The 54,187-nt window shown below is 70.8% G+C and carries 57 protein-coding genes and 3 pseudogenes (2 of these 60 running past the window's edge); 36 read left to right on the top strand and 24 right to left on the bottom strand.

All coding sequences use genetic code 11. The features are described from left to right. Window positions 1-443, top strand: partial view of a DUF402 domain-containing protein gene (locus ABZY45_RS26570; protein WP_356743676.1) — the 3' portion only. The gene continues 76 nt to the left of window position 1, outside the view; 443 of the gene's 519 nt are visible here — the last part of the coding sequence; its start codon lies off the left edge, out of view; it ends in the stop codon at window positions 441-443. 87 nt (window positions 444-530) lie between these two features. On the opposite strand, the gene ABZY45_RS26565 is transcribed toward ABZY45_RS26570, so the two are convergent. Then, on the bottom strand, window positions 531-1,799 hold the full coding sequence (locus ABZY45_RS26565) for a hypothetical protein (protein WP_356743674.1): 1,269 nt from the start codon (window positions 1,797-1,799) through the stop codon (window positions 531-533). 197 nt (window positions 1,800-1,996) lie between these two features. Further along, window positions 1,997-2,659 (bottom strand): hypothetical protein, encoded by a 663-nt coding sequence (locus tag ABZY45_RS26560; protein ID WP_356743815.1) that lies wholly within the window; start codon window positions 2,657-2,659, stop codon window positions 1,997-1,999. 1 nt (window position 2,660) lies between these two features. On the opposite strand from ABZY45_RS26560, the gene ABZY45_RS26555 reads away from it, so the two are divergent. After that, window positions 2,661-2,930: a GlsB/YeaQ/YmgE family stress response membrane protein gene (locus ABZY45_RS26555; RefSeq protein WP_356743672.1), complete on the top strand. Its 270-nt coding sequence runs from the start codon at window positions 2,661-2,663 to the stop codon at window positions 2,928-2,930. Between the two features lie 325 nt (window positions 2,931-3,255). Further along, the gene (locus tag ABZY45_RS26550; RefSeq protein ID WP_356743670.1) at window positions 3,256-3,591 is read left to right on the top strand and encodes a hypothetical protein; all 336 of its coding nucleotides are present in this window, start codon (window positions 3,256-3,258) and stop codon (window positions 3,589-3,591) included. 148 nt (window positions 3,592-3,739) lie between these two features. Here the strand turns inward: ABZY45_RS26550 and ABZY45_RS26545 are convergent, their stop codons facing one another. Then, a complete protein-coding gene (locus tag ABZY45_RS26545; protein ID WP_356743668.1) occupies window positions 3,740-3,904 on the bottom strand; it encodes a hypothetical protein in 165 nt (54 codons plus the stop codon). A gap of 60 nt (window positions 3,905-3,964) precedes the next feature. Here ABZY45_RS26545 and ABZY45_RS26540 point away from each other — a divergent pair, with 60 nt between their 5' ends. Further along, window positions 3,965-4,129 carry a hypothetical protein gene (locus ABZY45_RS26540; RefSeq protein WP_356743666.1) on the top strand — a complete coding sequence of 55 codons (165 nt, stop codon included), beginning with the start codon at window positions 3,965-3,967 and terminating at the stop codon, window positions 4,127-4,129. 51 nt (window positions 4,130-4,180) lie between these two features. On the opposite strand, the gene ABZY45_RS26535 is transcribed toward ABZY45_RS26540, so the two are convergent. Continuing rightward, on the bottom strand, window positions 4,181-4,576 hold the full coding sequence (locus ABZY45_RS26535) for a DUF6281 family protein (protein WP_356743664.1): 396 nt from the start codon (window positions 4,574-4,576) through the stop codon (window positions 4,181-4,183). Between the two features lie 147 nt (window positions 4,577-4,723). Between ABZY45_RS26535 and ABZY45_RS26530 the strand changes: the two are divergent. Beyond that, window positions 4,724-5,022: pseudogene (locus tag ABZY45_RS26530) on the top strand (SMI1/KNR4 family protein); the annotation flags it as partial. Window positions 5,023-5,060: 38 nt separating this feature from the next. Here the strand turns inward: ABZY45_RS26530 and ABZY45_RS26525 are convergent. Both ABZY45_RS26525 and ABZY45_RS26520 read right to left on the bottom strand, forming a co-directional pair. Next, the gene (locus ABZY45_RS26525) at window positions 5,061-5,543 is read right to left on the bottom strand and encodes a hypothetical protein (protein WP_356743662.1); all 483 of its coding nucleotides are present in this window, start codon (window positions 5,541-5,543) and stop codon (window positions 5,061-5,063) included. Next, window positions 5,540-5,941 (bottom strand): annotated as a pseudogene (locus ABZY45_RS26520) (transposase); the annotation flags it as partial. The gene ABZY45_RS26525 and the pseudogene ABZY45_RS26520, both read right to left, overlap by 4 nt. A gap of 44 nt (window positions 5,942-5,985) precedes the next feature. Here ABZY45_RS26520 and ABZY45_RS26515 point away from each other — a divergent pair. Continuing rightward, window positions 5,986-6,231 (top strand): annotated as a pseudogene (locus ABZY45_RS26515) (SMI1/KNR4 family protein); the annotation flags it as partial. A 193-nt stretch (window positions 6,232-6,424) separates the two neighbouring features. Here the strand turns inward: ABZY45_RS26515 and ABZY45_RS26510 are convergent. Continuing rightward, complete coding sequence (locus tag ABZY45_RS26510) at window positions 6,425-7,183, bottom strand: MerR family transcriptional regulator (protein ID WP_356743660.1); 759 nt, start codon at window positions 7,181-7,183, stop codon at window positions 6,425-6,427. A 46-nt stretch (window positions 7,184-7,229) separates the two neighbouring features. Between ABZY45_RS26510 and ABZY45_RS26505 the strand changes: the two genes are divergently transcribed. Further along, window positions 7,230-7,709 carry a DUF6194 family protein gene (locus ABZY45_RS26505; protein ID WP_356743812.1) on the top strand — a complete coding sequence of 160 codons (480 nt, stop codon included), beginning with the start codon at window positions 7,230-7,232 and terminating at the stop codon, window positions 7,707-7,709. Window positions 7,710-7,837: 128 nt separating this feature from the next. On the opposite strand, the gene ABZY45_RS26500 is transcribed toward ABZY45_RS26505, so the two are convergent. Both ABZY45_RS26500 and aztA read right to left on the bottom strand, forming a co-directional pair. Next, entirely contained in the window at window positions 7,838-8,635 is a 798-nt protein-coding gene (locus ABZY45_RS26500; RefSeq protein WP_356743658.1) for a hypothetical protein, read from the bottom strand. A gap of 156 nt (window positions 8,636-8,791) precedes the next feature. Continuing rightward, window positions 8,792-9,493: a zinc ABC transporter ATP-binding protein AztA gene (aztA, locus tag ABZY45_RS26495; RefSeq protein ID WP_356743656.1), complete on the bottom strand. Its 702-nt coding sequence runs from the start codon at window positions 9,491-9,493 to the stop codon at window positions 8,792-8,794. Window positions 9,494-9,558: 65 nt separating this feature from the next. Between aztA and aztB the strand changes: the two genes are divergently transcribed. The 4 genes from aztB to aztD are packed head-to-tail and all read left to right on the top strand — an operon-like array spanning window position 9,559 to window position 13,861. After that, a complete protein-coding gene (gene aztB / locus ABZY45_RS26490; RefSeq protein ID WP_356743654.1) occupies window positions 9,559-10,440 on the top strand; it encodes a zinc ABC transporter permease AztB in 882 nt (293 codons plus the stop codon). Then, window positions 10,437-11,657, top strand: coding sequence for a hypothetical protein (locus ABZY45_RS26485; RefSeq protein WP_356743652.1), 1,221 nt, complete (start codon window positions 10,437-10,439; stop codon window positions 11,655-11,657). Before aztB ends, ABZY45_RS26485 begins: the two co-directional genes overlap by 4 nt. After that, on the top strand, window positions 11,654-12,616 hold the full coding sequence (gene aztC, locus ABZY45_RS26480; RefSeq protein WP_356743650.1) for a zinc ABC transporter substrate-binding protein AztC: 963 nt from the start codon (window positions 11,654-11,656) through the stop codon (window positions 12,614-12,616). Before ABZY45_RS26485 ends, aztC begins: the two co-directional genes overlap by 4 nt. Before the next feature lie 51 nt (window positions 12,617-12,667). Further along, a complete protein-coding gene (aztD, locus tag ABZY45_RS26475) occupies window positions 12,668-13,861 on the top strand; it encodes a zinc metallochaperone AztD (protein WP_356743648.1) in 1,194 nt (397 codons plus the stop codon). Window positions 13,862-14,018: 157 nt separating this feature from the next. On the opposite strand, the gene rpsN is transcribed toward aztD, so the two are convergent. Continuing rightward, window positions 14,019-14,324 carry a 30S ribosomal protein S14 gene (rpsN, locus tag ABZY45_RS26470; protein ID WP_356743646.1) on the bottom strand — a complete coding sequence of 102 codons (306 nt, stop codon included), beginning with the start codon at window positions 14,322-14,324 and terminating at the stop codon, window positions 14,019-14,021. Next, window positions 14,324-14,560 (bottom strand): 50S ribosomal protein L28, encoded by a 237-nt coding sequence (gene rpmB / locus ABZY45_RS26465; RefSeq protein WP_356743644.1) that lies wholly within the window; start codon window positions 14,558-14,560, stop codon window positions 14,324-14,326. The genes rpsN and rpmB overlap by 1 nt, the downstream gene beginning before the upstream one ends. A gap of 68 nt (window positions 14,561-14,628) precedes the next feature. Between rpmB and rpmG the strand changes: the two genes are divergently transcribed. The 7 genes from rpmG (at window position 14,629) to ABZY45_RS26430 (ending at window position 19,710) form a co-directional block, all read left to right on the top strand. Then, complete coding sequence (rpmG, locus tag ABZY45_RS26460) at window positions 14,629-14,793, top strand: 50S ribosomal protein L33 (protein WP_356743642.1); 165 nt, start codon at window positions 14,629-14,631, stop codon at window positions 14,791-14,793. A 44-nt stretch (window positions 14,794-14,837) separates the two neighbouring features. Beyond that, a complete protein-coding gene (locus tag ABZY45_RS26455) occupies window positions 14,838-15,095 on the top strand; it encodes a type B 50S ribosomal protein L31 (RefSeq protein ID WP_356743640.1) in 258 nt (85 codons plus the stop codon). Further along, window positions 15,092-16,246, top strand: a complete 1,155-nt coding sequence (locus ABZY45_RS26450) for a GTP-binding protein (protein ID WP_356743638.1) — start codon at window positions 15,092-15,094, stop codon at window positions 16,244-16,246. The genes ABZY45_RS26455 and ABZY45_RS26450 overlap by 4 nt, the downstream gene beginning before the upstream one ends. A 41-nt stretch (window positions 16,247-16,287) precedes the next feature. Further along, window positions 16,288-16,530, top strand: a complete 243-nt coding sequence (gene rpsR, locus ABZY45_RS26445) for a 30S ribosomal protein S18 (RefSeq protein ID WP_356743636.1) — start codon at window positions 16,288-16,290, stop codon at window positions 16,528-16,530. Window positions 16,531-16,731: 201 nt separating this feature from the next. Next, window positions 16,732-17,034, top strand: a complete 303-nt coding sequence (locus tag ABZY45_RS26440) for a hypothetical protein (protein ID WP_356743635.1) — start codon at window positions 16,732-16,734, stop codon at window positions 17,032-17,034. Window positions 17,035-17,717: 683 nt separating this feature from the next. After that, window positions 17,718-17,957, top strand: a complete 240-nt coding sequence (locus ABZY45_RS26435) for a hypothetical protein (protein WP_356743633.1) — start codon at window positions 17,718-17,720, stop codon at window positions 17,955-17,957. A 268-nt stretch (window positions 17,958-18,225) separates the two neighbouring features. Continuing rightward, window positions 18,226-19,710 carry a SulP family inorganic anion transporter gene (locus ABZY45_RS26430; RefSeq protein WP_356743632.1) on the top strand — a complete coding sequence of 495 codons (1,485 nt, stop codon included), beginning with the start codon at window positions 18,226-18,228 and terminating at the stop codon, window positions 19,708-19,710. Between the two features lie 75 nt (window positions 19,711-19,785). Here ABZY45_RS26430 and ABZY45_RS26425 read toward each other — a convergent pair whose 3' ends face one another. From ABZY45_RS26425 to ABZY45_RS26405, 5 genes are all read right to left on the bottom strand, one after another. Further along, window positions 19,786-20,826 carry an NAD(P)-dependent alcohol dehydrogenase gene (locus tag ABZY45_RS26425; protein ID WP_356743630.1) on the bottom strand — a complete coding sequence of 347 codons (1,041 nt, stop codon included), beginning with the start codon at window positions 20,824-20,826 and terminating at the stop codon, window positions 19,786-19,788. A gap of 64 nt (window positions 20,827-20,890) precedes the next feature. After that, window positions 20,891-21,667 carry an SDR family NAD(P)-dependent oxidoreductase gene (locus tag ABZY45_RS26420; RefSeq protein ID WP_356743628.1) on the bottom strand — a complete coding sequence of 259 codons (777 nt, stop codon included), beginning with the start codon at window positions 21,665-21,667 and terminating at the stop codon, window positions 20,891-20,893. Then, window positions 21,664-22,332 carry a TetR family transcriptional regulator gene (locus ABZY45_RS26415; RefSeq protein ID WP_356743627.1) on the bottom strand — a complete coding sequence of 223 codons (669 nt, stop codon included), beginning with the start codon at window positions 22,330-22,332 and terminating at the stop codon, window positions 21,664-21,666. The genes ABZY45_RS26420 and ABZY45_RS26415 overlap by 4 nt, the downstream gene beginning before the upstream one ends. 479 nt (window positions 22,333-22,811) lie before the next feature. After that, entirely contained in the window at window positions 22,812-24,941 is a 2,130-nt protein-coding gene (locus ABZY45_RS26410; protein WP_356743626.1) for an MMPL family transporter, read from the bottom strand. Window positions 24,942-25,037: 96 nt separating this feature from the next. Continuing rightward, the gene (locus tag ABZY45_RS26405; protein ID WP_356743624.1) at window positions 25,038-25,532 is read right to left on the bottom strand and encodes a helix-turn-helix domain-containing protein; all 495 of its coding nucleotides are present in this window, start codon (window positions 25,530-25,532) and stop codon (window positions 25,038-25,040) included. Window positions 25,533-25,990: 458 nt separating this feature from the next. On the opposite strand from ABZY45_RS26405, the gene ABZY45_RS26400 reads away from it, so the two are divergent. Continuing rightward, window positions 25,991-27,502: an SDR family oxidoreductase gene (locus ABZY45_RS26400; protein WP_356743811.1), complete on the top strand. Its 1,512-nt coding sequence runs from the start codon at window positions 25,991-25,993 to the stop codon at window positions 27,500-27,502. Beyond that, entirely contained in the window at window positions 27,499-28,878 is a 1,380-nt protein-coding gene (locus tag ABZY45_RS26395) for a deoxyribodipyrimidine photo-lyase (protein WP_356743623.1), read from the top strand. The genes ABZY45_RS26400 and ABZY45_RS26395 overlap by 4 nt, the downstream gene beginning before the upstream one ends. Before the next feature lie 53 nt (window positions 28,879-28,931). Here the strand turns inward: ABZY45_RS26395 and ABZY45_RS26390 are convergent, their stop codons facing one another. Together ABZY45_RS26390 and ABZY45_RS26385 are read right to left on the bottom strand one after the other, a co-directional pair. Further along, a complete protein-coding gene (locus ABZY45_RS26390) occupies window positions 28,932-29,774 on the bottom strand; it encodes a DUF1206 domain-containing protein (RefSeq protein ID WP_356743622.1) in 843 nt (280 codons plus the stop codon). A gap of 42 nt (window positions 29,775-29,816) precedes the next feature. Further along, window positions 29,817-30,368 (bottom strand): DoxX family membrane protein, encoded by a 552-nt coding sequence (locus ABZY45_RS26385; protein ID WP_356743621.1) that lies wholly within the window; start codon window positions 30,366-30,368, stop codon window positions 29,817-29,819. 333 nt (window positions 30,369-30,701) lie between these two features. Here ABZY45_RS26385 and ABZY45_RS26380 point away from each other — a divergent pair, with 333 nt between their 5' ends. Both ABZY45_RS26380 and ABZY45_RS26375 read left to right on the top strand, forming a co-directional pair. Then, window positions 30,702-32,717, top strand: coding sequence for an NADPH-dependent 2,4-dienoyl-CoA reductase (locus tag ABZY45_RS26380; protein WP_356743619.1), 2,016 nt, complete (start codon window positions 30,702-30,704; stop codon window positions 32,715-32,717). A gap of 33 nt (window positions 32,718-32,750) precedes the next feature. Then, the gene (locus ABZY45_RS26375; protein WP_356743618.1) at window positions 32,751-33,290 is read left to right on the top strand and encodes a PadR family transcriptional regulator; all 540 of its coding nucleotides are present in this window, start codon (window positions 32,751-32,753) and stop codon (window positions 33,288-33,290) included. 119 nt (window positions 33,291-33,409) lie between these two features. Here the strand turns inward: ABZY45_RS26375 and ABZY45_RS26370 are convergent, their stop codons facing one another. Then, window positions 33,410-34,504 carry a hypothetical protein gene (locus ABZY45_RS26370; protein WP_356743617.1) on the bottom strand — a complete coding sequence of 365 codons (1,095 nt, stop codon included), beginning with the start codon at window positions 34,502-34,504 and terminating at the stop codon, window positions 33,410-33,412. Continuing rightward, window positions 34,501-35,316, bottom strand: a complete 816-nt coding sequence (locus ABZY45_RS26365; RefSeq protein ID WP_356743616.1) for a phosphatase PAP2 family protein — start codon at window positions 35,314-35,316, stop codon at window positions 34,501-34,503. The genes ABZY45_RS26370 and ABZY45_RS26365 overlap by 4 nt, the downstream gene beginning before the upstream one ends. Before the next feature lie 162 nt (window positions 35,317-35,478). Here ABZY45_RS26365 and ABZY45_RS26360 point away from each other — a divergent pair, with 162 nt between their 5' ends. The 6 genes from ABZY45_RS26360 (at window position 35,479) to ABZY45_RS26335 (ending at window position 39,915) form a co-directional block, all read left to right on the top strand. Continuing rightward, window positions 35,479-36,120, top strand: a complete 642-nt coding sequence (locus ABZY45_RS26360; protein ID WP_356743614.1) for a TetR/AcrR family transcriptional regulator — start codon at window positions 35,479-35,481, stop codon at window positions 36,118-36,120. 255 nt (window positions 36,121-36,375) lie between these two features. Further along, window positions 36,376-37,395 carry an SPFH domain-containing protein gene (locus tag ABZY45_RS26355; RefSeq protein ID WP_356743613.1) on the top strand — a complete coding sequence of 340 codons (1,020 nt, stop codon included), beginning with the start codon at window positions 36,376-36,378 and terminating at the stop codon, window positions 37,393-37,395. Beyond that, a complete protein-coding gene (locus tag ABZY45_RS26350; RefSeq protein WP_356743611.1) occupies window positions 37,392-38,291 on the top strand; it encodes a hypothetical protein in 900 nt (299 codons plus the stop codon). The genes ABZY45_RS26355 and ABZY45_RS26350 overlap by 4 nt, the downstream gene beginning before the upstream one ends. Window positions 38,292-38,385: 94 nt before the next feature. After that, entirely contained in the window at window positions 38,386-38,892 is a 507-nt protein-coding gene (locus tag ABZY45_RS26345; protein ID WP_356743609.1) for an NUDIX domain-containing protein, read from the top strand. A gap of 50 nt (window positions 38,893-38,942) precedes the next feature. After that, entirely contained in the window at window positions 38,943-39,437 is a 495-nt protein-coding gene (locus tag ABZY45_RS26340) for an FBP domain-containing protein (RefSeq protein ID WP_356743607.1), read from the top strand. Between the two features lie 70 nt (window positions 39,438-39,507). Next, complete coding sequence (locus ABZY45_RS26335; RefSeq protein ID WP_356743605.1) at window positions 39,508-39,915, top strand: PLDc N-terminal domain-containing protein; 408 nt, start codon at window positions 39,508-39,510, stop codon at window positions 39,913-39,915. A gap of 155 nt (window positions 39,916-40,070) precedes the next feature. Here the strand turns inward: ABZY45_RS26335 and ABZY45_RS26330 are convergent, their stop codons facing one another. The 3 genes from ABZY45_RS26330 to ABZY45_RS26320 are packed head-to-tail and all read right to left on the bottom strand — an operon-like array spanning window position 40,071 to window position 43,068. After that, on the bottom strand, window positions 40,071-40,889 hold the full coding sequence (locus ABZY45_RS26330) for an ABC transporter ATP-binding protein (protein WP_356743603.1): 819 nt from the start codon (window positions 40,887-40,889) through the stop codon (window positions 40,071-40,073). Between the two features lie 8 nt (window positions 40,890-40,897). Next, window positions 40,898-41,986, bottom strand: a complete 1,089-nt coding sequence (locus ABZY45_RS26325) for an iron ABC transporter permease (protein ID WP_356743601.1) — start codon at window positions 41,984-41,986, stop codon at window positions 40,898-40,900. After that, on the bottom strand, window positions 41,983-43,068 hold the full coding sequence (locus ABZY45_RS26320; RefSeq protein ID WP_356743599.1) for an iron ABC transporter permease: 1,086 nt from the start codon (window positions 43,066-43,068) through the stop codon (window positions 41,983-41,985). The genes ABZY45_RS26325 and ABZY45_RS26320 overlap by 4 nt, the downstream gene beginning before the upstream one ends. A gap of 161 nt (window positions 43,069-43,229) precedes the next feature. Here ABZY45_RS26320 and ABZY45_RS26315 point away from each other — a divergent pair, with 161 nt between their 5' ends. The 8 genes from ABZY45_RS26315 (at window position 43,230) to ABZY45_RS26280 (ending at window position 52,953) form a co-directional block, all read left to right on the top strand. Beyond that, complete coding sequence (locus ABZY45_RS26315; RefSeq protein ID WP_356743597.1) at window positions 43,230-44,213, top strand: iron-siderophore ABC transporter substrate-binding protein; 984 nt, start codon at window positions 43,230-43,232, stop codon at window positions 44,211-44,213. Continuing rightward, window positions 44,210-44,998 carry a 2,3-dihydro-2,3-dihydroxybenzoate dehydrogenase gene (locus ABZY45_RS26310; protein WP_356743595.1) on the top strand — a complete coding sequence of 263 codons (789 nt, stop codon included), beginning with the start codon at window positions 44,210-44,212 and terminating at the stop codon, window positions 44,996-44,998. The genes ABZY45_RS26315 and ABZY45_RS26310 overlap by 4 nt, the downstream gene beginning before the upstream one ends. 54 nt (window positions 44,999-45,052) lie before the next feature. Further along, a complete protein-coding gene (gene dhbC / locus ABZY45_RS26305; protein ID WP_356743593.1) occupies window positions 45,053-46,252 on the top strand; it encodes an isochorismate synthase DhbC in 1,200 nt (399 codons plus the stop codon). Then, window positions 46,249-47,898: a (2,3-dihydroxybenzoyl)adenylate synthase gene (locus tag ABZY45_RS26300; protein WP_356743591.1), complete on the top strand. Its 1,650-nt coding sequence runs from the start codon at window positions 46,249-46,251 to the stop codon at window positions 47,896-47,898. Before dhbC ends, ABZY45_RS26300 begins: the two co-directional genes overlap by 4 nt. Window positions 47,899-47,966: 68 nt before the next feature. Beyond that, window positions 47,967-48,599: an isochorismatase family protein gene (locus ABZY45_RS26295; protein WP_356743589.1), complete on the top strand. Its 633-nt coding sequence runs from the start codon at window positions 47,967-47,969 to the stop codon at window positions 48,597-48,599. A gap of 6 nt (window positions 48,600-48,605) precedes the next feature. Continuing rightward, window positions 48,606-48,833 carry a phosphopantetheine-binding protein gene (locus ABZY45_RS26290; protein ID WP_356743587.1) on the top strand — a complete coding sequence of 76 codons (228 nt, stop codon included), beginning with the start codon at window positions 48,606-48,608 and terminating at the stop codon, window positions 48,831-48,833. Further along, window positions 48,830-52,762, top strand: coding sequence for an amino acid adenylation domain-containing protein (locus ABZY45_RS26285; protein WP_356743585.1), 3,933 nt, complete (start codon window positions 48,830-48,832; stop codon window positions 52,760-52,762). Before ABZY45_RS26290 ends, ABZY45_RS26285 begins: the two co-directional genes overlap by 4 nt. Beyond that, window positions 52,759-52,953: an MbtH family NRPS accessory protein gene (locus ABZY45_RS26280; RefSeq protein WP_356743583.1), complete on the top strand. Its 195-nt coding sequence runs from the start codon at window positions 52,759-52,761 to the stop codon at window positions 52,951-52,953. Before ABZY45_RS26285 ends, ABZY45_RS26280 begins: the two co-directional genes overlap by 4 nt. Window positions 52,954-53,028: 75 nt before the next feature. Here the strand turns inward: ABZY45_RS26280 and fes are convergent, their stop codons facing one another. Next, window positions 53,029-54,187 carry the 3' portion of an enterochelin esterase gene (fes, locus tag ABZY45_RS26275; protein WP_356743581.1) on the bottom strand. 113 nt of this gene lie beyond the right edge of the window, so only the last 1,159 of its 1,272 coding nucleotides appear in the window; its start codon lies beyond the right edge, outside the window; it ends in the stop codon at window positions 53,029-53,031.

Below are 54,187 nucleotides of genomic sequence, written 5' to 3'. Positions count from 1 at the left end.
CTCGGCTCGGCGAGGACGCGCACGGCGTGTGGCTGGGTACGACGCGGGGCACCCCCGTGAGTTCAGCCGCGGGTGGCTGGACGGCCCGGTTCCCATACGTGATGTTGGTCCCGCGCCGCGAGTGGTGGACGGCGACGTTCTGTACGGCGCCGGGCCCCGAGATGTACTGCGATGTCTGCACGGTGCCCGAGTGGAACGCTGAGGGGACCGAGCTGAGCATCATCGATCTCGATCTCGATGTCGTGCGGTCTCACGGCGGCGAGGCCTGTGCACAGGACGAGGACGAGTTCGACCGACACCGAGTGCTCTATAGCTATCCCGACGAGTTGGTCGACAAGGCCCGGCGGACCTGCGAGTGGTTGATGTGGGCAGGCCGTCGCAGTGGACAAGGCGCCGAACCTTTCGCCTCGGTGTACCGCCACTGGCTCGGCCTCATCGCGTAGTCGGTGCCGGCGGCAGAACGGCGCCTCAAGCAATTCAGCGGCGCTACCCGACATGCTCGGTAGGGGTCGACCCCATCGCTGGTCAGCTCAGAGGTCAGTTGCCGACTCAGGCACCGCCGGGGAAAGCCCTGTGTAGACGCGCAGCCCTGCTTGAGTGGCTGGGAGCCCATAGGCATTGAGAATCGCGCCGATGTCACCCCCTGTGTTCCACCATCCCTCGTAGAGGTCGGCCAGGGCGCACAGAAACTGTTGCTGCGAGGGATGGAGGCTCGCGAACAGGGGGCGGGGAAGGGAAAGGGGGTCAGGAAACAGGGACGGCAGAACCGTCTTCGCCTTGAACGCCAGCAGCGAACGGTCGACGGACGGCAGGCAGGCGGCCACCGCATCGCGCGAGGCCGCGGAAGTCGGGAGGGCGATGAGGAGGTCGGCGGTGAGGCCGTGGAAGTCTCCGTTGCCGTAGTCGGTCGCAGGCACGGGCGCAGGGGCTGCGGCCGCGGCAGCGAGTTCGGCGACGGCCCGTTCGAGGAGCGGGGCCTCGACCTTCTCTCCGCTCCGGGCGGTTTGGGCGATCGCGGTGGCAGCAGCCCAGCGCACGAGAGCGTCCTCGGCCTTCAGATCATCCGCCAGAACCTCCACAAGATCGGGCGCGCCAAGGATGCCGACCGCCACGAGCGACGTCGCCTTGGCAACGCTGTCGTGCTCGTGCGCAGCAAAGTCACGCAGCAGAGGTACAGCAGTGTCCGACAGTTCGGGAAACCAGGCGAGCAAGTAGGCGGCCCGGGTGCGGACGCGGAGTTCTTCATCGCGCAAGAGGCCCAGCAGGGCGGGAATTTCTGCCAGGACGGCGTCGTACGAGCGCATCGAGGAGTCGCGGGCATCGATCGGGTTGCCGGCCGCCATCCAGTCCCGGACCTGTTGCAGGTTGCAGCGGCGCTGCTCGTCCCGCTCGGTGGCCAGTGCTTCCTCGTAAGCCGGGAGAAGCCTGACGGGAGCATTCTCGGCGGCCTCCGCCCGCCAGGCGGAGATGTCGGCCCCGTCGATGATCTCGCTCTCCTCGTCCCAGTTGACCGCAAGGCCGGTCAGCAGGTGCAAAGCGTGCTCACGCGCCGGGTCCGGTCCCAGGCGCGCGATCCGGGCAAGGAAGGGCACCACGTACGGAGACGCCTGACAGCGGTTGCCCTGATGCGCAAGGCTGTTGAACAGACTGTTCACCGCCTGCCGTAGAGCCCGCTCGTCGTGACTGCACAAGGCGCGCAGGTGACCAGGGACATCGTCCGCGGTGCCGTAGGCGTGGCTCAGGTTTGTCCAGTCGACGTCGTCCAGACCGGCCAGCAGGTCCTCGTCCCCAGTGATCACGGCCGCATCATGCCAGGTACGCCGGGCCGCGCGCGATCCAGCTTCCCGACGGCGGAGTCGAGGACTACGACGTCTTGCACTTTGACGACGGCGACCTGTCATGGGAAGCGGAAGAGGCGATGCTCGAGACCGACTGCGACAAGTTCGAGAAACACCTCGGTCCCTGTCCACACAGCAGTCTTCTCTCCACCCTGCTGTCAGCCTTGGCGTTCCTGTGCCTCCTTCGGTGGGCGGCGGGCCTCTGCGAGAGCGTTGCGGACAGCGAGGCGGCCGGCTTGCAGGAACGCCCGCGGGTGGGAGTCGACCGGGTGGAAGCGCATGCGCCGCAGAACCACCGCTACCGCTGGAGGCAACTCGAGTTGCAACTGGGTGAGTTCGTCGCGTACCCCCCTCTCCACAGCGGCCCGGCAGTCGGCCTGCCACTCAGGATCGTCGTCGCCTTGCACGACCAGATCAACGGCCACCTCGAAGACGACGCCTGCCTCCCACGGTTCGAAGTCCACCGTGACCTCCGCGAAGTCGGAGGGGCAGCTGGCCTGCCTCGCGAAGACGGCTCGCACACCTTTGATCGGGTGAGGGGGGAAAGTTTCAGCGTCGGATTTCACAGGATGACGATAGCCAGCGAGCCCTGCCGAGCAGTTACGTCGGAGAGAAGTCAGAGAGCTGCAATCCCCGCCGCGCTCTCCGCTCGGGCATCCTGTCCGCTCGGGCAGCCCGCGGCCCTGATCCGAAGCCGGCCTCACTGTCGGCACCCTCTCCCGCTCACCGCGACAACCGGCTGTGCGATCAGTGTTTGAAAGCACCGGGACGGTAAAGACGGTCTTTGACACCGTCCTTACACCACCAGGTAGGAGAGGCATTATGGGCATCATTGCTTGGATCATCATCGGGTTGCTCGCGGGCCTCATCGCCAAGGCGATCATGCCGGGCAAGGACCCGGGCGGCATCATCATCACCATGCTCATCGGCATCGTGGGCGGTCTGCTCGGAGGCTGGCTCGGCAAGGTCATCTTCGGCGTCGACTCCATCGACGGCTTCTTCGACCTCTCCACCTGGATCGCCGCCATCGTCGGGTCGCTCATTCTTCTGGTGCTGTACCGCGTCATCGCGGGCAACCGCCGCCACGCCTGACCTGACGCCCGTCCCCACGAAAAGGCTCCGCCCTCCCAGGGCGGAGCCTTTTCGTGCACCAGGAGCACCGCGCCATCGCAGTGGACGCGGACAGCAACGTGGACCTGAGGCGAGCCGCGGCTTCGACTCGGTACTCGTCTCGCCCCAACACCAGCCGCGCCGAGCACGGCCCACCGCCGATTCACCGGTCCGCCCCTCGACCTCCCTCGGACTCACTCACATTGGGTATCCGCGCATGGACTGCTGAGTACGCGCACTCAGTCCACGGCACCCCTCCGGCGGCGAAGGTGGTGGCAGACCAGACCGCTGGAGAGGAAACACACACATGTCCCGCAGAACGAACCGGCCCGCCGCCTCCGTCCGCCCCAGGAGACTGCGCCTCCTCGCCGCCCTTGTGGGCGCGGCGGCGGTCGTGACACTCACCGGGTGTGCGGGAGTTGAGTACCGGGAGGCCATCTGCAGCGGCGGCGAGTACCCCGTCCTGTCCGTCGGCGGCACCGGCTCCGCGTGCGTGCCCGACGACGAGGAGCCGCCGGCAGGTTTCGCGCGGTACCCGGAGGGCAAAGTGCCGCAGCAAGTCGACGACAAGTGGGACGTGTACTGGGACACCCACACGCTCGACAAGGACGGCAAGATCATCGATGCGCCTGACGCGGGCTGAGTAGCCCCAGGGCCCACGCGCTGGACAGCCCCTCCGCCTCGGTTCCGGCCGCCACCGGGACGGGGCGGGCCGGAACCGAGTCAGTCGATGAGCGGCAGGGGATCCGCGCGGAGGGTGCCGTCACCGGGCTCGAACGGCCCCTGGCCACCTACTCCGTGGCGGCGGTGCGTTGCAACGTGAACCAGGCGGTGGGGACCGGGTTCGTTCCCGGGGTCACGTCGGTCAGCCGCCAGCCGGGGAACCTGGCGCGAAGTTCGTCGGCGGTCACCCCGGAGATCGGGTCGTCGAACGCCTCGGGTCCGTACCCGAACATCAGCAACCGCGCGCCGGGAGCGGCACGCCGGGTGAGGCCGACGGCGTAGGCGTCGCGGCGGTGCGGCGGGATCCCGGCATCGACACCGCCCGCGCCGCCGACCTGCTGTACGGCCTGCTCAGCCCGGAGTTGTACCTGGTCTTCGTACGCGACCGGGGATGGTCCCCCGAAGCCTGGGAGGAGTGGGCCTGCGCGTCCCTGACCGCACAGCTGTGCAACGCCTGACCGGATTGCACCTGCTCCGGCAGCGGGTGCCCGTCAGAGGGTCTTCCCTTGCTATGCGGCGTCGATCAGTTTCCGCACCTCGGGCGGGAGCGTCGAGCCGGAGTAGGAGACGACGAACACGACGTCGTCCGGTGAGTTCCCCACCGCGATCGCGACATCAGGAGCGACGCCTTCGACCCCGTAGGCGGTCTCCGTGGTTCCGGCCTCAGCGGTTTGCCCGTCGCCACCGGTGTCGTCGCACGGCGGCAGGGTGGCGGTGCCCAGTTTGCCCGTGACCGTGAAGTGCGCATTCGCGACGTCCTTATAGGTACGCCCTTGGTAGGTGAACTCCGACGCACAGGACGCCGCCCCCTCCACACCGCCGCCGTTGTCGGCGGTGCACCCGGCTGCCGTCACCACCACGACCACCGCCGACAGCCCGTCCGCATATCGCCCGAACCAGCTCACGAACGTCCCCCTCCAGTAGGTGCCCCTCTCCGCCGGACCGGATCACGCCGACCGCTCCGGCGGGAGTGTCGGGCATGGGACGTGTGAGGGGCCCGCCGGGTTCCGGCTCCCCGGGGCCTTGTCGCAGCGGGGTGATAGCAATGCGCCATGGACACCGAGCAAGCTGACGCCGCAGAACTGACAGCACTACGTGCGGCGTTCGGCGCAGACGACGGAGGCGAGTCGGCCCTCGGCTGGGAGGCGGGCCACGCCTTCGAGGCGGAGCACAGAATCGTTTGCCAGAGCCGTATCGGACCTTCGTGGCCGTGATCACGGACGGTGCGTACTCCGGACCGCCCGGATACGGGCTGCTGCCGGTGGCCGAGTTGCCCGACGACTGGGGCGGCGAAGAGCAGGCACGCGATCTGAGCAAGGCGTTCCCGCTGACCTACACAGTGGTGTGGGAGGAGGACCCGGGAGCAATAGTCAAGACTTGTGGATCAAATCAGTTCGGCGGTTGATCCAGCCGATGCATTCGTCGGCTCGCCGCGTTGCGGACTCGCCGGGTTCGTCCCCGTTCCGCGAGCAGGCCTAGAGCGTCGGGTGAGGTGATGATCTGCGCGGTCGTGGCCGTCCGCTGGAACCAGTCGGAAGCGGCGGTGAGTTCTTCGGCGGCCCATGGTTCGTCCATGGCGATGCTCCTGAGCAGGGTCCACTCGCGCAGGCGGCGGGTGAGGTAGTTCCGGCCCCCGACGACGGCGTCCATGGTGTGGGCCCAGGCGGGGAAGGCGGCGTCGGCTAGTAGCCGTGCTGCCCGGCGGTCCAGGTGGTGCACCACCGCGGCCTGCGCCATCGCCAGGTCCTGGTCGCGCAACACCGTTGCCACCAGATCGGCCTCCTCCGCTTCTGGAACAGCGTCGAGGGCCTGCAGGTAGTGCGCGTAGCGGTGGTGCTCGGCGGGTTCACCATCGTGCTGCGGGCCGGTCATGCGACAGCCTCCTCGGTCCGTTCGACGAGGATACCGTTTTCGAAGCGTGCTCCGGCGCGGACGAGGGTGACGAGGTGGGGTGCAGTGATCGCGCGCCAGCGTTGCTGGGCGGACTCGGCGAGCTTGAAGACCATGGCCAGAGTGGCGGCCGCGCTGCCCACGCCGCGGGTGACCTTGGTCCGGAGCTTCACCGTGGAGAAGGTCGATTCGATCGGATTCGTGGTGCGCAAATGAATCCAATGCTCGGCGGGGAAGTCGTAGAACGCGAGGAGTTCGCCCTCGCCGTCTGCGATCTTCTTGACCGCCTTGGGCCACTTCGTCCCGCAGGTCTTCGCGAAGTCCTTGACCGCCTTGGCGGCGTGGTCACGGTCCTCGGCGTGGTAGATCTCCTGCAGGGCCCTCTTCGCCACAGGTCTTGAGCATTGCTCAGGACCCGGACGGATTCGATGATCCCGACGAGCTCATCGAGCAGCTCCGCAACCACGGCTCGGTCGTGCTCGGTACCGATGGGTGCGCGATGAACTGGCATCTCGTCGTCAGCGGACCTCACCGAGGGTACGTCTGGCTGATCACCGACGTCGGAGCGGTCCCCTTCGGCGCGCAGTTCGGCTACACCACCGCCGCCTCCGGCTTCTCCGGCTGGGTCCGGCACTGGGCGGCGAACAACCCCTGGTACGACGCGGCGTGACTCCTAGGGACGCGGTGGGCGGATGCCGCCCGGAGGCAGCGGTCCTCCGCACCCCGGAGGTGACCCCGCTGCGAGCCGTTCGCTCCGGTAGCGGTCGGAGCACGGAGAGCGAACCGCGGCACTCGGTCCGGACCCGGCGATCACCCTGCTCACAGATGGCCGGACGGCCTACGCGGTCCGCGCATTGTGGGCTTCAGTCGCCGCTGGAGGGTCGCGCTTCCTGTACGGACGTGACGACGGCAGCCAGATCCGCGCCCGCCCGGAGCAGCGCGACGGTCCGAGCGGCGATCTGGCCGAGCCGCTGATGCAGGATGAGCGCCGCCTTCTCCAGCCCGTCGAGGCGGTGCAGGGAGGTCATGATCTCGCGCACCGCCGGAATTCCGTACCCCGCCCCGCGCAGGGCCGCGACGATGCGCGCCGCCCCGATGGCGGCGGGGCCGTAGCGGCGCACCTGCAGTGAAGTCACCCGCTCGGGGGTGACGAGGCCTTCCTGTTCCCAGAACCGCAGGGTGGAGGGACGCACGTCGAGCGCTTCCGCGAGCTGGGTGATCGTCATCGCGTCTCCGGCCGGCTCGTAGCCGTGTCCGTCCACCTCGGACTGGATCGCGCGCAGCGCCTGTTGGGCGTCGAGTGCTTCCTCTCGTTCCCGCGCGAGCCGGACGTGGACGGCGCCGACCGCCGATGCCGCCTCCGCGAGCGTCCCCGTTCGCAGTCCTGCGAGCAACTGCCTGGCCGCCACGGGCCCGGTGGCGCCCGCGAGCCCTCGGTAGGCGCGAAGGGCCTGCACATGCAGAGGCGTGTAGGAGCGGTAGCCATTACTCGACCGCGTGGCCGGCGGGATGACCCCCAGTCGCTCCAGGTCGCGAACCTGCTGTACCGAGTACCCCGACTCCCTGGCCACTTCGACGGTGCGGAGCGGTACCCGCCGGAGACCGCCCACCGGCTCATCCATAGCCAACCCCACATAAGCACGTGAACCAGATACTTGAACCATGAGTATGGAACAGATCATCGCGACCGCACGCACCCTCGACGGCGCGCTCGTGTTCACTCCTGAGCCGGGAAGCGCGTTTCCTGAGATCACGTGGGGGGACGCGTTCATCTACTACGCTCCCGACGGGCGCATGCCACGGAATGTCCAGCCGTACGCAACGATCGTCAGCAGGAACTACCCGGACGACACCGCTTCCGACCTGGACACCCCAGGCCGCCGGCGGGTGAACATCCACACCGGCCGTGCGACGTTCGTCGAGCTCACGGGGGAGGAACCGCGCGACCTCACACGGCCCCGCGACTACGCCGCCGTGGACAGCGTGATGCCCCACCCCGTGTACGGGGCGCTCGGCTGGATCTCGGTCGTCAACCCCGGCGAGCGGACGACGGACACGCTCGTACAGCTCCTGCGCGACGCTCACGAAGCGGCTCGCGCCCGGTTCGCGCGACGCCAGGACTCGGGAAGGCCGCCGGAGTACGGCTGATGCGTTCCCTGCCCTGGCCGGGAAGGCCGAACCGTCCGCGCCGGAAGGACTCTGCGCAGCGGTCACGATCACGCGAGGACGACGGGCGGACAAGGTGGGCCTGCCCGTCCCGGCGACGGCGCACTCTGCTACTCGCCCTCCCGGTAGCTCATGAACCAGTGGGTGTCGAAGTAGCGGGCCATCGTGAACGGGTGGTGCCGGTCGACGAGGATACGGCAGACGAACTCCGCGGCCGGGCAGTCGAAGTGGGCGAGCTCGCCGTCGAAGGTCTGGACCGTGACTCGCCAGCCGTCGGGATCGCCGTCGTCGGGCCGCCAGCAGTACCGGTTCTTGTGCTCGGTGCCCGCCCATGCGAGCAGACCGTCCTCTGCGAGGTCGGTCCACGGCTCCTGGTTCAGCGCGAGGTACGCGTCGAACGCGCCCTCCCCGAACGTCTCCACCATGCGCTTGTAGTCACCCGGAAGGCGCGTCCCCAGTCGCGACTCGGTCCGCGCCCAGTCGACGTCCGGCCGTCGCGGGGGCGCGGTCCAGGCGGTGATGCTCATGAGCCGCTCGACCCAGTCCACGTCCTCTCCGGGCACCGCCACGAGGGAGGCCGGCTGCCGCCTCGGCACGGTCGCCAGCACCGGCCGGGTGTCGCCTGCCGCACCCCTGGCCGTTCCCGCGCCGATCCACCGGTCCCTGTACGCCCAGGCCCGTATCGTCACCCCCCGGCCTTCGAGGAGAGCGAGAAGCGCCGCGCCGCACTCCTCGTCGACGGTGGGGTCGGCGAAGCCGTCCAGGACAAGGGTGCGCGGGGCACCGTAACGGCCGGTCAGCGACCTGACGAGCGCGTGCGGGTCGGTGCCCGGAGGCAGATGCAGATACCCGTGCGGGACGGCGAGTCCGGACAGCAGGTCACTGAGCGTCGACGGGGTGTGCGCCATGGGGCCATTGAAACGCAACGCACTGACAACGGACGGACTTAACCGGACGGCGGCAGCGGACAGGGCATCGCCCATTCCAGTCGTCGTCCGGTCGTCGCCGCTTCTCCGCACCCCCTCCGCCCCATCGACGGGAGGGCGAGGAGCGCCCGGCAGGCGTCACACCCGCTGAGGCAGCTGCCAGATCCGTTCGATCGCGTCACCGGTCAGAACCTCCCCGGGGTCGCCCTCCCCCCACAACCGGCCCTCCTGGAGCACCAATAGGTGACCCGCCCCCTTGGCCGCCCCGAGGTCGTGGGTCGCCTGCACGACCGTCACCCCCTCCTCGGTCACCTCGGCCAGTACATCCGCGATCAGCCGCTGCGCCGTCGCGTCCAGGCCGGTGGCCGGCTCGTCCAGCAGAAGCAGATCCGCTTCCTGCGCGAGCCCTTGGGCCACGAGCGCGCGCTGACGCTGACCGCCCGACAGTTCCCCCAGCTGCCGATGGGCGAGGGAACCGATGCCGAGCCGGTCCATGCTCGCCTCCACCACTTCCCGGTCCCGGCGCGACAGCCGTCGGTACAGCCCTCGATCTCCCCACCTCCCCATGGCCACGGCGTCCCGCACCGTCAGCGGCAGCGCATCGGCCGCTCTGCTGCGCTGCGTCACCAACGCCGGGCGCCTGGCGGTCCGATGCCGCACCTCGCCCGCTGTCGTCCGGATCACACCCGCGATCACCCCGAGCAGCGTGGACTTGCCCGACCCATTCGGCCCGACCACGGCAGTCGTGGTGAACGCCGGTATCTGCAAGGTGAGTTGATCAAGCACCGCACGGTTCGCATAACCGGCGGACACACCGTCGAGCCTTACCTGTCGCCGCATCCCGTGAACCTCTTCCCGCTGCGCAAATTGAAGTGATAATCATTTTCATTGTAGTGTCCCGCTCCATGGAATGGTTGACGGGCCCCTTCGAGGTGACCTTTGTCCTGCGGGCCCTGTGGGGCGGCATACTCGTGTCGCTGATCTGCGCCCTGGCCGGCACGTGGGTCGTCCTGCGCGGCATGGCGTTCTTCGGGGACGCGATGTCGCACGGCATGCTCCCCGGCATCGCTCTCGCCTCGCTGCTGGGAGGCAATCTGCTCGTCGGAGCCGCCGCGAGCGCTGCCGTCATGGCGCTCGGCGTCAGCGTCGTGGGCCGCTCCCCCCGCCTTTCGCAGGACACCAGCATCGGCCTGCTCTTCGTGGGGATGCTGTCGCTGGGCGTGATCATCGTGTCGCGTTCCCAGTCGTTCGCGGTCGACCTGACCGGCTTCCTCTTCGGTGACGTGCTCGCCGTACGCAGTGCCGATCTGGCCTACCTCGGGGCCGCCCTGGCCGTCGCGCTGGTGATCTCCGTGGTGGGCTACCGGCCGTTCGTGGCCCTGGCGTTCGACGAGCGAAAGGCGCACACGCTCGGACTTCGGCCGCGTCTCGCACACGCGGCTCTGCTGGCCCTGCTCACCCTGGCCATCGTCGCGTCGTTCCACGTCGTGGGGACGCTGCTGGTCTTCGGCCTGCTGATCGCTCCCCCCGCGGCCATGCTGCCGTGGGCCCGGCGAATCCCGGTGATCATGATCGGCGCCGCCTGCCTCGGAGCCTGCGCGACCTTCATCGGCCTGTTGCTCTCGTGGCACCTGCACACGGCTGCCGGGGCGAGCATCGCGGCAACCGCTGTCGTCCAGTTCCTGATCTCGACCGCCGCCTCCGGGCTCCGCACCCGGTGGGTGCGTTCCTCTCGCCCCGCCTCCACGACCGACCACCAGCACAGGGAATACGGACATCCGTCATGACACCCAGGAAGATCCGAACCACCACAGCACTCTCCCTCGCGGCTCTCACCGGCTTCGGACTCCTCGTCGGCTGCCAGAGCGGCGGCGACGCGAAGGCCCCGCCGAAGGCCGCGGCGAAACCCCACGGATATGTGGAGGGAGCCGAAGAAGCCTCCGAGCAGCAGTCCCGCCTCGTACTCGCCGACGCGGCCACCGGCAGGGTCGAGACTCTGGACCTGGTCACCGGGGACCTCACCCCGCTGGACGGCGCCGACGACATACAAGGGCTGCGCACCGACGGCCGGTTCGCGTACGTGAGTGCCGCCGGGGCCACGCACGCGGTCGACTCCGGTGCCTGGACGGTGGACCACGGCGACCACGTCCACTACTACCGCGCCGCCATCCGTGATGTGGGCGCCATCGCCGGGACGGGCACGGTCCGGATCCACAGCGATCAGGCCCTCACCGCTGTCTCATCCGCAGCCGGAACGAAGCTGTACGACCGCGCGGAACTCGAGGCCGGTTCAGTCCCTGCCGGCCGCGCGGTGACCGGCGCGGGCAGCGGACCCGTCGTCCCCTACAAGGAACACCTGCTCGTCACCGCGGTGGAGGCGGGGAAGGACACCGTCGAGGTCCGCGACCGGCAGGGCACACGAGTCACCTCGTTCGAGGAGCCGTGCGCCCAGGTACGCGGCTCAGCCGTCACACGGCGGGGCGTGGTGTTCGGGTGTGCCGACGGCGCTCTCCTGGTCAGCGAGGACAAGGGCACGTTCGACGCCGAGAAGATCCCGTACGGCACAGCGGTGAAGCCGTCGGAGCGGGCCGCCGGTTTCCACCACCGGGCAGGCAGCACCACGCTCGCGGCGCTGTCCGGCGATGACGCCGTCTGGGTCCTCGATGTCACCGACCGCACCTGGACACGCGTCGAGACCGGCCCGGTCCTGTCCGCCAACACCGCCGGGGAGGGCGCCCCCTTGCTCGCGCTCGGCACGGACGGCGTGCTCACGGCCTACGACACAGCCACCGGCAGGAGCGTCGCCCGCAAACAGCTCCTGACGGAGGGAGCCGAGTCCGAGGGCCCGGGATCCGTAGCCATCGAGGTCGACACCACTCGCGCGTACGTCAACGACGCCGCCGCCCGCAAGGTCCACGAGATCGACTACAACGACCGGCTCCGGGTCGCCCGCACCTTCGCCCTCGACTTCGCTCCGACGTACATGGTGGAGACCGGCCGATGAACGTCGATGCCACAGATGCCACATGCGCCCACAGGCGCTGGACGCCCAGGCGTCTCCTGCTCGCCTGTCTGGCCGGCGTACTGCTCCTGGGGGTGAGCGGCTGCGCGGGAAACGGGAAGGACCGGCCTTCCGTGGTCGTCACCACGAACATCCTCGGTGACATCACCCGCAACGTCGTCGGCGACGAGGCCGAGGTGACGGTACTGATGCAGGCCGACGCGGATCCGCACTCCTTCGGCATATCGGCTCCGCAGGCGGCGTCCATCGAGCAGGCCGATCTCATCGTCCACAACGGCCTCGGTCTGGAGGAGAACGTCCTGCGCCACGTGGTGGCCGCGGAGGAGGCCGGTGTCGCCACCCTGGCCGTCGGGGAAGGTGTCGACCCGCTCACCTACACGGCGGGCGAGTCCGCGGACCAGCCCGACCCGCACTTCTGGACCGACCCCGAGCGGGTCCGCAAGGCCGTCGAGCTCATCGCGGACGACGTCACCACGCAGGTACGGGGCGTCGACGGACCCACCATCGAGAGCAACGCGTCCGCCTACGCGGCGCAACTCACCGAACTCACCGGGTGGATGCGGAAGCAGTTCGACGAGATACCGCCTGCCCAGCGCCAGTTGGTGACCAACCACCACGTCTTCGGTTATCTCGCGCAGCGTTTCCAATTCCGGGTCGTGGGCGCGGTGATCCCGAGTGGCACGACGCTCGCCTCACCGAGCGCATCGGACCTCAAGTCCCTTGCCACCGCGGTCAGAACGGCTGGCGTGAAGGCCGTCTTCGCGGACTCCTCGCAACCCGACCGGCTGGCCCGGGTGCTCAAGCAGGAGAGCGGGATCGACGTCGACGTCGTACCGCTGTTCTCGGAATCCCTCACCGCGAAGGGGAAGGGAGCCGCCACCTACCTGGAAATGATGCGCGCCAACACCACGTCCATAGCCACCGGCTTGGACACCGCATAGCCACGTCGTCGCCCGTCACGGACGACGGCAACGAAAAGGAGACAACACACCATGAAGCATGGAGTACGCCCGAGGACGGCAGCTGCCGTCAGCGCCCTTGTCGCGGTTTCCGTCGCGCTCACCGCCTGCGGGGGCGACGCCGGGGAACCCGCGGCCAAGGCGGCGGACAAGCCGTCGGAGGCGCAGGCGCCTCTGGTCGCGGACCCGATCGTCACCACCTACGACGGGGGCCTGTACATCCTGGACGGCAAGACGCTCAAGCTCGCCGAGGACATACCCCTCGAAGGGTTCAACCGGGTCAATCCCGCGGGCGGCGACCGCCATGTGATGGTCTCGACCGCGACCGGATTCCGCGTGCTGGACGCGGCGGGCCGTAAGCTCACGGACGTCGAGTTCGAGGGAAGCAAGCCGGGCCATGTCGTACGCCACGCGGGCAAGACCGTCCTCTTCGCCGACGGCACGGGCGTGGTCACGGTCTTCGACCCCGAGGACCTCGGTGACACCGCACCGAAGACCGAGACGTACACCTCCGCCGCCCCGCACCACGGCGTCGCCATCCAGCTCGCCGACGACACGCTGGTGACCACCCTCGGCACGGAGGAGAAGCGAGTCGGCATCACCGTACTGGACGAGGACCGCAAGGAGATCACCCGCAGCGAGGAGTGCCCCGGCGTCCACGGAGAGGCGACCGCGCAGGGGGAGGCGGTCGTCATCGGCTGCGAGGACGGCGTCCTGATCTACAAGGACGGCGCGGTCAACAAGGTGAAGAGCCCCACGCCGTACGGCCGGATAGGCAATCAGGCCGGGTCCGACGAGTCGCCCGTCGTGCTCGGTGACTACAAGAAGGACAATGACGCCGAGCTGGAACGCCCGCAGCAGGTGTCGCTCATCGACACCGCGACGGGCACGATGCGGCTCGTCGACATCGGTACGAGCTACACCTTCCGCTCGCTGGCACGGGGACCGCACGGTGAGGCGCTCGTCCTGGGCACCGACGGCAGGATCCACGTCATCGACCCCGACACGGGCAAGGTGACCAAGAAGATCTCCGCCCTCGGTCCGTGGCAGGAGCCGTTGGACTGGCAGCAACCGCGTCCGGCGATGTTCGTGCGCGACCACACGGCATACGTCTCGGACCCGGCGAGCAAGAAGCTGCTGGCCATCGACATCGAGTCCGGCAAGCAGCTGGCCTCGACGATGCTGCCCGAAGCCCCCAACGAGCTGAGCGGCGTCAAGCAGCACTGACCTGCCACCGATGCACGAGGAGCGCGTTCCCGCCGGGCGGGGGCGCGCTCCTCGTGTGGTGGCCGGCGCCGCCGCTTCGCCGTGGGTTCCGGGAAACGCTGAAGGGTGGTGGTACGGCCCCCAGGCCGTACCACCACCCTTCACGGACACCGGAGCATCACCAGGAGGACTTGGTCACTCCCGGGAGAAATCCGGAGTGCGCCTGTTCGCGCATCCGCACCCGCGACAGTCCGAACTTCCGCAGGTGACCGCGAGGACGGCCGTCCACACTGTCACGGTTACGCACCCGCGTGGCACTGGCGTCGCGCGGCTGGCGGCGCAACTCCGCGACTGCGGAAGCCCGTTCGGCCTCCGAGGTGCCAGGACGGCGAATGAGGCCCTTCAGCTCGGCACGCCGCGCGGAGTACCGCTCGACGATGGCCTTGCGCTTCTCGTTCTGTGCGATCTTGCTCTTCTTCGCCATCAGACCTTCCCCCCTCGGGAACGGATGCGGGCGACTGCTGCCTCGATGCCGATGACATCGATCGTCTTGATCGCCTTGGTGCTCAGCACGAGGCGCACGTGCCGTCCCTCGCTGGGCAGCCAGTAGCGCTTGCGCTGGATGTTCGGGTCGAACCGGCGGGACGTACGCCGGTGCGAATGGGAGATGTTGTTGCCGAAGCCCGGCTGAGCGCCGGTCAGTTGGCAGTGGGCGGACATGGAGTTACCTGCCTCTCATCGACATGGATCCGTATTGAAAATGGAAACCATTGCCATATAGTAGCGGCATGGCTCGCAACGAACTACGCCCGATCGTCAAGCTCCGCTCCACCGCGGGCACGGGCTACACCTACGTCACCCGCAAGAACCGCCGGAACAACCCCGACCGGCTGGTCCTGCGGAAGTTCGACCCGCTCGTCCGCCGTCACGTCGACTTCCGCGAAGAGCGCTGACCCCCTCCACTCCCCGTCCGGTACCCGACCCTCAGGACACCGCCATGCAGCCCGGAATCCACCCCGCTTACGGCCCCGTCGTCTTCCGCGACAAGGCCGCAGACTTCGCCTTCCTGACCCGTTCCACCCTGACCAGCGACCGGACCGTCGAATGGGAGGACGGCAACGTCTATCCGGTCGTCGATGTGGAGATCTCCTCCGCGAGCCACCCCTTCTACACCGGGACCGCCCGCGTCATGGACACCGCCGGACGCGTCGAACGCTTCGAGCGCCGCTACGGCCGTGGCCAGGACCGGCGATGAAGGACCAGCACATGCTTCCCGTCGTCATCGTGAACGGGCTGCACTCCGAAGCGCGCCACGAGGTGGTGGAGGGCCTGCTGAGTGAAGCCCCCCTCAGCGTCGCCCTGCACCATGACCTCTCGACGGCCGAGCAGGGCTACGTGCGCCGGACCGTGCGCGACGCCTCCGGCGTACTGTCCAGCGGCGACGCCCCGCTGCTGAACGACTGCGCCTGCTGCGCCCTGCGCGAGGACCTGGTGCCGGAGTTGGAGCGGCTGGCCGCCGACGGCGCGACCAGCATGGCCGTTGTCGAACTCTGGGACTCCGTCGAGCCGAAGGCGATGGCCGAGGTCATCGCAGCCGGCGGCCGGGGCCTGATCGAGGTGACCAGCGTGATCACCGCCGTGGACCCCGCGCTCGTACTGCCCTGCCTCGCCAACGGCGACGACCTCGCCGAGGCCGGCCTGGCCGCCGCCCCGACCGACGGGCGGACCGTCGGTGACACATGGGCCAGGCAGTTGGAGTACGCGTCGGTCGTCGCCGTGGTGGACGGCGACACGGCGGGTGACGAGGACAAGGCCCTGCTCCGCCAGTTGCACCCGACGGCACCGCAGGCCGCGTCCGGTTCACCGGAGCTGACAGAACTTGCCCTGGCGGGGTTCGACGTGGAGTCGGCCGGTGCCGGCCAGCATCCGGCCTGCGCCCTGCTGCCGCAGGAGGCCGAGGAGGCGGGTGTCAGCACGCTCGTATGGCGCCGGCGCCGCCCTTTCCACCCCGAGCGTCTGTACGACGCGCTGGAGGATGTGGCGTGCGCGGCCGCCCGCAGCCGGGGCAGGTTCTGGCTCGCCGACCGCCCTGACACCCTGCTGTCCTGGGACGCCGCGGGCGGGGCCCTCTGTGTCGAGAACAACGGCCCCTGGCTCGCGTCCCTGCCCGACGCCGCCTGGGACATGGTCTCGCCGATGCGGAGGGCGGCCGCGGCACTGGGCTGGCACTCCGAGCACGGCGACCGCTGCCAGCATCTGGTCTTCGTCTCCCCCGGCCTCGACCGGGACGGCCTGACCGCCCTGCTCGACTCCTGCCTCCTGACCGACGACGAGTACCGGGCCGGCCGCGCCGCGTGGAGGAACCTGCCGGCCGCGTTCGACGCTCTCCTCGACCCGGTGCACTGACCGACCCGCCCACCGCACACCCACACCGCGAGGTAATTCCGATGGCCCGCCGCCAGGACCCCCGTACTCCCGTGAAGCACCGGCCGAACCCGCTAGACCCGGCCGGGATCACCTACATCGATTACAAGGACACCGATCTGCTGCGTAAGTTCATCTCCGACCGGGGCAAGATCCGCAGCAGGAGGGTGACCCGCGTCAGCGCGCAGCAGCAACGGCAGGTCGCCGCCGCGATCAAGAACGCCCGCGAGATGGCCCTCCTGCCCTACTCCGGCTCCTTCAGGTGAACCTCGGCCCGGAGCAGCCGCCCCGCGTGACGCAACGTGACGGCGGGGAGCCGTCGGTGACCCGCCAGAGCATCGGCAGCGCACCGGAGGTGTCCGGGGCCGGAGAGGCTTACGCTGCCAGATATGCCGGAAATACTCGCCACCTTCCTCGACCGGCACCCGGCGCCCCCAGGCAGCGCAAACCGTGAAGGAGTCAGCGAGATGTCCACGACCACGGCGCACCACCCCCACCCCGAGCACGCTCATCAGCACGCCCCGGGATGTGGCCACGTGGCGATCCCGCACAACGACCACGTCGACTACGCGCACGACACCCATCTGCACCGCGCACACGAAGGCCATGTGGACGAGTGTGTGAACCCGGCGCACTCCGTGCACGAGGAGCACGACCACCAGCACGGCCCGGACTGCGGCCATGTCGCCGTTCCGCACGAGGACCACGTCGACTACGCCCACGACGGCCACCGGCACGCCTCGCACGGCGGCCACTGGGACGATCACTGACCACCGCCACAGGACTCGCCCCCTGCCCCGCGGCGGACGCGAACGGGGAGCAGGCGCCTGTGCGGCACAGCCGCACCGGCGCTGCCCGGTCGCGTCCGCGGGCGGGCAGCGAATGAAATTCGCCACGGGCGTCGCGTTCGGGGCCTCGCGGGAACAGCTGCACGATCCCCCCAGGGACCGAACACCACCCGAACATCATGTGCCGGTGCACGTTCGTCCAGGACCCTCCGCGCTCCTCCCGCTTTCCGGAGCGACCAATACGGTCCCCTCCGGACTACCGAACCCCCTTCAGACCGAACCGCTGTACGAATGCCATTGTTTTCGGCCGCGCGGCATATGCGACGTCACCCTCACACGGCCGTCCCGGCCCCTGAGAGTCGAACACGGTCTCATCCGCAGGCCACAGCCGGTCCGGGGCGTAATTCGCTCGTTTCTACGGTGACTTTCGGACTCTTCACAAAGGGTTAACTTCATAAGCCCTCCGGCCTGTTAGCGTCCCAAGGAAGGATGCAGTCCGGAAGGAGGCGAGAATGCCCGCAGCGGCAGTCCGGTTCGTGCTGACGCTCCTGATGAGTCTCCTATGCGCTTCGTTGTTCCCGCCGTCCGGCGCAGCCTTCCCTGACGCCCAGGCACGCACCCCGGAAATCCACGCGGCCGCCTTTCCAGGAGCGGCGCCGGAAGGAATGCACGGGGAATACGGCACCCGCGATCGCGGCGGCGAGTCGAAGGGCCTCCTGCGGCACCGTGACCGCCATCGTCCGACCGTCGTTCCCGCACCCGACGCGCCGTCACGTTCCCTGCTGACGACCGGCGATCGCGGACTGCTCGCTCCCGCTGTCGTGGCCGCGATGGGCAGAGCGCACCACGCCGCCAGATCCTCGGCGACGCACTCCGCGCCCATGCTCCAGGTGTTCCGCTGCTGAGCTGACCCGAGGCGCCCGGCAATCGTCCCCTGTCCCCGGCCCGGCCGGGCACACCGACACGGGGCCATGCTGCCGCGCCCTCCGTGCCGCTCAGTTCACGCACCCGTACCGACGCGCCGGTCCTCGGCGCGCCAGGAGGAACAACTGGTATGCAAGCTCTCGCCGACCACCACGCGCTTCACGCACTACAAGCAAGTGACAGCGCCGTGTGGGCACCCCCGCCCGGCGACGTGCGCTCCGCCCCCTTCCGCACGGGATGAGGGCCACCATGGACCGCGTCGCCAAATTCCCCCACCTGCGGCAGGACTTCGCCGCGTCACTCGTCGTCTTCCTCGTCGCCCTGCCCTTGTGCGTGGGTGTCGCCGTGGCATCCGGTGTCCCGGCCGAACTGGGCCTCATCACCGGCATCGTGGGCGGCCTCGTCACCGGGTGCATGCGCGGCAGCAGTCTCCAGGTGTCAGGACCGGCCGCCGGCCTGACCGTGCTGGTCTTCGAGGCCGTCCAGTCCTTCGGACTGCCCGCGCTCGGAGTGATCGTGATCACCGCCGGGCTGCTCCAGCTGGCCATGGGAGCGCTGAGGCTGGGCCGCTGGTTCCGGGCCATCTCGGCCTCCGTCGTCGAGGGCATGCTCGCGGGCATCGGGCTCGTCCTGATCGCCGGCCAGCTCTACGCAGCCGCCGGCATCGAGGCTCCGCTCACCGGACTGGACAAGCTCGCCGGCGTTCCGGGGCTCCTGGCCGAAGCAGCGTCCAGCGCGGCGGCTCTCACGTCGCTGGCGGTCGGAGTGGCGACCATCGTCCTGGTCGCCCTGTGGAACAGGATGCCGAAGCGGGTGCGGGCCGTTCCTGGCGCGCTCGCGGCCGTCCTGCTCGCCACGCTCGCCACACTCGCGTTCGACCTGCCGGTCGCCACCGTTCAGGTGCAGGGGCTGTTCGAGGCCGTCCAGGTACCAGCCCTCTCCGAGTTCGGTGGGCTCGCGACCATGAGTCTGCTCGGCACCGTGGCGGCCTTCACGCTGATCGCCTCCGCCGAGAGCCTGTTCAGCGCGGCCGCGGTGGACCGGCTGCACGACGGGCCACGCACCGAGTACGACAAGGAGCTGATGGCTCAGGGCGCCGGAAACACCGTGAGCGGGCTCCTGGGCGCGCTGCCGATGACCGCAGTCATCGTGCGCAGCTCGGCCAACGTCCAGGCAGGTGCGCGGACGAAGGCCTCCCGGGTGCTGCACGGGGTGTGGCTGCTGCTGTTCGCCGCGCTGCTGCCGTCCGCGCTCGGGCTCATCCCGCTGCCCGCCCTGGCAGGCATCCTCATCCATGCCGGCTGGAAGCTGATTCCGCTGCGCGCGCTGGTGACGCTGTGGCGTGAGCACCGAGGAGAGGCGCTGATCCTGATCGTCACAGCCGTGACGATCGTCGCGGTGAACATGTTCGAAGGTGTGCTGACGGGTCTGGCCCTCTCGGTGGCCAAGGCGGCCTGGGACGCCTCGCACATCAAGCTGGAGATCGTCGACAGCAACGCGGAGGGTGTCCGGGCCCGGCTGTCGGGCAACGCGACCTTCCTGCGGCTGCCGAAGATACTCGACAGCCTGGAGGCACTGCCCACGGACCGGCCGATCGCGCTGGACCTGTCCGGCCTGCACCATCTGGACCACGCCTGCCGCACGGCGCTGGAGAACTGGGCGGAGCGGCACAGTGCGTCCGGTACCGACCCGGTTCGGCTGACCCGGACGGAAGCGGTGACCACGGCTTCCTGACCCATGGAAACGACTCGCCGGGGTGCCTGCTCAGGCGTCCCGGCGAGTCGTTTACCGGCTCACCGTCCGTGGCGGTCAGCCGTTCGGCAGGATGACCGCACGGCCGTTGATCTTGCCGGCGTGGAGGCGCTCGTAGGCGAGGGGTGCCTCGTCGATGGAGTACGTCTCCACGTGCACGTCGACGGAGCCGGCGTGGGCGAGCTCGATGACTTCGGCGAGTTCCTTGCGCGAGCCCCAGTAGGGCGCGGTGACCGACGTGGAGAACGGCAGCACTCCGAAGCCGACCGGCAGCAGGCCGCCGCCGATGCCCACGATCGTGACGTCGCTGTCGATGGAGGCGACCGCTCCGGCCGTCTTCACCGTCGGCTCCACCCCGACGAAGTCGAAGACGACCTTGGCGCCGATGCCGCCGGTGAGTTCGCGGACCTTGGCGGCCGCGTTCTCGTCGGAGAGAACGGTCTCGTGCGCTCCCACGGCACGAGCCAGGGCGAGCTTCTCCTCGGTGACGTCCAGGGCGATGACACGGACCGCGGTCATGGCGCGCAGCAGCTGGATGGCGACGTGTCCGAGGCCACCGGTGCCGATGACCACCGCGGTGGCCCCGGGCAGCAGCTTCGGCAGGGAGCGCTTGATCGCGTGGTACGGGGTGAGGCCCGCGTCGGTCAGCGAGACCGTCTTGACGGGGTCCAGGTCGCCGATCGGCGTCAGGTGACGAGCGTCGTCGACGACCATGTACTCGGCCATGGCGCCCGGCCTGCCCAGTCCGGGCGGGTTGATGCCGAGGTCGGCCGCGCGCAGGCAGTAGTTCTCCCGGCCTTCCGCGCAGTTCACGCAGGTTCCGCAGCCCCAGGGGCCGTAGACGGCGACCGAGTCCCCTACGGAGACGCCTTCGGCGCCCTCGCCCAGGGCGGCGACGGTGCCGACGCCCTCGTGACCGAGCGTGAGCGGCAGCTCGTACGGGAACCCTTCGGCGGGCCAGCTCATCACCGCGATGTCCGAGTGACATACACCCGCGGCGCTGACCTTCAGCAGGATCTGACCGGGCCCCACGACGGGCTCAGGAATCTCGACGACCTCGGGCGCGGCGCCGATGGTGCGGTACTGGACGGCTTTCATGACACTCCTTCGTTTCTCCGTACTCCCTTTGTGACCCTCGTGGTGGCGTTGCGCCACTCGGGGATCAGGAGGCGGAATAACCGCCGTCGACCAGGTGGTAGCTGCCGTGGATGAAGGACGCGCGGTCGGAGAGCAGGAAGGCGGCGAGCTCGGCGACCTCCTCCGACGTACCGAGGCGGCCCGCGGGGTGGAGGGAGATCAGGTGGTCACGGGCGGGTCCGTCGGTGTTGCGGAGCAGCGGAGTGTCGATGAAGCCGGGGCCGACCGCGTTGACGCGGACGTTCTGTGCGGCGTACTCGAGAGCGGCGGTCTTGGTGAGACCGACGACTCCGTGCTTGGCGGCTACGTAGGCCGGCGAGTTCGCGAAGCCGTTGGTGCCGAGGATCGACGAGATGTTGACGATGGCGCCACCGCCCGCGGCGAGGATGGCCGGGAGCTCGTAGCGCATCGAGTAGAAGACGCCGCTGAGGTTGGTGGCGACGACCTTGTTCCAGTCCTCGATCCCGTACTCGCCGGTGGTCTGCGCGGGACCGCCGATGCCGGCGTTGTTGACGCCGAGGTGCAGTGCGCCGAACGTGTCGACGGCGAAGCGAACGCCGGCCTCCACGGAGGCGGGGTCGGTGACGTCGAGGGCGACGGCGGCGGCGCGGGCGCCGGTGCCCTTCAGCTCGTCGGCGGCCTTGCGGGCGCTCTCCTCGTCGTAGTCGGCGACGACGACTGCCGCGCCGCTCGCGGCGAGCCGCTTGGAGAGGGCGAGGCCAATGCCGGACGCGCCGCCGGTGACGAGGGCGACCTTGCCGGCGAATTCCGCCTCGTAGGAGGTGGGGAGGTTGGTGCTCATGCTGTGCTTCCTTGCGTGGTGCTGTGGGGCGCCGGCCCGTCCTGCCGGGATTCCAGCAGATGCGCGGAGAGGGCGTCGAAGGCATGTACGACGAACTCGGGCAAGGCGGCCGGACGGCCGCCTCGTACCCATGCCGCCTGGGCCGCGAGGAGCGCTCCGGCTCCTGCGGCGACGGCCACGGCGGGGCGGAGGTCCTGCCGCGGGTCGACACCGAGACGTTCCGCGATGATCCGCACCGACTCCTCCTGGGCGTCCACACGGATGTGGTGGTACGCCGCGTAGAGAGTCGGTTCCTCCTCGGCCATGACCAACAGGTCGAAGATGCGCGGCCGTAGGTGCCAGGGCTCGGCCTCGGGGTCGCCGAGCCAGTCGAGGACGGCCAGACGGTAGGCGGTGAGCGGTGGCTCGGTCACGGGGCGCTCGCGGAGCGCTCGGTTGATCCTGTCGCCGTCGCCTCGCACTGCGTCGAGGACGGCGGCCTCCTTGCTGGGGAAGTACCGGCTGAAGGTGCGCCGGTCAACGTCGGCCGCCTGCGCGATCTCCTCGACCGTCACGTTCTTCAGACCGCGATCGAGCACGAGGTCGAACGCGTGCTGTGCCAGCGTGTCCCGGGTCCTGCGCGCCTTGCGGCCGCGCCGGTCCGGGCCGTTCCCCTGCGGATTCATAATTGCATCGTACACCTTTAAATGTCGCAGTGGGACTTCTGTCTCATGGCGACATTTTTGGCGTCGCCCGCGGGATGGCCCGGTGGATCCCCGGCCACGCGCAGGACGCTGATGACGCACGGAAACGGCGCGCGCCCGGGACAGCCCGATGGCGCGAGCGGCGGGAGCGACACGCCCGGTACGCCTCGACCTCCCTCTCCCGGGGGAGGCGGATCACACCGGCGAGGGAGGCCTGACGCATCGTCGGCTGCCACGGTTGGTGCATGACTCACAGCACACGCGGCCCCTCACACCCGGACCTGACTGACGCTGCCCGCACCGCCGAGGCGGTGCGGGCAGGACACGGTCGCCGGAATGCTCCGGAAGCACTCACCGAGGGCCTTCGCGGCCGACACCCCTGCGAGGCCCACAGCGGGCGCGCCGTCCGTGGGGGCGTCCGGCCGCGGCATGAGCCGAAGCGCAGCAAGCGGGCGTGCGGGTTACGAACGGGGTTCGCTCGCCTCCGGCCCTTCCTTGCCGCCCCGGCTGAGCACGCCCGGCCACCAGGCGGTGGGCCCGATGTCCCGGACGAGGGCGGGTACCAGGAGCGAACGCACGACGAGGGTGTCGAGCAGGACTCCGAACGCCACGATGAACGCGATCTGCACCAGGAAGGCGAGCGGGATGACCCCCAGGGCCGCGAAGGTGGCCGCCAGCACGACACCTGCGGAGGTGATCACCCCGCCGGTGGTGGTCAGCCCGCGCAGCACGCCCTGCCGGGTGCCGTGGATCAAGGACTCCTCACGGACCCGGGACATCAGGAAGATGTTGTAGTCGACGCCGAGCGCGACCAGGAACACGAATCCGTACAGCGGCACGGAGGAGTCGGTGCCGCTGAAACCGAAGACGTGCTCGAAGACAAGCGACGCGATTCCGAGGGTGGCGAGGAAGTTGAGTGCCACCGTCGCGACGAGCAGCAGCGGCATCAACAGGGAGCGAAGCAGGCCGATCAGGATGACGAGGATGATGACCAGCACCACGGGCACGATGATGTTGCGGTCGTGCTCAGCGGTCTTCTGGGTGTCGTACTGCTGCGCGGTGTAGCCGCCGACGAGCGCCTCGGCACCGGGGACGGCGTGGACCGCGTCACGGAGCCGGGTGACGGTCGCCTTGGCGGCGTCGCTGTCGGCCGCGTCCGTCAGTGTGGCGTCGACACGTACCCGGCCGTCCACGACCAGCGGTTCCCCTTCCCCTGGGCGGCCGGACGTCGTCACCACGGCGGCACTCGCGACGCCCTGCACGTCCTCGGCAGCGGTGACGATCTTCTGCGAGCTGCCCGCGTCGGCGATCACGATGGCGGGGTTGCCCGATCCACCGGGGAAGTGCCGGCCCAGCGTCTCCTGAGCGGCGACGGACGGCGCGTCGTTGACGAAGATCTCCTTGAGAGGAACTCCCTTGGAGTTGAGTGTCGGCATGAAGGCGGCACAGGCGAGCAGACCGATCAGCGTGATGGCCCACACCTTGCGCGGGGAGCGGTCGACCAGTCCCGCGATCCGGGACCAGATGCCCTTCGAGCCGGCGTCGGGCTCGGCGTCACCCTTCTTCGGCTTGGCCGGCCAGTACGCGGTCCTGCCGAGCAGGACCAGAACGGCGGGGAGGAAGGTGAGGGCGCTGAGGACGGAGCACACGATGCCGATGGCGCCTACGGGCCCCAGCGCGCGGTTGTTCGTCAGATCGCTGAGCAGGAGCGCGAGCAACCCCAGGGCGACGGTCGCGGCGCTTGCCGTGATGGGCCCCGCAGACTCGCGGAGCGCGGCCCGCATCGCCGTCCACCGGTCGTCATGCCGGCCCAGTTCCTCCCGGAACCGGGCGGTGAGCAGCAGGGCGTAGTCGGTGGCCGCGCCGATGACCAGGATCGACAGAATGCCCTGGACCTGCCCGTCGACCCGCACGATGTCGTTGTCCGCCAGTACGTACACGATCGCGCAGGCGACCCCGAGGGCGAAGACCGCTCCGATGATGATGATCAGCGGCAGCAGAACGCTCCGGTACACCAGGAGCAGGATGACGAGCACGGTCACCAGGGCCACACCCAGGAGGAGCCCGTCGATACCGGCGAAGGCTTCGGACAGGTCGGCCTGGGAGGCCGCGGGACCGGCGAGCCCCACCACCGTTCCGGGGACGCTTTCCGCGGCACTGCGGATGTGTTCGATCGCGTCGGGGAGTTCCTCGCCGAGGTCCGGCCGCAACTGGACGACGCCTTCCAGCGCCTGGCGGTCCTTCGACGGCAGCGCGGGACTCACCCGACCGGTCACCCCCGGCCCGTCCTCCACCGAGGCGAGGGCGGCAGTCGCCGCCTTCTGCTGCGCTGCGTCGAGCTTCCCTCCGTCCTCCTCGGACGTCCAGACCACGATGGCGGGGACGGTCTGCTGCTTGCTGAACGCCTTCTGCGCTTCGACGACCTGGGTGGACTCCGCGCTCTGCGGCAGGAACGAGGCCTGGTCGTTGGTGGCTACTTCACCGAGCTTCCCGGCATACGACCCGAACGCGCCGCCGACGACGAGCCAGGCGAGGACAAGGAATACAGGGACAAGGAACAGCCGGCGAACCGGCTTCGATGCGGTGGACATGGCGCTCCTGGGTCGGCCGCGATCTCTCAATCATGATGTATCTCAATGATTGAGATTACATGCTCGCCACCACTCCCTTACCCCCGGCACGGCGATTCAGCGCCGGGGAACCTGCATTCGAGCGAGTTCACCGTTCATCCGTGCGAGGAAGCGGAGCGCCGCTTCCAGCTCGTGCGGCTCGGACGCGGACCGCGCACCTGCCGCCGCCTCGGCGAGGGGCATGAAGAAGGACCGGGCAGCCGCCTTCGCTCCGGACTCGTAGTAGAGATGCACGACACGCCGGTCGGAGCTTTCCCTGGCACGGCGGATGTGACCGGCACGCTCCAGCCGGTCCAGACACGCGGTGACCGCACCGGACGTGAGACCGAGGTGTTCGCGCAGCCTGCCGGGGGTCAGCGGTACGTCCGCGTCGAGGATGGCACCGAGCGCCTGTACGTCCGTGGCGTGAAGGCCCTGCGCATGCGCGAAGGCATGAACCAAGCGGTTGATCTCGCCGTTCATCCGGCGCATTTCGACAGCGAGGGCTTGCAACTCCGCCAGCCCTGTCGCGCCGGGGCCCGATCCTTCACGAGAGTCGTCCGCACTGTTCACCGCCCCATACTAGGGCGCGGGCATCCCACGCGGCCCCGCCTCCCGGGCAGCGCCACGGCCGCCCCACAGCCCATCCCGCCGCGATGCTTCTACAGTTCCGTAGAGATGATCGGACGCGTTCCTCGCCTCCGGAAGAAGGAGTGGAACGCCACGATGGTGCCAAAGAACGGCGGCCACGAGGGGTCACGCGACAGCCGGGCGGACATGCACGACGGTGAGGCGGGACCGCGTGCCCGCAAGGGCACCTTTACCGAGAGGACCGGCCGGGACTGAACCGCCACTCCTTCCCGGCCTCACTCGAACGGCCGAACCGCCAGAGCGTCACGAAGTCGCACTGAGGTTCTATCACCTCGCCACTCGGCGGGGTGGGCCTCGGCGAGTCAGGGGCCCTTCGGCAAGCGGAATGCCGGGCACGGGGACACGGTGGACGAGTGACATACGAGCCGGAGCGAGGGGTCATGGACAGCAAGGACGAAAGCGGCGGACTGCGGTGTCTGGTGACGGGCGCGACGGGATACATCGGGGGCCGCCTCGTACCCGAGCTGCTGGACGCCGGGCACCGGGTGCGCTGTCTGGCCCGTACCCCCGACAAACTGCGGGACTACCCGTGGGCGGGCGACGCCGAGATCGTCAAAGGTGACGTGACCGACGCGGAGTCGGTGCGGGCGGCGATGCGCGGCATCGAGGTGGCGTACTACCTGGTGCACGCCCTCACCAGCGGAGCGGGGTTCGAAAGGACCGATCGCGAGGCGGCCCGCATCTTCAGCGAACAGGCGAGAGCGGCGGGTATCCGGCGCATCGTCTACCTGGGCGGGCTCACTCCCCCCGATGTGCCCGAGCGCGATCTCTCCCCGCACCTGCGTTCGCGTGCCGAGGTGGGACGCATCCTGCTGGAGTCCGGGGTGCCGACCACCGCGCTGCGCGCCGCGGTGATCATCGGTTCGGGTTCGGCCTCGTTCGAGATGCTCCGCTATCTCACCGAGCGCCTCCCGGTCATGGTCACCCCCAGCTGGGTATCGACACGGATCCAGCCGATCGCGGTCCGGGACGTGCTGCGCTATCTCGTGGGCAGTGCCCACATGCCCCCGGAGGTGAACCGCGCCTTCGACCTCGGCGGGCCCGACGTGATGACGTACCGCGACATGATGCAGAAGTACGCGCAGGTGGCCAAGCTCCGCCACCGGCTGATCCTGCCGGTGCCCATGCTGTCGCCCGGCCTGTCGAGCCACTGGGTCGGGCTGGTCACCCCCGTCCCCGCGTCGATCGCCCGCCCCCTCGCGGAGTCCCTGCGCTACGAGGTCGTGTGCCACGAGCACGACATCGCCGAGCACGTCCCCGACGGACCCGGACAGCCCTTCTCCTTCGCCACCGCCCTCTCGCTCGCCCTGCAGCGGGTCCGCGAGGCCAGGGTGACGACCCGGTGGTCGTCCGCCTCCACCCCGGGGATTCCCAGCGATCCGCTGCCCACCGACCCCGACTGGGCGGGCGGGAGCCTCTACACGGACGTGCGGGAACTCGACGTCGACGCGTCGTCCGACGCCCTGTGGCGGGTCATCGAGGGGATCGGCGGTGACAACGGCTGGTATTCGTTCCCGTTGGCCTGGGCGGTCAGAGGCTGGCTGGACCGGCTGATCGGCGGGGTCGGTCTGCGCCGGGGAAGACGGGACGCCCAACGGCTGAGGGTCGGCGACTCGCTGGACTTCTGGCGGGTCGAGGAGATCGAACCGGGGCGGCTGCTCCGGCTCCGGGCGGAGATGCGACTGCCGGGCCTGGCCTGGCTGGAGATGTACGCCGAGCCGAGCAAGGACGGCCGCTCCCGTTACCGGCAGCGGGCGGTGTTCCATCCCTACGGGCTGCTCGGCCACGCGTACTGGTGGAGTGTGTCCCCCTTCCACGCGGTGGTCTTCGGCGGGATGGCCCGCAACATCGCGCGGGCCGCGACCAGGAGGACGGCGGGTGTCGCATCGTGAGTGTGGCGGTGGTCCTCTTCACAGGCGATCTGCGGCTGCACGACCATCCGCCCCTGCACGCGGCTCTCGCGTCGGCGGACGAGGTCGTTCCGCTGTTCGTCCTGGACGACGCGGTGGAGGCCGCCGGGTTCGGCGCGCCCAACCGGCGCGCCTTCCTCGCCGACTGCCTCCGGGACCTGGACTCGGGTCTTCGTGCGCGCGGCGGGCGTCTGGTCGTCCGGGAGGGTGACGTCGTCGACGAGGTGGGCCGGATCGTGAGGGAGACCGGCGCGGACGCGGTCCACATGGCGGCCGATGTCAGCGCTTTCGCGCACCGCCGTGAGGAACGGCTGCGCGAGGCGCTCACGTCCATGGGCTGCCGTCTGCGGGTGCACGACGCGGTGGTCACAGCGGTGGCCCCCGGTGTGGTGGTGCCCGCGGGTGCGGGCAGGGACCACTTCTCCGTCTTCACCCCGTACTTCCGGCGCTGGTCCGGCGAAGGTATCCGCTCGCCGTTCGGCGCACCTCGGGCCGTGCGGGTACCGGAGGGGCCGGGGTCGGCGGCCGTGCCCTCGCGGTCCGGGATCCGGGGGTGCTCCCCCGGGCTGGCCGAGGGCGGGGAGACCGAGGGGCGCGGACTGTTCGCCGCATGGCTCCGCCAGGGGCTCTCGGCCTACGAGGACCGCCATGACGATCTCGCGGGCGACGGGACCTCGCGGCTGTCGCCGCACATCCACTTCGGCACCCTGTCCCCCGCCGAGCTGGTCGGCCGGGCGCGCGCCACGGGCGGTCCGGGCGCCGAGGCCTTCGTCCGGCAGCTGTGCTGGCGCGACTTCCACCACCAGGTCCTGGCCGCACGTCCGTCGGCCTCCCGTACCGACTACCGCCCGCGGCAGGACAGCTGGCGCACCGGACGGGCGGCGTCGGACGACACAGCCGCGTGGAAAGAGGGCCGCACGGGGTATCCGATGGTCGACGCGGCCATGCGCCAACTGCTCCACGAAGGCTGGATGCACAACAGGGGCCGGCTGCTGACGGCGAGTTTCCTCACCAAGACGCTCTACGTGGACTGGCGCACCGGCGCCCGCCACTTCCTCGAGCTGCTGGTCGACGGGGACATCGCCAACAATCAGCTCAACTGGCAGTGGGTGGCCGGGACGGGCACGGACACCCGGCCCAACCGGGTGCTGAATCCGGTGACCCAGGCCAAGCGGTTCGACCCGGAAGGGGCTTATGTGCGCCGCTGGGTGCCCGAGCTGACGGGGATCCCCGGGTCCGCCGTACACGAACCGTGGAAGCTGCCGGAGGCCGAGCGCTCCCTCTACGACTACCCGGAGCCCCTCGTCGGTCTTCCCGAAGCCCTGGCGCGCTTCAAGAACGCGCGCGGACTCGACTGAGGCGCGCTCGGCCGAGCGCGCCGTCCGTCAGCACCGGGCTCGTGGCCCTGGGCTCAGACCTTGCGCCAGCGCGCGTTGGCCCAGGAGAAGAGACCGAACGCGGCGAGGCCGAGCGCGATCAGCACGAGCAGCCACGGTCCCGCGGGGGTCTCGGTGAAGGAGCGCAGGGTGTCGTCCATGCCCTTGGCGCGGCCCGGTTCGTGCTGGACGGCGGCCGCGACGGCGAAGCCGCCGGCTGTGGCGAAGACCGCACCGCGGACCGTGCCGCCGAAGACGCCTGTCACGTCGACGGCCTGACGGGTCTTCTTGCTCATCTCCGCCATCTTCAGGTGCTTGTGGTATTTGCGCGTGACCGCCCGGAAAGCCATCCAGAGACCCGCGCAGATCACGGCGACGCCGACGACTCCGACGATCCACTGGCCGCCCGTCCACTGGAGGGCCCGTGCCGTCACGTCATCGGTCTGCTGGTCGCTGGATCCGCTTCCGCTGCTCCGGTCGCCCGCGGCGTAGGAGAGCACGGAGTACGAAACGAAGGTGTAGAAGAGGAAGCGGGCCGCGGCCATCGCCCGCTTCTTCGCCTTGTGCCCGTCGGGTCCCACCTGCCCGAAGAAGGCCTCGGAGAGCCTCCAGAGGGCCATCCCCGCCAGAGCCACACCCAGCACCCACAGCAGCAGGTTGCCGAAGGGCTTCTCGGCTATCTCCGCGATGGCGCCACCGCGGTCGGCCTGCTTCCCGCCCCCGTCGGAGAAGGCGATTCGCAGGGACAGCAGACCGACCAGGAGGTAGATCACACCACGGGCCACGAACCCGGCGCGGGCTCCGGCGTCCATGGCGCGGCTGTTGGCCGCCCGTCTGGCCTGGCCCCGTGCGTTCATCGACAGCGCGTTCGTATTCATGCACTGCCGGATGCCCCTGAAACGGCGATCAATGCGCGAGCGTCAGGCGCTGTCGTCCGCAGGTTCTCCCGCGCCCGCGTCCTCACCCTCGCCCTGCCCCTTGGCGCGGCGGCCGACGACGGCCGCCGCGGCGAGCGCGCTGCCCGCGAACGCGAGGGCGACGACCCACGGCCGGTCCAGGGCGTGCCCGGTGGCGTGGTCCAGGGAGTAGCGTCCCGCGCCCGTCAGCCCGATCGCAGCAGCGGTGAAGCCGAGGAACGCCGGGTATTCGTAACCGCCGCCGGTCGCGAAGAAACCCGCGGGCGCGTGCACGGCGACGGCTCCCGCCATCGTGCCGGCCGCCGCGGCACCGGCCGCCGGGGTGGCGAGGCCGAGGGCAAGGAGAACCCCGCCCCCCGCCTCACCGATTCCCGCGGCCATGGCGCTGTGCTTCGGCGGATGGAAGCCCATGGCCTCCATGGCGGCGGTGGTCCCCTCGATGCCGCCACCACCGAACCATCCGGCCAGCTTCTGACTGCCGTGGGCCGCCAGGACCGCTCCCGTGCCGACCCTGAGTACGAGGAGGCCGAGGTCACGTCGGTTGATGCAGGTCATGGGTGACTCCTGTCGACAGGGAGGGGGCGCGAGGAAGCCGTACGGATCCACTGTCGTCCTGGCGTGGTGGCGGGACGGGATGCTGCTAGGCCATTCGTGGTGCCGCGTCGCGTGAGCCCGGGCCCGGGCCTGCGGGAGGGTCCGAGACGCCGGCAGGGGCGGCAGCCACGCCGCTGGACGCGCGGGCGAGGACGCAGCACGATCGGCGACCGCGAGCCGCGCCGGCGGCGCAACGTACGTCAGCAAGTGCGACGTACGCCATTGTGCAACTAGTTGCACAAACTCTTCCCGATGCTCTAGAACTGGCTCGACGACACCTGCGAGGAGACCCGGATGAGCCCCTACCCCACCCTGCTGAGCCCGCTGGACCTCGGGTTCACCACGCTCCCGAACCGGGTGCTGATGGGCTCGATGCACATCGGTCTGGAGGAGGTCGAGCGCGGATTCGAGCGGATGGCGGCCTTCTACGCCGCCCGTGCGCGCGGCGGCGTGGGCCTCATGGTCACCGGCGGTATCGCACCCAGCGAGCGGGCGTGCTCGTTTCCCGGCGGCGCCAAGATGACCACGGAGGCGGAGGCGGAACAGCACGCGGAGGTCACCGCCGCCGTGCACGCGGCTGGTGGCCGGATCGCGATGCAGATCCTGCACTTCGGGCGCTACGCCCATCACCCGGATCTGGTGGCACCGAGCGCCCTCAAGGCCCCGATCAGCGGTTTCACCCCCCACGCTCTGACGGACGACGAGGTCGAGGAGACCATCGAGGACTTCGTCCGGGCGGCGGAACTCGCCAGGCGCGCGGGCTACGACGGCGTCGAGATCATGGGCTCCGAGGGCTATCTGATCAACGAGTTCATCGTCGCCGCGACCAACCACCGCGAGGACCGCTGGGGCGGTTCGTACGAGAACCGCATCCGCTTCCCCGTGGAGATCGTGCGCCGGGTTCGCGAGCGAATCGGGCCCGACTTCATCCTGATCTACCGCCTGTCCATGCTGGACCTGGTGCCGGGCGGTTCCACGCTGGAGGAGGTCGTCCACCTCGCCCGGGAGATCGAGGCGGCGGGGGCAACCATCATCAACACCGGTATCGGCTGGCACGAGGCCCGTATCCCGACCATCGCCACCTCCGTTCCGCGCGGGGCCTTCACCTGGGTCACGGAGAAGGTCCGGGGCGCGGTCTCCGTGCCGCTCGTGACCAGCAACCGCATCAACACCCCCGAGCTGGCCGAGGAGATCCTCGCCTCGGGCCGCGCGGACATGGTGTCGATGGCGAGGCCTTTCCTCGCCGACCCTGATTTCGTCGCCAAGGCGGCCGAGGGCAGGGCCGACGCGATCAACACCTGCATCGGCTGCAACCAGGCCTGCCTGGACCACATCTTCAGCCTGCAGATCACCTCGTGCCTGGTGAATCCCCGCGCCTGCCACGAGACCGAACTGGTGCTGTCACCGACCCGCACGCGCAAGCGCGTCGCCGTCGTCGGAGCCGGCCCCGCCGGACTGGCCTGCGCGGTCACCGCATCCGAGCGCGGACACGCGGTGACGCTGTTCGACGCGGCCGACGGGATAGGCGGCCAGCTCAACGTCGCACGCCGCGTCCCCGGCAAGGAGGAGTTCGCCGAGACACTGCGCTACTTCCGTACGCGCATCGCCGAGGAGGGCATCGAACTCCGGCTCGGCACCCCGGCGACGGCCTCCTCACTCGAAGGCTTCGACGAGGTCGTCCTGGCCACCGGCGTCGAACCGCGCTCCCCCGCGATCCCCGGCGTCGGCCATCCCAGCGTGGTCAGCTACCTGGACGTCCTGCGCGACGGCGTGCCGGTCGGCGACCGCGTGGCGGTCGTCGGCGCGGGCGGAATCGGCTTCGACGTCGCCGAGTTCCTGACCGACGGAGGTGAGGAGGCGAGCCTGGACCCGGAGGTCTTCTTCCGGCAGTGGGGCGTGGACACCGGTTACGCGGACCGTGGCGGGCTGCGGACCCCGGAGCGACCGAAGCCGCCGCGCACCGTCCACCTCGTCCAGCGCAAGGCGACCAAGGTCGGGGCCGGACTCGGAAAGACCACCGGCTGGATCCACCGGACCGAGCTGCGTCACCGAGGCGTGACGATGATCGCGGGCGCCACCTACGACCGGATCGACGACGAGGGCCTGCACCTCACCGTCGACGGCGAGCAGCACCTGCTGCCGGTCGACACGGTGGTGCTGTGCGCGGGTCAGGAACCGCGGCGTGAGCTGTACGAGGAGCTGCGCGCGGCGGGCCGTCCCGTACACCTGATCGGCGGCGCCGACGTGGCCGCGGAGCTGGACGCCAAGCGCGCGATCCGTCAGGGAACGGAACTCGCCGCGGAGCTGTGACCTGCCCGGACCCACCGCCCTAGGATGCACCGCATGTCCCTGCCCCACGCGATCCTCACCGCCCTGCTCGAGAAGCCGTCCTCGGGTCTCGAACTGACGCGCAGGTTCGACCGGTCGATCGGTTACTTCTGGCCCTCCACGCATCAGCAGATCTACAGGGAGCTGGGCAAGCTGGAACACGCCGGGCACATCCGGGTCCTGCCCTCGGCGGTGCCGGCCCGAGGGCAGAAGAAGGAGTACGAGGTGCTGCCCGCGGGCCGCGAGGAGCTGAGGTCCTGGGTCTCGCTCGCGGAGGACCCCCGACCGGTCCGCGACCCGCTGTTGCTCCGGATGCGGGCGGCGGCGGTGGTCGGGGCACCAGGACTCGCGGTGGAGCTGCGCAGGCATCTCGCGCTGCACCAGGAGCAGCTCGCGGAGTATCTGGAGATCGAGGAGCGGGACTTCCCTCCGGAGCGGACCGCGGACGAGGACCGGCTGCGTCATCTGGTGCTGCGTGGCGGCATCGACCTGGAGACGTTCTGGACCGGCTGGCTGACCAGGGCGATCCGCGACCTCGAGGGTGCGGCCGGATGACACCCCGCATGCCCGACTGCCGGACGGCCCGTGACCTGCCTGCGCCACTCCCGCGTGGCGTACGGTTCCCGCCCGGCCTGCCCGGCACGTGGACCGGCTTTCCGGCCCGGGCCCCGTCCCTAGCCCGGGCCGCCAGGCGTGCCGACCGGTTCCGGCCACAGGGCGACCGGTTCGGATCCGCGCGGTGCGGTGAGGGACGTGGCGGTGGGGAAGGCCGGAGCGGCGATGACGACTCGCGTCGACGGGCCGGTCCCCCCGTCCGAGTCCGGGACGGCGCCCGGATCACCGCCGGAACCCCTGGCGCGGGCACCGCTGAGGCCGGCGCCGACGGTGTACGCATCTGCCGCGTCCGGACCCGCCGGGCCCGTCGCCGCAGCGCCCTCAGGCGTACCGTCCGCGTGTGAGCGGCTGAGCAGGAACACGCCCCGCACCGCGGCGGCGGCGCCGGCGAGCGCGGGGATCAGTCCGAGCGGCCCGCCCTGGAGGCGTTCGCCGAGCAGGACCAGGCCGATGGCAGCGGCGGCCACGGGGTTGGCGAGGGTGACCACGGCGAGTGGAGCGCCGAGTCCGCCCCGGTAGGCGGTCTGGGAGAGCAGCAGGCCGCCCAGCGCGAAGAAGGAGACGAGCAGCGCCACGGTGACCAGTCGCCAGCTGAGCAACGGCCCCGAGTGATCGGTGGCGGCGACGGTCAGTGTCTGGGTGAGGGCGGAGGCCACGCCGGAGGTGATGCCCGAGGCCGCGGCGTGCCGCAGGCCGGGCCGGGTGCCCGGGCGGCTGAGGGCGGCGACGAACACCATGGTCACGGCGCCGACACCCGCCGCCTCCGGGAGAGTGAGCGTGTCGTGCGGCGCGGCGCCGCCGGCCGCCAGGAGCAGCGCGGCGAGGCCGAGCAGGGTCAGCAGCGTTCCGCGCCATTCCGTACGGCTGACCTTGCGGCCGGCGGAGCGGGCTCCGAGGGGGACGGCGGCGACGAGGGTCAGCGCGCCGAGCGGCTGGACCAGGGTGAGCGGCCCGTACTTCAGCGCGGCGACGTGCAGCAGTGCCCCTGCCGCGTTCAGGCCGACCGCCGACCACCAGGCTCCGCGGCCCATGAGCCGCAGCGCCCCGGCGGAGGGCTCGGTGCGGCCGGCGAGCCTGGCCTGTGCCACGGCGGCGGAGGCGTAGGCGCCGGCGGACACGAGGGAGAGGGCGACGGCTACGAGTGTGGCGTTCATCGGCGCACTCCCGCGCGTGCGTACGCGGGCGAGGCGTAGCCCTGGGCCGGGACGGCGGACGGCCACGGAAGAGGGGGAAGGACCGGTGTGCGGGGGAGCCTGAGCGCCGCGTAGGCGACGGCGAGCAGGGCGGAGACCACGATCGAGTCGAGCCAGTAGTGGTTGGCGGTGCCCACTATGACGAACAACGTGAGCAGCGGGTGCAGCAGCCACAGCATGCTCCACCGGGAGCGGGTGGCCACGATCAGGCCGACGGCGACCACGAGGGCCCAGCCGAAGTGCAGGGAGGGCATGGCGGCGAACTGGTTGGACATCGGGTCGGTCGCCGGGCTGTCCGCGTAGACCGTCGGGCCGTAGACCTGGCCGGTGTCGACCAGGCCCGCGGCGTGCAGCATGCGCGGCGGCGCGAGGGGGAAGAGCAGGTGCAGGGCGAGCGCCGCGCCGGTGATCGCCGTCAGGATGCGGCGCGACCAGACGTAGTGGAGCGGCCTGCGCCAGTAGAGCCAGACCAGGAAGGCCAGCGTGGCCGGGAAGTGCACGGTCGCGTAGTAGGTGTTCGCCGCCTGCACGAGGGTGTGGCTGTGCAGCAGGACGCCTTGCACGGCCCCTTCACCCGGGAGCCCCGCGGCCCGTTCGAAGCTCCATATGTGTCCGGCGTTGTGGAAGGCCTCATCGACGTGGCCGGTCGCGACCTGTCGGCCGAGTTTGTAGACGAGGAAGAGTCCGGCTACCAGTAGCAGCTCGCGGACGAGGGGCGGTCGGGCTGAGGTGTCCGGCTCCCGCTCCGCAGGCTCACTGCGGGTGTGCATCACCCGTGCCCCTTTGCTGACGGTGCGCTCTTACGAGGTCGGCGTGGCCACTCCACGCCGTATCGATACGCCAGTGTACCGATACGTAGGCGTATCGGTACACGCGCGTATCGGTACACTGGCGTATCGAGGGTCCCCAGCCGCACAGCCGCAGAGAGGGAAGTCATGCCGTCGCCCGGTTCAGCACAGGAGTCCGTACCCGCGTCACGCCGGTCGAAGATCACACCGGAGCGGGCACAGGAGCTGTACACCGCCGTGCTGGACCTGCTCCGGGAGAGCGGCTACGAATCGCTGACCATGGAGGGGATCGCCTCCCGCACCCGATGCGGGAAGTCCACGCTGTACCGGCAGTGGGGGTCGAAGCCGGAACTGGTCGTCGCCGCGCTGCACGGCACCCGAAGGACCCTGCTCTCGGACATCGACACCGGCAGCCTCAGCGGTGACCTGCACGAGGCGGCAAGGGCGGTGGACGCGGCATCAGGCGCGGACACCGCGCTCATGCACGCGCTCAGCCATGCCGCGCTGCAGAACCCCGACCTGCTCTGCGCACTGCGCTCGGCACTGATCGCCCCGTCGATCGCCGCGATCGACGCGATGGTCGAGCGCGCGGTCCGGCGCGGCGAGATCGACGCCGACAACCCGGCGGCGGACTACGTGGCCGCCCAGATCCTCGGCATCATGCGTGCCAGGCCGCTCCTGGAGGGCCGGTACACGGACGAGGCCTTCCTCACCCGTTTCATCGAGTGCGCGGTGCTCCCCGCACTCGGACTCACCCCGCCCGCCTCCCCCGGCAGCGGGGCCCGATGAACGTGGACCGTCGCCCGAGCGGATGACGACGGTCCACCTGCGCCGCACCGTGGGGACGGGGACGGCGCACACCCGGTCGGCCGGTGGTTTCCCGAAACCACCGGCCGGTCGCGTACTCGGCACCTGCCCCCCCGATTCGACATCACCCCCACCCGCCCCCCCTCCCGCCGGGCGCGACCACCCCCTTCTCGTCCTCTTGACGATATGAGAGACTCTTGTTTATCGTCTCCATGACGAGAAAGAGGGGGTCCCGACATGGCAGACATCACCCGGCGGCTCGGCTGGCGGCATCTGCGCTCCGCGCCCACCGCGCACATCCGCCACCACAAGCGCGGCAAGCTCACCCACGACGGCCCGGGCGCGAGCTTCTGGTACCGCTCGCTGTCCGCGGCGCTGTCCGAGATCCCGGTGGACGACCGGGAGCTGGCCATGGCGTTCCACGCCCGCACGGCCGACTTCCAGGACGTGACGGTGCAGGCCACCGTCACTTACCGGATCAGCGATCCCGCAGTGGCCGCCACCCGTCTCGACTTCTCGGTCGACCCCGACACCGGTGTCTGGCGCGGCGCACCCCTGGAACAGATCGCCACCCTGCTCACGGAGACCGCGCAGCAGCACACCCTGGACGTCCTGGCCCGCACCCCCCTCGCCACCGCACTGGTGGACGGCGTCGCGTCCGTACGGGAACGGGTGGCCGACGGTCTCGCCGCCGAACCCCGGCTGCCCGGGACCGGCATCGACGTGGTCGCGGTGCGGGTCGTCGCCATCCGCCCCGAGGCGGAGGTGGAGCGGGCCCTGCGTACGCCGGCCAGGGAGCAGATCCAGCAGGAGGCCGACAGGTCGGTCTACGAACGCCGGGCGGTCGCCGTCGAGCGTGAGCGCGCGATCGCCGAGAACGAGCTGGCCAGCAAGATCGAGCTGGCGCGCCGCGAGGAGCAGCTGGTCGACCAGCGCGGCACCAACGCCCGCCGGGAGGCCGAGGAGAAGTCGGCCGCCGACGGGGTGCGCGCGGAGGCCGAGGCCGCCCGCACGGTGCGCCTGGCCCGCGCGGAGGCGGAGGCTGCCCGCGAGGTCGGGGCTGCCCGCGCCGAGGCGCAGTCGGCCTGGCTGCGGGCGCACGCGGACGTGGACCCCGGCACGCTGCACGCCCTGGCGGCGACGCGACTGGCCGACAACCTGCCCCGCATCGACAGCCTGACCCTCTCCCCCGACGTCCTCACCGGCCTGCTCACCAGGCTCGGCAGGCCGGGACCGGAGCCGGAGGCTCACGCGTGAGCCTGGCCCCACGCGCGGTCCTGGTGCACCGCACGACCGAGTACGAGGAACTGCTGGCCCGGCACGGCACCCACGGCCAGGCCGCCTTCGTGCTGGCCGGCCGCGGCCGGTCCGTCGAGGAGGTGGCCGAGCGCCATCGCCGCAACGCGCAGGCGCTGCACGAGGTGGCCGCCGCCCTGCCGCTGCGCTGGCGCCGGACCCAGGTCGAGCGCGCGGACCTCGACCGTTTCCTGTTCGGGCCGGAGGACGTCGTGGTCGTGGTCGGGCAGGACGGCCTCGTCGCCAACGCGGCGAAGTACCTGTCCGGTCAGCCGGTGGTGGGCATCGACACCGACCCAGGACGCAATCCGGGCGTCCTGGTGCGCCACCGGCCACGGGACGCGGCAGCCCTGTGCCGGGCCGCCGTCGCGGCCGGCGGCCGGGTGGACGCGCTCACCATGGCGGAGGCCGTCGCGGACGACACCCAGCGGCTGCTGGCCCTCAACGAGATCTACCTGGGCCCGCCCGGCCACCAGACCGCGCGCTATCACATCGGTCCGGACGGCAGCACTGCCGCCGGGGAGTCCCAGGCATCCTCGGGCGTGCTGGTCGGGACGGGGACGGGCTCCACCGGCTGGCTGCGCTCCCTCTGGCTGGAGCGCGGCAGCCGGATGCGGCTGCCCGCGCCGTCCGATCCGCGACTGGTCTGGTTCGTCCGCGAGGCCTGGCCCTCGCCCGCCACAGGCACATCGATGGTCTCCGGTCAGCTGGAGGCCCGGGACGGGCTCAGACTCACCGTCGAGTCGGACCGGATGGTGGTCTTCGGCGACGGCATGGAATCCGACGCGCTGGAGTTGACGTGGGGCCAGTCCGTCCGGCTCGGGATCTCGGACACCACCCTCAATCTGGTGGCGTAGGCCCGCCCGTCCGGGACAGGATGGCTGGGTCCGTGGGGTTCCGTATCCGGTCGGCCGTCAGCCGTCGGCCGTCAGCCGGGGAGAAGAGCAGCGCATGACCACCGATTCCGTGGACCTCGACGTCCCGGCACGCAACTCCCGCCCTCCGCTCGCCCAGGCCGCCTTCGGGGTCGGGGTCATCGTGCAGGACGCGGAGGGCAGGATCCTGCTCGGCAGGCACCGGGGCGGCACCTGGGAGCTGCCGGGCGGGAAGGTCGACCCCACGCACGAATCGGTCGCGGCGGCGGCGGCCCGTGAGCTCCGCGAGGAGACCGGACTGCACGTGCCCGAGCGTGACGTGAACGTCTTCGCCATGCTGCACGACGTGGTCGGGGGCATCAACCGCATCAGCATGGCCGCCCTGGTGAGGGTGGAGTCGGCGATCGCCCAGGTCACCGAGCCACACCTCATCAGCGCGTGGTCCTGGACCGCTCCCGGCGAACTGCCGGGCCCGCTCTTCGACCCCTCGGCGCAGATCCTCGCCGCGTGGCGTTCCGATCTGGGCATCGAGCACCCCGCGGCCCATCTGCTGCGGATCGCTCCGGCCGAGGGAAAGCCCTAGAGCTGATAACCATTTGCCTAGGGCTCATAGGCAAGGTTAGCGTCGTGGTCATGAGAGCCATCAGTGAGCAGGACATCCGGGCGTCCTTCGTCAATTGCTCCAAGGGAGAGGCGAAGCGCCTTCCGCTCCCCCGCGATCTCGAGGAGCAGCCCTGGGGCGACCTGGACTTCCTGGGCTGGCGCGACCTCTCGGCGCCCGACCGCAGCTACATCGTCACGGAGCTGCGGGGCGAACTGACCGGCATCACGCTGCGCTTTCCCTCCAGGCAGCGCGGCTTCCTGCACCGGAGCATGTGTTCCGTCTGCCTGACCACGCACCCGGGCAACGGCGTCTCGCTCATGACCGCCCGCAGGACGGGTCAGGCGGGCAGGGACGGCAACTCGGTGGGCATCTACCTCTGCACCGACCTCGACTGCTCGCTGTACGTACGGGGGAAGAAGTCCCCCGCCCCCGGCGGGCGCTTCGAGGAGTCGCTGACGGTCGAGCAGCAGATCGAGCGGACGAGGGGCAAGCTCACGGCCTTCATCGACACCCTCTCCGCCTGACACCTGGACATGCGGTGGTGCAAAGTCGGATGTACCAATAAGGGAGATTCCGCACGATCGGAGTAGCCCCATGGACGACTATCCGCTCCTGAACGCCTTCCTCACCATGATGTATCTGTTCCTCTGGGTGCTGTGGTTCTTCCTGCTCTTCAAGGTGATCACGGACATCTTCCAGGACCACTCGCTGAACGGCTGGGCCAAGGCGGCCTGGGTGATCTTCGTGATCCTGCTGCCCTACGTGGGCGTACTCGTCTACCTGATCGCACGTGGGCGAGGCATGGGCCGGCGCGAGGCCAAGCAGGCCGAGGACCGCGAGGCCGCCTTCCGGCAGTACGTGCGGCAGGCCGCGCGGCCCGAAGGAGAGGCGGGCTCCGGCGGCGGTCACGTGTCCGACCTCGCCAAACTCGCCGAACTCAAGGAGCGCGGCCACCTGAGCCAGGAGGAGTACGACAAGGCCAAGACCAAGCTCCTCGCCTGACCGGCACGCTCAGCACCGCGCGACCGCGCACTCAGCACCGCCTGAGCGGCGCCCTGAGCACACATCTCCCGCCCGGCGGCCGAAGCCGGGCGGGAGACCCGCGTCCGGGCCGGAGCACGGGGCGAGAGCGCCCGGCCGTACGCGGGCGAGGGCCGTCACGGCAGCTGCGTGAGCCGACTGCTCCTCGGCACGACGACGGGCGCGGCGTCGCCGGGTGCGCGGAGTATGTCCGCGTCCAGTCCGTAGAGTTCCTTCACCAGTGCCTCGTCGACCGTCTCGTGGGGCTTGCCCCGGGCGACGACCCGTCCGTCCTTCATGGCGACGAGGAGGTCGGCGTAGCGAGCCGCGGCCACGAGGTCGTGCTGGACCATGACGACGGTGCGTCCCGCCGCGGCCACCTCCCGTACCAGTTCCAGTACTTCCACGGCGTGGCCGAGGTCGAGGGCGCTGGTCGGTTCGTCGAGCAGGATCACCGGCGTGTGCTGGGCGAGGACCATCGCCAGCCAGCACCGCTGGCGCTGGCCGCCGGAGAGCCTGTCGAGGCGCTCGGCGGCCAGTTCCGTCGTGCCGGTGGCCTCGAGCGCGTCGCGTACGGCGTTCTCGTCCTCCCGGGACCACTGGCGCAGCAGACCCTGCTGGGGGTGGCGGCCGTAGCGTACGAGCCCCGCCACCGTGACGGCTTCGGGGGCGCGGGGCGACTGGGGCAGCAGCGCGACGCTGTGGGCGGCCCGGCGGCGGCTGAGTTCCCAGATGTCCTGGCCGCCGATCCGGACGGTGCCCGCGTCAGGGCGGTGCAGCCGCGCGACGGTGCGCAGCAGCGTCGACTTCCCGCAACCGTTGGGGCCCACGATCGCGACGACCTGGCCCGCGGGGACGGTGAGGTCGACGTCGTCGACGACGGGGCGGCCGGGGTATCCGGCGCGCAGAGCGCTGACTTCGAGTCCGGGCACGGGCTCGCGGGGTGTGTCGGTCATGAGGTTGGTCAGGCCTTTCCGGTGGCACGGTCCGGGCGGAACAGGACCCAGAGCAGGAAGGGTCCGCCGAGGACGCTGGTGACGACGCCGACGGGCAGTTCGACGGGTGCGGCGACGCGTCCCAGCGCATCGGCCGCGGCGATCAGGGCCGCGCCGGTCAGCGCCGAGCCGATGACCGGGACGCGGGTGGGGCCCGCGAGCCGCTGGGCCAGGACGGGCGCGGCAAGGGCGACGAAGGCGATGGGACCGCCGACGCCGACGGCCGTGCCCGCGAGTGCGACGGCGAGTGCCAGGGCGCCCGCCCGCAGACGTCGCAGATCGACGCCGAGCGAGGCGGCCATGTCGTCGTCGAAGCGCAGGAGTTGCAGCCGGTGCCCGGCCGCGAGGGCGAGCGGCACCAGGACCAGCAGGACGATCGCCAGTGGCGTACCGACGCCCCAGTCCCGGCCGTTGAGGCTGCCGACGGTCCAGAGGAAGACTCCGCCCGCGGTGTTGTCGTTCTCGCGGGACATGATCAGGTCGCTCACCGCGCCGATGAACGTGGAGACGCCGATACCGGTCACGAGCACCCGGTAACCGGCGCTTCCGGCTCCGCCCGCGCACAGGACGACGATCGCCGCGGCCACGACGGCGCCGATCGGGCCGAGCCACCAGTCGCCCACCATGCCGGTGGTGGACCCCGCGGCGGCGGCGACCACGGCCGCCGTGGCGCCGTCGTTGACGCCGACCAGGTCGGGGGTGGCGAGGCGGTTGCCGGCCAGGGTCTGGGTGAGGCATCCGGCGATGCCGAGTGCGGCCCCGACCATCAGCCCGGTGAAGATCCGGGGCAGCCGGAACTCCCGCACGATCATCACGGTTCCGGCGTCGCCGGTGCCGAGGAGCCCCGAGACCGTCTGGGACAGGCTCATCCCGGTCGAACTCGCCATCACCGCCAGGGCCACGAGCACGACGAGGACGGGCAGGAGCAGCGCGGCGGCGAGGGCGCTGCGGCGCGGCAGGAGCCAGGAGAGGGTGCCGGTGCGCACGACGACGCTGTCGGGGGGTGTCACATCGGTGGTGTGCCGGACCTGGTCCCCGGCCTTGCTCAGGTCGCTCACGCCTCGGCCCCCGCGGTGGACAGGCGGGAGGAGCGGGCGATCCAGATGAGCAGGGGGCCTCCGACGAAGGCGAGCAGCACGCTGACGGGGGTCTCCCAGGGGCGGATGACGATCCGGGCCAGGATGTCGGCGAGGATCATGATGTCGGCCGCGATGAGTGCGGACAGGGCGAGTTGGGCCGTCATGCGGGGCCCGGTCAGTGCCCTCGCGGCGTAGGGGGCCAGCAGGCCGAGGAAGGCGATGGGACCGGCGACGGCGACCGCGCAGCCGGTGAGCAGCGTGACCGCTCCGGCGACCACGAGCCGGATGCGGCCGGGGTGATGACCGAGCGAGCGGGCTCCGTCGTCCCCGAGGCCGAGCGCCGACAGGGGGCGTGCCGAGCCGAGGGCGACGAGCAGGCCGAGAGCGACCAGCGGCAGGAGGGGGACGAGGTCGGAGATCTCGACCCCGGCGAGCGAGCCGATCGTCCAGTAGCGATAGGTGTCGAAGGTGGACTGGGTCCCGAGCAGCACGTAGGAGGTGCAGCCGTGGAAGGTCGCGCCCAGTGCGGAACCGGCCAGGACGAGCCGCAGAGGTGAACCCGCCGTACGTCCCGACCCGGCGAACAGGAGGACGACGGCGCTCGCCGCCATGCCGCCGACGAGCGCCCAGACGAGCAGCGCGCCCGGGGAGTCGGCGCCGAAGAAAGTGAGCCCGAGCACAACGGCGAAGGCGGCTCCGGAGTTGACGCCCAGGAGGCCCGTCTCGGCGAGCGGGTTGCGGGTCGCGGCCTGGAGCAGACATCCGGCTGCGCCCAGGCAGACGCCCACGAGAAGGGCGGCGAGAGTGCGCGGCAGCCGAACGTCCATGACGGCCAGCCGGACCTGGGCGTCCGCGCGGGCGGCGGGGTCGCCCACGAGGAAGTCCCAGGCCCGCCCGACGGCGCTCTCACCGGTGCCGATGACGAGGGAGAGCAGCACGAGTGCCGCGAGCAGGAGAAGAAGTCCGGTGGTGGCCCAGGCGATTGGGCGCTCCTGGCGAGGAGGGCTCTCGGATGGGCGGGATCCGGCTGATCTTGGCCGACCCCCTTGCGCTATCGACATAAGGGTAGCCTAACCTAATCGAGCTCGTCCGGTTCTGACGGGTCCCGGGGCACACCTGTGCCCTGAAGTGGCGCGCTGCGTGCCGCTTCTCTCCGGTCAACGTTCCGGAGAGCGCCCGGCCGGAACCGAATTCGTCTGAATGCAAATGGAGATCCCAGGCCATGGCGCCGTATTCGTCCCTCTCGTCCCGCGGTATCGCACGTCCCGTTGTGTCCGCCACGCTGTTCACCCTCTGCGCTCTCACCCTGAGCGCCTGCGGATCCTCCGACGACAAGGCCGAAGCCGCCGGCACGGGCGCCGCGGCGACCACTCAGGTCACCGACGCGGCCGGGACGAAGGTGGAGGTCCCCGCCGCGCCGAAGCGCGTGGTCGCCCTCAGCGAGATGGACCTGGACGCGTCCCTCGCCCTGGGCGTCGAGCCGGTGGGCCTGACCGCGGGGCGCGGCCAGAAGGGCGCTCCGCAGTACCTCGCGGAGCAGGCGAAGAGCATCCCGGTGGTGGGCGCCGTCACCGGCCCGGACATCGAGAAGGTCGTCCAGGCGAAGCCGGACGTGATCCTGGCCGGACAGCTCGCCGACGAGCAGGTGCTCGAGCAGCTCCGTAAGATCGCGCCCACCGTCGTGACCATCGACGACACCAAGGACTGGAAGAAAGCACTCCAGCTCACCGGCACGACGCTCGGCAGGTCGAACGAGGCCGAGAAGTTCCTCTCCGACTACGAGACCAAGGCCTCGGCTCTCAAGAGCGACCTCGGGCCGCAGGCGGGCGCGAGCGTCTCCGTGGCCCGCTACTCGGCCAAGGGCACCGCCGTCATGCAGCAGGGCGTCTTCATCAGTGACGTCCTGAAGGACCTCGGCTTCAAGCGCCCGGGCATCCAGAACGAGCAGGGCGAGGGCCACTCGACGCCGCTGAGCGACGAGAACCTCGCGGAGATCGACGGCGACTGGCTGTTCATCGGCTCCCTCGACGCGACCACTGACGCCGACCTGCTCGGCGAACTGGCCAAGAAGCCCGCCTACGAGCAGCTGGGCGCCGTGCGCGACAAGCACGCCACCGTCATCGACGGGACCAAGTGGACGAGCCTCGGTGGCGCCCAGGCAGCCGTCTCGGTCCTCGACGACATCCGGAAGGCCATGGTCAAGTGACCGCCGATCAGGAGTTCGCGGGCCGGTTCGCCCTCGTGACGGGCGCGGGCCGCGGCATAGGTGAGGCGGTCGTGCATGCCCTCGCCGGCCGCGGGGCCCGCGTCCTCGCCACCGACCTGACCGAGGAGGGCGTCGCCACGCTCGCCAGGACGTACGACGGCCAGGTGACCGCCCGCACCCTCGACGTGACGGACGCCGCGGCGGTCGAGAGCCTCGTGGCGGAGACGGAGGCCGCCCTCGGCCCGCTGGACATCGCGGTCAACGTGGCCGGTGTCCTGAGCAGTTCGCCGGTCGCCGACATGCCGGACGAGGAGTGGGCGGCGACCTTCGCCGTCAACACCCATGGGGTCTTCCACGTCTCACGCTCCGTCTCCCGCCGGATGGCCGGGCGGGGTTCGGGCAGCATCGTCACCGTCGCGTCCAACGCCGCGGGCATCCCCCGCACGAACATGTCGGCGTACGCGGCCTCCAAGGCCGCTGCCGTGATGTTCACCAAGTGCCTGGGCCTCGAAGTGGCGTCCCGGGGCGTGCGGTGCAATACCGTCTCCCCCGGATCGACCCTGACCGACATGCAGCGCGGCATGTGGACGGCGGGCGCCGAGGAGGAATCCGCCCGACGCGTCGTCGAGGGCGACCCCACGACGTACCGCACCGGTATTCCCCTCGGCCGGATCGCGGACCCCTCGGACATCGCCGACGCGGTCGCCTTCCTGGCGTCCGACCGCGCCCGCCACATCACCATGCACGACCTGTACGTCGACGGCGGAGCCACCCTGCGGGCCTGAACCCCGCACCGTCGTCCCCTGCCGCAGTTCGAGCCATCCCCCTGGAGACCACCCATGTCTGCCTCTCTGCGCGTCCCAGCCGCTGCTCCCCCACACAGCGCCCCCGGCGTTGCGACCGCCCTGCTGGAGGCCTACCGGCCCGGCACGGACCGCTTCCTCGCCACTCCCCGGCACACCCTGCTCGGCTCCGGCACCCGTGCCACGGTGCCGCACGACGCCCGGCCTCTGGCCCTGCGGGTGCGGGAGGCCCTGGACGCCGCCCGGAGCGCGGGCGATCCCGCGCCGGTCGTCGTCGGCTCCGTACCGTTCCTCCCGGACGGTGAGGCGTTCCTCGCCGTCCCGGAGACCGTCCGGTGGGCCGGCGCCCTGCGCGCCGACCCGCTCATCGCCCTGCAGGGCCCCGACGTGGAGCAGGGCGACGACTGGCGGATACGCGAGGTACCGGCCGCTGCCGACTACTCCGAGGCGGTCGCCGCCGCCGTGAAGCGGATGCGCTCCGGGGAGTTCGACAAGGTCGTCCTCGCCCGCACCCTCGAACTGACCTCGGCGCGTGACCTCGACCTGCCGGCCATGCTGAGCCGGCTGGCCCGCCGGGACCCGGAGGGCTACACCTTCGCCGTTCCCAGCGGCCCGGGCCGTACGCTCGTGGGAGCAAGCCCCGAGCTCCTCGTGGCGCGCCGGGGTTCCCAGCTGGTCGCCAACCCGCTGGCGGGCTCCGCACCGCGCAGCAGCGATCTGGCGGAGGACGTCCGCAGGGCCGCTGCGCTGCTCGACTCGCCGAAGGACCTCCACGAGCACGCGGTCGTCGTCGACGCCATCCGCGAGGCACTCGCCCCGTTCTGCGTGAGCCTGGACGTGCCCGAACGCCCCACCCTCATACGCACCGCCGCCATGTGGCACCTGTCGACGACCCTGACCGGAGAGCTGCGCGACCCCTCGTCCACCGCCCTCGACCTGGCGTCGGCCCTGCACCCCACCCCGGCGGTCTGCGGCACCCCGACCGATGTGGCCCGTCAGGTCATCGCGGACTCCGAGCCCTTCGACCGGGGGGCGTACACGGGCATGGTCGGCTGGCAGGACGCGGACGGCGACGGGGACTGGGTCGTGACGATCCGCTGTGCCGAGGCCGAAGGCCGCACCCTGCGGCTGTTCGCCGGGGCCGGTGTGGTGGCCGAGTCCTCGCCGGCCGCCGAGACGGCGGAGACCGGGGCCAAGTTTCGTACGTTCCTGAGCGCCGTGGGAGCCGCCCTGTGACCACCTCCCCGAGTGCCGACGCGCCCACCTGGCCGGCCGAGTTCGCCGAGCGCTACCGCGCGGCCGGCCACTGGCGCGGCGAGACGTTCGGCGGCGTGCTGCGCGAGCGTGCCGCCGCCCACCCCGACCGTGTCGCCATCGTCGACCCTGCCCCCGAGCGACGCGAGTGGACGTACGGAGAACTGGACGCACGTGCCTCCCGCCTGGCGGCCGGCTTCGCGGCACGCGGCATCTCCCCGGGCGACCGGGTCGTCGTACAGCTTCCGAACATCGCCGAGTTCGTCGAGGTCGTCTTCGCGCTCTTCCGGATCGGCGCGCTGCCCGTCTACGCGCTGCCCGCGCACCGGGAGACGGAGATCGAGTACTTCTGCTCGTTCACCGAGGCCGTCGCGTACGTGATCCCGGACCGGCACGCCGGCTTCGACCACCTCGCGCTCGCGTCGAAGGTCAAGGAGCGCACGCCGAGCCTGGAGCACGTGTTCGTCGTCGGCTCGCCGGGGGAACACACGGCGCTCTCGGAGGTTCCGTGCGCCCCCGTGGACACCGGGCACGAGCCCGCGCCCGGCGATCTGGCGTTCCTCCAGCTGTCGGGCGGCACGACGGGGGTCCCGAAGCTCATCCCCCGGACGCACGACGACTACATCTACTCGCTTCGCGGGTCCAACGAGATCTGCGGCGTCGACGGTGACACCCGCTTCCTCGTGGTGCTCCCCGCCGCCCACAACTTCCCCATGAGCTCGCCGGGCTGGCTCGGCACGCTGTACGCCGGGGGGACGGTGGTCATGTGCCCCATGCCCGACCCGGCGACGGCCTTCGCACTCGTCGAGCGCGAGCGCGTCACCATGACCGGCATGGTGCCTCCCCTCGCCCTGGTGTGGACGGAGGCCGGCCAGGACACCGCGCACGACCTGTCGAGCCTGGAGCTGGTCCTCGTCGGCGGCGCCAAGTACAGCGAGTCGGCGGCACGCAGGCTGGAGCCCGCGCTCGGATGCCGGCTCATGCAGGTCTTCGGCATGGCCGAGGGCCTGGTCAACTACACGCGTCTGGACGACGACCACGAGACCGTGGTCACCACCCAGGGCAGGCCGATCTCCGAGGACGACGAGGTCCGGATCGTCGACGACGCCGGCGAGGACGTCCCCGAGGGCGGTTTCGGCCATCTGCTGACCCGTGGTCCGTACACGATCCGCGGATACTGGCGTGCGCCGGAGCACAACGCGAAGGCCTTCACCGCGGACGGCTTCTACCGCACCGGTGACATCGTGCGCCGCACCCCGACAGGACACCTGGTCGTCGAGGGGCGCGCAAAGGACCAGATCAACCGCGGCGGCGAGAAGGTCGCTCCGGAGGAGATCGAGAACATCATCCTCGCCCACCCTTCGGTGCACGACGTGTCCGTCGTCGGCGTGGCCGACGAGTACCTCGGTGAGCGCACCCTCGCCTACGTCATCCTGCGCGAGGGGGCCGAGGTCCTGAAGCCGGCCGCGATCAAGCGCCTCGTGCGCGAACGCGGTGTGGCGGCCTACAAGGTTCCCGACCTCGTCGAGTTCGTCGAGGCCTTCCCGCAGACCGGCATCGGCAAGGTCAGCAAGAAGGGTCTGCGCTCCGAAGCCACCCCCGGCCCCGCCGCGTCCGCCCGGCCCTGAGTCCCGTACGCCCAGCAACGAGATCAGCACCGAGTTCCGCCCCGAGCGGCACCGAAAGGTTCCACCCCATGGCACTTCCCGCCATCGCTCCCTACGCACTGCCGACCGACGCCGAGCTGCCCGCCAACCGCGTGGACTGGACCGTCGATCCCGCGCGCGCCGTGCTGCTCGTCCATGACCTGCAGAACCACTTCCTCGGCGCCTTCCCGCCCGGCGAGCAGCCGCTCACCGGCATGCTCGACAACACCGCCCGCGTCATCGAGCGGGCCCGCGCCCTCGGCGTCCCGGTCGTCTACTCGGTGCAGCGCGGCGGCCAGACGCCCGAGGAGCGCGGGCTCCAGCTCGACTTCTGGGGCCCGGGCGCCGCCGACGACCCCGAGGCCCTGGCCGTCCCGCCGGCGGTCGCTCCGGCGGACGGGGACACCGTCCTGACCAAATGGAAGTACAGCGCGTTCGTACGGACCGAACTGGAGTCCCTGCTGCGCGAGTCGGGCCGCGACCAGCTCGTGATCACCGGTGTGTACGCACACATCGGCGTGCTCATGAGCGCCTGCGACGCGTGGATGCGTGACATCCAGGCCTTCCTGGTCGCGGACGCCGTGGCGGACTTCTCGCGCGAGGACCACGACATGGCCCTGCGCTGGGCCGCGGGCCGCTGCGCGGTCGTCACCACGACCGACGCGCTTCTGAAGGAGATCTGAAACACCATGGCGCTCACCCTTGAACTGATCCGCCAGGATGTCGCCGACGCCCTCGGCGAGGACCCCGAGGACATCCCGCTCGACGAGAACCTCCTGGACTACGGCCTGGACTCCGTACGCATCATGGCGCTGCTGGGACGCTGGCGCCGCGACCACGGTGTCGAGGCGGACTTCGCGGACCTCGCGGAGCAGCCCGCCGTCGAGGCGTGGGCCCCGCTGCTGGGGGTCTCATGACCGCGCTGCTCACCGACGCCGAGGGGGCCGGGCCCACGCCGGCCGGGGAAGCGGCCGTACTGCCGTTGACCGCCGCGCAGTCGGGCATGTGGTTCGCCCAGTCGCTCGACCCGCTCAGCCCCGCGCAGAACACGGCGGAGTGTCTGGAGATCAAGGGCCCGCTGGACCCCGAGCTGTTCGCCCGGGCCCTGCGGTGGGTGACCTCCGAGGCCGAGTCTCTGCGGGTCCGCGTCGAGGACACCCCCGAGGGCCCGCGCCAGCGTGTCCTCGCCGCAGTAGAACTGCCGCTGACCACACGGGATCTGCGGGATTCGGCCGACGCCGGTGCGCGGGCCGACGAGTGGATGCGCGCCGATCTGGCCGAGCCCTTCGACCTGACGGCCGGGCCGCTCTTCCGGCACGCCCTGTTCCGCGTGGGCGAGGAGCGCTGGCTCTGGTACCAGCGCATCCACCACCTCGTCATGGACGGCTTCGGCTACTCGCTCCTCGTACGCCGCACCGCCGAGGTCTACACGGCGCTCGTCAAGGGCGAGGAGCCCGGCCCCCGCACCTTCGGGTCGCTCGCCGACCTGGTGGCCGAGGACGACGCCTACCGCTCGTCGGAGGCGTTCGAGGCGGACCGGCGGCACTGGAACGAGGCGTTCGCCGACCGCCCCGAGGTGCCCCGGCTCGCCGGCCGCGGGGCGCTCCCCTCGCGGGCCTTCCTGCGCCGCACGGCCCACCTGGGCCCCGAGGCGACGGAGGGGGTGCGGGAGCTGGCCGAACAGCTCCGCGCGACCTGGCCGGACGTGCTGATCGCCGCCCAGGCCCTCTACACCTCACGGGCGACCGGCCACCGGGAGGTCGTGCTCGGCCTGCCCATGATGGGCCGCATGGGATCGGTCTCGCTCCGTGTGCCGGGCATGGTGATGAACGTCCTCCCACTGCGCCTGGAGGTGTCCCCGGAGGCCACCTTCGCCGAACTCGTCCGCCAGGTCGTGCTGGGCATCCGCAAGGTCCGCCGCCACCAGCGCTTCCGCTACGAGGACATCCGCCGAGACCTGCGGCTGCTCGGTGAGAACCGCGGGCTGGTCGGGCCCCTCGTCAACGTCATGCCCTTCGACTACGACGTGGACTTCGCGGGCTCCCCCGCACAGGCCCGCAATCTGTCGGCCGGCCCGGTCGACGACCTGACGCTGAACATCTACGACCGCTCCGACGGCCGTGGGCTGCGCATCGACCACGACGGCAACCCTGCCCTGTACGGGGAGGAGCAGCTGTCGGCGCACCAGGAGCGCTTCCTGCATCTGGTGGAGCGGCTGAGCCGGACCGACCCGCACGTGCCGACGGCCGCGCACGGCATCGCGACCGAGGCCGAACTCGAGCTGGTCGTCGACACGTTCAACGACACCGACCGCACGCTCCCGCCCACCACTCTGATCGGGCCGATCGAGTCACGCGCCGCCCGCACACCCGACGCGACGGCGCTGGTGTACGGCGACACCTCCCTCACCTACGAGGAGCTGAACACCCGCGCCAACAGGCTGGCCCGGCACCTGCGCACGCTCGGCGCCCGGCCCGGCGCGGTGGTGGCGGTGTCCGTACCCCGCTCGGTGGAGCTGGTCGTCTCGCTGCTCGCCGTGCTGAAGGCGGGGGCCGCCTACCTGCCGCTGGATCCGGACTACCCGGAGCAGCGGCTCACGTACATGCTCCAGGACGCGGCGCCCGTGTGCGCGGTGACCGACCGCGCGGGCCGGCTTCCCGAGGACACCGGAACACCTCTGGTGGTCCTGGACGGGCTCGACGTCTCCGGCTATCTGTGGGTGAACCCCTCTCGGCCTCTCACCCCGGCCCATCCGGCGTACGTCATCTACACCTCGGGCTCCACCGGCAGGCCCAAGGGCGTCGTCGTGTCGCACGGGGCTGTCGACAACCGGCTGCGCTGGATGCAGAGCGCCTACGGGCTGACCTCCGAGGACCGTGTGCTCCAGAAGACGCCGTCGTCGTTCGACGTGTCCGTGTGGGAGTTCTTCTGGCCGCTGCGCCAGGGCGCGGTGCTGGTCGTCGCGGAGCCGGGCGGCCACAAGGATCCGGCCTATCTGGCCCGGCTGATCCGCGAACAGGCCGTCACCACCTGCCATTTCGTGCCCTCGATGCTCCAGGTGTTCCTGACGGAGGCGGACGCCGGCGCGTGCGGCAGCCTCCGGAGGGTCTTCTGCAGTGGTGAGGCCCTGCCCCGGGAGAGCGCCAACGCCTTCGGGCGGGAGCTGCCGGGCGCCGAACTGCACAACCTGTACGGCCCCACCGAGGCGGCCGTCGACGTGACGTACCACGCGTGCGCGGTGGACTCCACCGGCCCGGTTCCGATCGGCCGGCCCGTCTGGAACACCCGTCTGTACGTACTCGACGTGGCGCTGCGGCCCTGCCCGCCGGGGGTCCCGGGCGAGCTCTTCCTGGCCGGGCGCCAGCTCGCGGAGGGCTATCTCGGCCGTCCGGAGCTGACCGCGTCCCGCTTCGTCGCCGACCCCTTCGGGCGCCCGGGTGCACGCATGTACCGCACCGGGGACCTGGCGTACTGGAGCGAGCAGGGTGAGGTGGTGTACCTCGGTCGCACCGACGACCAGGTCAAGCTGCGCGGGCAGCGCATCGAACTCGGCGAGATCGAGACGGCGCTGACGGCACATGACGGGGTGGACGGTGCCTGTGCGCTCGTACGCGAGGACCGGCCGGGCGAGCAGCGGCTCGTCGGCTACGTCACGGGCGGCGCCGACCCCGTGGCGGTACGCGCCTCGCTGGCCCGGGAGCTGCCCGAGCACATGGTGCCGTCCGCGGTGGTCGCTCTGGATGCCTTTCCGCTCAGCCCCAACGGCAAGCTGGACCGGCGCGCTCTGCCCGCGCCGGTGTTCAGCGGCGGCGCCGGCTCGCGGCGGCCGTCGGACGCGCGGGAGGAGGCGCTGACGCGGCTGTTCGCGCAGGTGCTCGGCGTCGGCACGGTGGGCCCTGACGACGCGTTCTTCGACCTGGGCGGAACCTCTCTGCTCGCCGTGCGCCTCGTGGCCCGTGTCCGGGAGGAGTTCGGGGCGGAGCTGACCATCGGTTCGCTGTTCGAGTCCCCGACACCGGCCGCGCTGGCGGCCCGGCTCGCCTCCACGGGGCCGGCCTCCGAGGACGCGCTGGACGTCGTACTGCGGCTGCGCGGCGGGAACGGGCGGCCCCCGCTGTTCGCCGTCCACCCGGCAGGGGGGATCGCCTGGTGCTACGCCGGCCTGGCCGCGAGGCTCGGGCCGGAGCAGCCGGTGTACGGCATCCAGGCGCGCGGACTGGTGGGCGACGAGGCCTTGCCGCGCACCCTCCAGGAGGAGGCGGAGGACTATGTCCAGAACATCCGCGCGATCCAGCCGCACGGCCCGTACCGGCTGTTGGGCTGGTCGGTGGGCGGGGTGCTGGCCCACACCGTGGCCGTACTGCTCCAGGAGGCCGGCGAGGAGGTCGAGCTGCTCGCTCTGCTCGACTCGTTCCCGGCCGAGCAGTGGCGTGAGCGGCCGGCGCCCGAGGAGGGTGACGCGCTGACCGCCGTGCTGCGTATGGCGGGCTTCGAGCGGACACACGAGCGCGACCGTGAGGACGTGCTCGCGACCCTGCGCAAGGCAGGGAGTCCGCTCGCAGGACTCAGCGACCGCGCGCTGTCGAAGATCGTCGACATCGTGCCGAACCATGCCCGCATGATGCGTGAGCACCGTCACCGGGCCTACTCGGGCGATCTGCTGTTCTTCACGGCCGCCGCCCCGCGTGCGGAGGACTGGCTCACCCGAGAGGCATGGCGGCCGCACGTGACCGGGGCGATCGACAACCACGATCTCGACTGCACCCATCCGCAGTTGATGCAGGACCGCCATCTCGACGGCATCGCCGCCGTCGTGGACGCCCGTCTGAAGGAGCTGGACGCGTGAGTACGTGGAGCGGCCCGTTCGACCCGGGCCCCGAGGGCGTCGGCACCCATCTGGTGCTGGAGAACGCCGACGGCCGGCTGTCGCTCTGGCCGGTCTGGCGCGAGGTGCCCCCGGGGTGGTCGGTGCGCTTCGGCCCCGCTCCGCACGAGGCGTGCGTGGACACGTCGGCGCCGGGGCGGACGCAGGCGTGAGTGACCTGCCGTAACGACAGCGGTGTCAGTCCCCCATGGCGTGAGGGCGCGCCTTCACGCCATGGGGGGCCTCCGTCACGGCGTGGGGGCGACCGGGCCGAGCAGGTCCACCAGACCGTCGGCGAGTTCGGTACGCCAGCACAGGTAGTCGTGCCCGCCGTTGAACTCCCGGTAGCGGGCGTCCTCGTAGCCCGCCACCTTCAGGACCTCGCGCAGGCGCCGGGCAGCGGGCAGGGCGACCCACTCCTGCTCGCCGAAGGAAAGCCAGAAGCGGACCGGCAGGCGTGGTGTCCGTGCGATGCGGTCGGTGAGCCACTCGGCCCGGGGCCCGTCGGGCCACCAGAAGGAGCCGGACTGCGCCAGGACGTTGCCGAAACGACCGGGGGCCGACACCGCCGCGTAGGCCGCGCAGAGCCCTCCCAGGCTCTGCCCGGCGACGACCGTGCGTGCGGGGTCCCCGGTGACCGGCAGCCGTTCGGCCGCCCAGGGCAGCAGCTCGTCGGCCAGGAAGGCCACGAACTCGGGACGGCAGGTCAGATGCGTCCATCTGGTGCCGGAGTCCACGGAGTCGGGCAGCAGGGCGGACACCGGCGGGATACGGCCGTCGGCGATGAGGTTGTCCAGCAGGTTCGCCAGGCCCAGCTGCGGCTGCCAGTGCTCACCGTCGAGGAGCACGAGGACGGGGAGTTCCTCCGGATGCCCCGGGGCGGTCGGGGGTTCGTAGAGCCAGACCCGGCGGGTGCCCCCGAGATTCTCGGAAGGCACCTCGTGGGCGGCGACCCGCCCGCGGGCGACGTCCGGCCTCGGCAGCCAGTCCTGCCCGCCGGGGGCCGCCGGGAGTTCGGCGTAGGAGACCGGGTCGCCGCCCCAGCGCCGGGGCAGCGCGGAGGCGTTGAGGGGGTCGTTGCGCCGCTGGGTGCGCAGCCACTGCCAGTAGCCGGGGGTACCGGGCTCGGGGCCGTCGCCCTCGTCCACGTAGAAGTCGTAGGTGCCGCGCCAGTCGTCGCGCAGACGCAGCGACCAGTGCCAGACGTCCGTGCCGGGCACCCGCTCCATCATGTTGCCCTCGGGGGCGCGCGGATCGCCGATCTTGTTGGGGAGGACCTGCACCGCACGGGTGGCCGGGGTGCCTCGCCAGAGGAACGTCACGGCGCTGTGGCCGGGACTGCCCTGGGGATCAGGAGCGAGCAGGGGGGTGCCGCTGCCGCGCGCGCGGGCCCAGAAGTCCTCGGTC

The organism is Streptomyces sp. NPDC006516 (genome assembly GCF_040611875.1).
Classification (GTDB): domain Bacteria; phylum Actinomycetota; class Actinomycetes; order Streptomycetales; family Streptomycetaceae; genus Streptomyces.
The sequence above is the reverse complement of the archived record's forward strand: the minus strand, read 5'-3'. Positions and strand labels throughout refer to the sequence as shown.

What these genes read in the sequence shown, in the direction of transcription:
- ABZY45_RS26560 (WP_356743815.1), bottom strand. Translation starts at nt 2,659, where the DNA reads ATGCCTCTCCTACCTGGTGGTGTAAGGACGGTGTCAAAGACCGTCTTT.
- ABZY45_RS26555 (WP_356743672.1), top strand. Translation starts at nt 2,661, where the DNA reads ATGGGCATCATTGCTTGGATCATCATCGGGTTGCTCGCGGGCCTCATC.
- ABZY45_RS26550 (WP_356743670.1), top strand. Translation starts at nt 3,256, where the DNA reads ATGTCCCGCAGAACGAACCGGCCCGCCGCCTCCGTCCGCCCCAGGAGA.
- ABZY45_RS26545 (WP_356743668.1), bottom strand. Translation starts at nt 3,904, where the DNA reads ATGTTCGGGTACGGACCCGAGGCGTTCGACGACCCGATCTCCGGGGTG.
- ABZY45_RS26525 (WP_356743662.1), bottom strand. Translation starts at nt 5,543, where the DNA reads ATGACCGGCCCGCAGCACGATGGTGAACCCGCCGAGCACCACCGCTAC.
- ABZY45_RS26510 (WP_356743660.1), bottom strand. Translation starts at nt 7,183, where the DNA reads ATGGATGAGCCGGTGGGCGGTCTCCGGCGGGTACCGCTCCGCACCGTC.
- ABZY45_RS26505 (WP_356743812.1), top strand. Translation starts at nt 7,230, where the DNA reads ATGGAACAGATCATCGCGACCGCACGCACCCTCGACGGCGCGCTCGTG.
- ABZY45_RS26500 (WP_356743658.1), bottom strand. Translation starts at nt 8,635, where the DNA reads ATGGCGCACACCCCGTCGACGCTCAGTGACCTGCTGTCCGGACTCGCC.
- aztA (WP_356743656.1), bottom strand. Translation starts at nt 9,493, where the DNA reads ATGCGGCGACAGGTAAGGCTCGACGGTGTGTCCGCCGGTTATGCGAAC.
- aztB (WP_356743654.1), top strand. Translation starts at nt 9,559, where the DNA reads ATGGAATGGTTGACGGGCCCCTTCGAGGTGACCTTTGTCCTGCGGGCC.
- ABZY45_RS26485 (WP_356743652.1), top strand. Translation starts at nt 10,437, where the DNA reads ATGACACCCAGGAAGATCCGAACCACCACAGCACTCTCCCTCGCGGCT.
- aztC (WP_356743650.1), top strand. Translation starts at nt 11,654, where the DNA reads ATGAACGTCGATGCCACAGATGCCACATGCGCCCACAGGCGCTGGACG.
- aztD (WP_356743648.1), top strand. Translation starts at nt 12,668, where the DNA reads ATGAAGCATGGAGTACGCCCGAGGACGGCAGCTGCCGTCAGCGCCCTT.
- rpsN (WP_356743646.1), bottom strand. Translation starts at nt 14,324, where the DNA reads ATGGCGAAGAAGAGCAAGATCGCACAGAACGAGAAGCGCAAGGCCATC.
- rpmB (WP_356743644.1), bottom strand. Translation starts at nt 14,560, where the DNA reads ATGTCCGCCCACTGCCAACTGACCGGCGCTCAGCCGGGCTTCGGCAAC.
- rpmG (WP_356743642.1), top strand. Translation starts at nt 14,629, where the DNA reads ATGGCTCGCAACGAACTACGCCCGATCGTCAAGCTCCGCTCCACCGCG.
- ABZY45_RS26455 (WP_356743640.1), top strand. Translation starts at nt 14,838, where the DNA reads ATGCAGCCCGGAATCCACCCCGCTTACGGCCCCGTCGTCTTCCGCGAC.
- ABZY45_RS26450 (WP_356743638.1), top strand. Translation starts at nt 15,092, where the DNA reads ATGAAGGACCAGCACATGCTTCCCGTCGTCATCGTGAACGGGCTGCAC.
- rpsR (WP_356743636.1), top strand. Translation starts at nt 16,288, where the DNA reads ATGGCCCGCCGCCAGGACCCCCGTACTCCCGTGAAGCACCGGCCGAAC.
- ABZY45_RS26440 (WP_356743635.1), top strand. Translation starts at nt 16,732, where the DNA reads ATGTCCACGACCACGGCGCACCACCCCCACCCCGAGCACGCTCATCAG.
- ABZY45_RS26435 (WP_356743633.1), top strand. Translation starts at nt 17,718, where the DNA reads ATGCACGGGGAATACGGCACCCGCGATCGCGGCGGCGAGTCGAAGGGC.
- ABZY45_RS26430 (WP_356743632.1), top strand. Translation starts at nt 18,226, where the DNA reads ATGGACCGCGTCGCCAAATTCCCCCACCTGCGGCAGGACTTCGCCGCG.
- ABZY45_RS26425 (WP_356743630.1), bottom strand. Translation starts at nt 20,826, where the DNA reads ATGAAAGCCGTCCAGTACCGCACCATCGGCGCCGCGCCCGAGGTCGTC.
- ABZY45_RS26420 (WP_356743628.1), bottom strand. Translation starts at nt 21,667, where the DNA reads ATGAGCACCAACCTCCCCACCTCCTACGAGGCGGAATTCGCCGGCAAG.
- ABZY45_RS26415 (WP_356743627.1), bottom strand. Translation starts at nt 22,332, where the DNA reads ATGAATCCGCAGGGGAACGGCCCGGACCGGCGCGGCCGCAAGGCGCGC.
- ABZY45_RS26410 (WP_356743626.1), bottom strand. Translation starts at nt 24,941, where the DNA reads ATGTCCACCGCATCGAAGCCGGTTCGCCGGCTGTTCCTTGTCCCTGTA.
- ABZY45_RS26400 (WP_356743811.1), top strand. Translation starts at nt 25,991, where the DNA reads ATGGACAGCAAGGACGAAAGCGGCGGACTGCGGTGTCTGGTGACGGGC.
- ABZY45_RS26390 (WP_356743622.1), bottom strand. Translation starts at nt 29,774, where the DNA reads ATGAATACGAACGCGCTGTCGATGAACGCACGGGGCCAGGCCAGACGG.
- ABZY45_RS26385 (WP_356743621.1), bottom strand. Translation starts at nt 30,368, where the DNA reads ATGACCTGCATCAACCGACGTGACCTCGGCCTCCTCGTACTCAGGGTC.
- ABZY45_RS26380 (WP_356743619.1), top strand. Translation starts at nt 30,702, where the DNA reads ATGAGCCCCTACCCCACCCTGCTGAGCCCGCTGGACCTCGGGTTCACC.
- ABZY45_RS26375 (WP_356743618.1), top strand. Translation starts at nt 32,751, where the DNA reads ATGTCCCTGCCCCACGCGATCCTCACCGCCCTGCTCGAGAAGCCGTCC.
- ABZY45_RS26370 (WP_356743617.1), bottom strand. Translation starts at nt 34,504, where the DNA reads ATGAACGCCACACTCGTAGCCGTCGCCCTCTCCCTCGTGTCCGCCGGC.
- ABZY45_RS26360 (WP_356743614.1), top strand. Translation starts at nt 35,479, where the DNA reads ATGCCGTCGCCCGGTTCAGCACAGGAGTCCGTACCCGCGTCACGCCGG.
- ABZY45_RS26355 (WP_356743613.1), top strand. Translation starts at nt 36,376, where the DNA reads ATGGCAGACATCACCCGGCGGCTCGGCTGGCGGCATCTGCGCTCCGCG.
- ABZY45_RS26345 (WP_356743609.1), top strand. Translation starts at nt 38,386, where the DNA reads ATGACCACCGATTCCGTGGACCTCGACGTCCCGGCACGCAACTCCCGC.
- ABZY45_RS26340 (WP_356743607.1), top strand. Translation starts at nt 38,943, where the DNA reads ATGAGAGCCATCAGTGAGCAGGACATCCGGGCGTCCTTCGTCAATTGC.
- ABZY45_RS26335 (WP_356743605.1), top strand. Translation starts at nt 39,508, where the DNA reads ATGGACGACTATCCGCTCCTGAACGCCTTCCTCACCATGATGTATCTG.
- ABZY45_RS26330 (WP_356743603.1), bottom strand. Translation starts at nt 40,889, where the DNA reads ATGACCGACACACCCCGCGAGCCCGTGCCCGGACTCGAAGTCAGCGCT.
- ABZY45_RS26320 (WP_356743599.1), bottom strand. Translation starts at nt 43,068, where the DNA reads ATGTCGATAGCGCAAGGGGGTCGGCCAAGATCAGCCGGATCCCGCCCA.
- ABZY45_RS26315 (WP_356743597.1), top strand. Translation starts at nt 43,230, where the DNA reads ATGGCGCCGTATTCGTCCCTCTCGTCCCGCGGTATCGCACGTCCCGTT.
- dhbC (WP_356743593.1), top strand. Translation starts at nt 45,053, where the DNA reads ATGTCTGCCTCTCTGCGCGTCCCAGCCGCTGCTCCCCCACACAGCGCC.
- ABZY45_RS26295 (WP_356743589.1), top strand. Translation starts at nt 47,967, where the DNA reads ATGGCACTTCCCGCCATCGCTCCCTACGCACTGCCGACCGACGCCGAG.
- ABZY45_RS26290 (WP_356743587.1), top strand. Translation starts at nt 48,606, where the DNA reads ATGGCGCTCACCCTTGAACTGATCCGCCAGGATGTCGCCGACGCCCTC.
- ABZY45_RS26285 (WP_356743585.1), top strand. Translation starts at nt 48,830, where the DNA reads ATGACCGCGCTGCTCACCGACGCCGAGGGGGCCGGGCCCACGCCGGCC.